The organism is Epibacterium sp. MM17-32 (genome assembly GCF_022348205.1).
GTDB lineage: Bacteria > Pseudomonadota > Alphaproteobacteria > Rhodobacterales > Rhodobacteraceae > Epibacterium.
Window position 1 is genome coordinate 54,134 of the sequence record NZ_JAKRFC010000003.1, and the last position, 55,940, is coordinate 110,073.

A 55,940-nucleotide genomic window follows, 5' to 3' on the forward strand; every position below is an offset into this window, starting at 1 on the left:
GTGCCCACGTAGATGTTCACCCGGCCGTCCTCCAGAAATTCGACGTCTGCGGTTTCTGAAGGATCGCCCAAAATACTTTCGATATAGTAACACAGGCCCGCGCCCCGGTAACGTCCCTCTGCCGCATCCGCCGCGCGACGCGCTTCGAACCCGGCCAGATCGGCCTGCTGCACCAGCCGGTCCAGCACCAGGTTGAAGTCGCCCACGTCGTAGGTTTCATCGGTGACGGTCTTGTAAGGGAACTTTTGCGGGGCGATGAAATTCCTGCGCCGCAGCTCCAGCGGATCAACACCAAGATCCCGCGCCGCCCGGTCCATCACCCGCTCCAGCACATAGATCGCCTCGGGCCGCCCGGCGCCGCGATAGGCATCCACCTGCGTGGTGTTGGTATAGATGCCGTCGACCTCCAGCCAGGCGGTCTGAATGTCGTAAACCCCGGCCAGAACACGGGAAAACAGCTGCGTCTGGATCGGCTGGCCAAAGTGGGAGTTATAGGCGCCAAGGTTGCACTGCGTGTGCACCCGGTAGGCGGTGATCTTGAGATCTTCGTCAAAGGCAAGCTCGGCCAGCGAGGTCAGGTCCCGGCCGCCATTGTCGCTCAGCATCGCCTCGGTGCGGTCCGACATCCAGCCGACCGGACGCTCCAGCACCCGCGCAGCATGGGCGACGGCGAAATACTCCGGATAGGGCATCGCCTTCATGCCAAAGCCGCCGCCGACATCCGGCGTCACCACTTGGATGTCAGCCTCGGAGAGGTGCAGCTTCTTTGCAAGCTGCTCCTTCATGCCCCAGACCCCCTGACCGCCAAAGTGGAACTGCAACCGGCCCTCCGCCCAGGTTGCATGACAGCCACGTGGCTCCATCGCGTTCACGATGACCCGGTTGTCCGCCACCTGCAGGCGGACGGTATGAGCAGCCGCGTCAAAAGCCGCCTCCGTCGCCGCCTTGTCGCCCAGCCCCCAGTTGAAGGCCCGGTTGTCCGGTGCTTCGGGATGGATCTGCGGCCCTCCCACGGCGAGGTCCAGCTTCACGTCAAGATCGTCATAGTCCAACGCGATCATCTCGGCGGCGTCGCGCGCTTGATCCAGGGTGTCGGCGATGACAACCGCCACGGGCTCGCCCACATAGCGCAGGCGGCTGCCGGCCAGCACCGGGCGTTCCGGCGCGGCCCCCTTGCTGCCGTCGATGTTCTTGATCACGGTTCCGTCCAGACGGGCCTCGATTCCGGCCTCCACCAGATCCGCCTGGGTCAGAACCAGATGCACCCCGTCGGCCGCGCGGGTGTCCTCGACGTCGAGCGTGGTGATCTCGCCATGCGCCACCGGGCTGCGAAACACATAGGCCCGCAACGCCCCTTGCGGCATTGTATCCTCGATATAGCGCCCCTGCCCGGTCAACAGACGCTGATCCTCGACCCGCGCAAGGGGTTGGCTCTTCCCGAATTTCTCGACGCGTTGGTTCATCAGATGGTTTCCTCTGCCTGCGCTTAGCTCAGGCGGAGCCTAATGCGCCCGACAGGCTTGTCCAGTGATCCCGGACCATGGCGCGGAGAAAATTCTCACCACCCCGTGAAGCGCCCCTTTGACACGCCCGGGCCGCCCGCCGCGCCCAGCCCCCTCTGATCGGCCCCTGTGATCGGCCTCTGTGACCGGCCTCTGTCAGAGGGATTGCGCTGCGCGATGCGCATCGCGGTGGCGCGGGCGCCGTGCCCACAGGGCACGGCGCCCGCTCGGCCCAACGCTTTGCGAGGTCCCGCAGGGGCATCGCCAAAGGGGCGGGAGCTCCCCCTCCCCCGGCGCGCCCGGCCTTGCGCACCGTCAGGGGCGTTGACAGAGGCCACGACAGGCTCCAAGGCCGCATCGCCTGGCCGTTCAGGCTTTGCCGCTGGGCGCGCCCCCGTTGCCCTCGCTCCCGCCGCTAAATCCAGCGTTTTTCCACAAAAAAATCCCGGACCTCGTGTACCCGGTCAGGTTCGCGGGGTGCGCGTCAGACCTGACCGGGCACGGAAGCCGGGACTTGAAAGAAGGGGGACGCGGTGGGGTGGTGGGTGAGGTGGGGTGCGTCCCTTGCAGACCTTTATTTCAAATAAGACTTAATAGCGGGTTATCATCCCCGGCCCGATCCGCGCGACCCGCGAATTTTCCACGCCGGTTCGGCACTTCCCCTTTGTGGCCGCATTCGGTATTGGGGGAGCAAATGCGGGTCTCAACCCGCCACCTGAGATCAAGAGACGCGACGGACGGGGCATCTGACATGGCACTGGAAAAGACCTTCAACGCAGCCGAGGCGGAGAGCCGCCTGTTTGACGCCTGGGAAAAGGCGGGCTGCTTCACCGCGGGCGCAAATGCCAAGCCCGGCGCCTCCACCTATTGCGTCATGATCCCGCCCCCGAACGTCACCGGCGTCCTGCACATGGGCCATGCCTTCAACAACACGTTGCAGGACATCCTGATCCGCTGGAAACGCATGCAGGGCTTCGACACCCTCTGGCAGCCCGGCACCGACCACGCCGGCATCGCCACCCAGATGGTGGTGGAGCGCAAACTGGCGGAAACCCAGCAACCCTCGCGCACCGAGCTTGGCCGCGAGAAGTTCCTCGAAAAAGTCTGGGAATGGAAAGAACAGTCCGGCGGCACCATCATCAATCAGCTCAAGCGCCTCGGCGCATCCTGTGACTATGGTCGCACCGCCTTCACCATGGCGGGCGCGGCGGGCGACACCCGCACCGGGCATGAGAACTCGCCCAACTTCCACGATGCCGTCATCAAGGTCTTTGTCGAGATGTACAACAAGGGCCTGATCTACCGCGGCAAGCGGCTGGTCAACTGGGACCCGCATTTCGAGACCGCGATTTCCGACCTTGAGGTGGAGAATATCGAGGTCGCCGGCCACATGTGGCACTTCAAATATCCGCTGGCGGGCGGGGAGACCTACACCTACGTCGAGAAGGACGAGGACGGCAACGTCACCCTCGAGGAAGAGCGCGACTATATCTCCATCGCCACCACCCGGCCCGAAACCATGCTGGGCGACGGCGCGGTTGCCGTGCACCCGTCGGACGAGCGTTACGCGCCTATCGTCGGCAAGCTGGTGGAAATCCCGGTCGGCCCCAGGGAACACCGCCGCCTGATCCCGATCATCACCGATGAATATCCGGACAAGGACTTTGGCTCGGGCGCGGTGAAGATCACCGGCGCGCATGACTTCAATGACTATCAGGTCGCCAAACGCGGCGGCATCCCGATGTATCGCCTGATGGACATGAAGGGCGCGATGCGCGCTGATGGTGCCCCCTATGCCGAGGACGCCGCCAAGGCGCAGGCCTATGCCAAGGGCGCTGCCTTCACCGAGAATGAGGTGGATGCCATCAACCTGGTGCCCGATCACCTGCGCGGGTTGGATCGGTTCGAGGCGCGCAAGCTGGTGGTGCAGGAAATCACCGACGAGGGCCTCGCCGTCATGCAGACCATCACCTCAAAGGTGAAGGATGAGGACGGTAACGAGACCGAGGTCACGCAAACTGTCCCTCTGGTCGAGAACAAGCCAATCATGCAGCCCTTTGGCGACCGCTCCAAAGTGGTGATTGAGCCGATGCTGACCGACCAGTGGTTCGTCGACGCCGAAAAGGTCGTCGGCCCGGCGCTCGATGCCGTGCGCGATGGCGATGTGAAGATCCTGCCGGAGTCGGGCGAGAAGACCTATTTCCACTGGCTCGAAAACATCGAGCCCTGGTGCATCTCGCGCCAGCTGTGGTGGGGTCACCAGATCCCGGTCTGGTACGTCCCGGGCGAGGACGACTGGTATCCGATCTGTGCCGCGACCGAAGAGGAAGCGCTTGAAAAAGCCCGCCTGCAATCCGCCGAGGGCACCGAATTCCGCATTGTTGCAGATCAGCAGGAAGCGGTCGAAATCCTCGCCGAACAGCGCAAGCTGATGGATGTGCGCACCGAAGGCACCATCCGGAGCTTTGAGGGGCCGATGCAGGTGCCGATGTTCCGCGACCCCGACGTACTGGACACCTGGTTCTCTTCCGGCCTCTGGCCGATCGGCACGCTGGGCTGGCCGGAATGGACCGAGGAGACCTCGAAATACTTCCCGACCTCGACCCTGGTCACCGGTCAGGACATCCTGTTCTTCTGGGTTGCCCGGATGATGATGATGCAGCTGGCGGTTCTGGACGAAGACCTGCCGGTGCAGGAACGCATCCCGTTTGACACCGTCTACCTGCATGGCCTCGTGCGCGACGCCAAGGGCAAGAAGATGTCGAAATCCACCGGCAATGTGGTCGACCCGCTCGAGATCATCGAAGAATACGGCGCCGACGCGCTGCGCTTCACCAATGCGGCGATGGCCTCGCTGGGTGGCGTGCTGAAACTGGATATGCAGCGCATCGCGGGCTATCGCAACTTCGGCACCAAGCTGTGGAACGCCGTGCGCTTTGCCGAGATGAACGAGGTCTTTGCCGACGCCGTGCCGCAGCTGACCGTTGACCAGCTCGCCCCCAAGGCCGCCGTCAACGCCTGGATCATCGGCGAAACCGCTCGCGTCCGCGAGACGGTGGACGAGGCCATGGAGGGCTTCCGCTTCAACGACGCGGCGCAGGCGCTTTACGGCTTTGTCTGGGGCAAGGTCTGCGACTGGTATGTGGAGCTGTCAAAGCCGCTGCTGCAAGGCGATGATGCCGAGGCACAGGCCGAAACCCGCGCCACCATGCGTTGGGTGATGGATCAATGTATGATTCTGCTGCACCCGATCATGCCCTTCATCACCGAGGAACTCTGGGGCGCCACCGGCAGCCGCGACACCATGCTGGTGCATGCGGACTGGCCGACCTACACCGCCGCCGATCTGGTGAAGCCCGCAGCGGATGCCGAGATGAACTGGGTGATCTCGGTCATTGAGAACACCCGCTCTGCCCGTGCCCAGATGCATGTGCCCGCCGGGCTTTATGTGGATATGCTGGTCACCGATATCGACGCCGCCGGTCAGGCCGCCTGGGACGCCAACGAGACGCTGATCAAACGCCTTGCGCGGATCGAAAGCCTGAGCAAGGTCGAGAGCGCGCCCAAGGGCTGCGTGTCGATCTCTGCCCCCGGGGCGTCCTTCCTGCTGCCGCTGGCCGACATCATCGACATCGACGGCGAAAAGGCGCGGCTGGAAAAATCCCTCGGCAAGCTGGCCAAGGAGCTGGGCGGATTGCGCGGGCGCCTGAACAATCCCAAGTTCGTCGCCTCCGCCCCCGAAGAGGTCGTCGAGGAGGCCCGCGAGAATCTCGCCGCCCGCGAGGAAGAGGAAACCAAGCTCAAGGAAGCCCTCTCCCGCCTGTCGGAAATCGGCTGACCTATCGCAAAATATGCATATCTCACGCCCGGGCCTCTGTCCCGGGCGTTTTTTCTTGTGTCAGAGCGGCTTGAAGGATGTGCATGCGGGCGCTTTCCCCGTGAAATTATCGACAATCACCTATAGGTGGTGATTGCCAAAGCCCGTGTTCTGGTACAGCTTGGAACGCGAAACGACAGAGGCCGGTCACCGGCCCGAAGACAGGTGGGGGAAACATGGCCAAAGGATACTGGGTCGCACATGTCGATATTGACGACATGGAGCGCTACAAGGCGTATATTGAAGCCAACGCAGCCCCCTTTGCCGAGTACGGCGCACGGTTTCTGGTCCGGGGTGGCCCCAAGGAAGTCCGCGAAGGTCAGATGCGCAGCCGCACCGTCGTGATCGAATTCAAGGATTTCGCCACCGCCAAGGCCTGCTATGACAGCGTGGCCTATCAGCAGGCAAAGGCGCTGCGCGATCCGGTGTCGACCGGCGACATGGAAATCATCGAAGGCTACGACGGCTGAGCCCGCGCAGAAGGAGTTTGTGATGCTGAAGAAGCTGTTTCAGGCCTTTCGCCCGACCCAGGGCCAATCCCTGCCCGACCCGGATGCGGAGCTGGCGCTGGGGGCGCTTCTGGTGCGGATTGCCCAATCCGACCGCGCCTATCTGCTGGAGGAGATCAGCCTGATCGACCGCATCCTGGCGCGGCTTTACGGCCACAACGCGCTTGAGGCTGCCAAGGTGCGCGCCACCTGTGAAAAGCTGCACGCCGCCGCGCCCGAGACCGACACCTTTGCCCGGCTCATCCGCGAGACCACCGGCCTCGAAGAGCGTCTGGCGGCGCTGGATGCGCTGTGGGAGGTGGTGCTGGCGGACAATCGCGAACATGAAGGCGAGATCGAAATCGTCAATGACGCCTGCAAGGCGATGGGCCTGTCGGTGATCGACAACAAACGCGCACGCGACCGGGCGCGCGCCAAATTGGCGACCAGCCCCACACAGCAGGGAGACGCATGATGTTCAAGGAGTTTCTGGACCGGCTGCTGGCCCCTGCCCCGGCGATCCTGCCCGACGAGGATGCCCGGCTGGCGCTGACTGCGCTGCTGGTGCGGCTGGCACGATCCGACAACGCCTATGCGGATGTGGAACGTGACCGGATTGATCGCATCCTGCGCACCCGTTTTGATCTGGACAGCGGTGCCGCCCAGATCCTGCGCGAACAGGGCGAAGGGCTGGAGGCCGCGGCCCCCGACACCGTCCGCTTCACCCGCGCGATCAAGGAGGCGGTGCCCTACGAGGATCGCACGGGCGTCATCGAGGCGCTCTGGCAGGTCGCTCTTGCCGATGGCAAGCGTGACGATGACGAGGATGCGCTGATCCGGCTGGCCTCCAATCTGCTGGGGGTGAACGACGTCGACAGCGCCATGGCGCGCCAGCGGGCGGAGGCGCGCACATGATCGCCCTGCTGCCGATGTACGACCGCCCCGAGCTGCAACCCGCCAACGATGCCTTCTGGCAGGCGATCCGCGCAGAACTGGGGCGCGGCCCGGAGCATCTGAGCCGTGACCTGGATCTGTGGCAGGCCTGGCGCGCGCCGGATCTGCTGCTGGCGCAGACCTGCGGCCTGCCCTACCGCGCGCGTCTTTATGGCGACGTGGAGCTGGTGGGCACCCCCGACTACGGCCTGCCGGGCTGTCCCGAAGGCCATTACAACAGCGTTGTTGTTGCGCCTGCCGACCGCAAGGGCGCCCGGCTCGCCGAATTCGCCGGCAGCCGCTTTGCCTATAACGATCCGGTGTCGCAATCGGGCTGGGCAGCGGCGATGATGCGCATGCGCAGCGAGGACATCCTGCCCGGAGAGCTGGTGGAAACCGGCAGCCATCAGGCTTCGGCCGTTGCGGTTGCCGAGGGGCGCGCGGATTTTGCCACCCTGGATGCGCTGACCTATCAGATGCTGTGTGACTACGAACCGGACCTGATGGCGCAGCTGTGCGAACTGGAACGGACCGAACCAACCCCGGCCCTGCCCTTTATCACCGCGCTTGGCGAGGACGCCGCCGCGATCCTCGCCGCCATGCAGCAGGCGCTGGAGACGCTGCCCGAGGAGCACCGCGCCCGGCTGCACCTGCGCAAGATCGTGCCGCTGACCCCCAGCGACTACCTCGCGATCCCGACGCCCCCCGGGCCGACGCTGGTGATGGACCGGCTCGCACGCGGGCGCTAACGGCATGGGACCGGCGCCGGCGCGGAGCGAGACCGGGCAGCCGCGCCCGGCCATTGCGCTATCTGGCGGTTTCGGGTGCGAAATTGGCATATTGCGGTGGTTTGTCCCCCCTTTGCGCATTGCAATCGCCCGGAAAGTTGGTCCAATAGGGGCCACTTTGCACAACAGCCGGGCGACAACACCTTGACCGACGACACCCCTGTACTCGAAATCCGCGGATTGCATAAATCCTACGGCGACTTGGAAGTGATCAAAGGGGTGGATATCACCGCCAAACGGGGCGATGTGGTCTCCCTGATCGGCTCTTCCGGGTCCGGCAAGTCCACGCTGCTGCGGTGCTGCAATCTGCTGGAGGACAGCCAGCAGGGGGAAATCCTGTTCAAGGGCGAACCGATCACCTGGCGCGGCACCGGCCTGATGCGCCAGCCCGGCGATTCCAAACAGGTGCTGCGCATCCGCACCAACCTGTCGATGGTGTTCCAGCAGTTCAACCTGTGGTCCCATATGACCATCCTGCAAAACGTGATGGAAGCGCCGCTGACGGTGCTGAAACGCAGCCGCGCCGAGGTGGAGAAATCCGCCCGCAAATACCTCGACCAGGTGGGCATCGGCGACAAATGCGACGTCTACCCGGCGCAGCTTTCGGGCGGCCAGCAGCAACGCGCCGCGATCGCCCGCGCGCTCTGCATGGAGCCCGAGGCGCTGCTGTTCGACGAACCCACCTCGGCCCTTGATCCGGAACTGGAACAAGAGGTCGTCAAGGTCATCAAGGATCTCGCCAGCGAGGGCCGCACCATGCTCATCGTCACCCACGACATGCGCATGGCCGCCGATGTCTCCGACCACATCGTGTTCCTGCACAAGGGGCTGATCGAGGAAGAAGGCTGCCCCGACGAGATTTTCGGAAACACCCGCAGCGAACGACTGCGGGCGTTCCTGTCGTCCACGCGACAGGCTCAATAACCATAAACCAGACCAACACCAATAAACGGGAGTAACACTATGAAATCTCTGCTTCTTGGCTCTGCTGCACTGGCACTGTCCGCAAGCTTTGCGATGGCTGACACCATTCGCCTCGGCACCGAGGGCGCCTACCCTCCCTACAACTTCATCAACGACGCCGGTGAAGTGGACGGGTTCGAGCGCGAGCTGGGCGACGAGCTGTGCAAGCGCGCCGAGCTGACCTGCGAGTGGGTGACCAACGACTGGGATTCGATCATTCCGAACCTGCTGTCGGGCAACTACGACGCCATCATCGCCGGCATGTCGATCACCGACGAGCGCAAGGAAGTTGTCGCCTTCACCCAGGGCTACACCCTGCCGTCGCCCTCCGCCTATGCCGCCATGGCCGAAGGCGTTGACGTCGAAGGCGGTGTCGTGGCCGCGCAGGCTGCCACCATCCAGGCCGCCCATGTTGCCGAAACCGGCGCCACGCTGGTCGAATTCCCCACCCCCGACGAAACCGTCGCCGCGGTGAAATCCGGCGAAGTGGATGCGGTTCTGTCGGACAAGGACTTCCTGGCGCCGATCGTGGAAGAATCCGAGCTGATCTTCCTCGGTGATGTCTACCTCGGTGGTGGCATCGGCATGGCCTTCCGCCAGTCCGATGACGAGCTGCGCGGCAAGTTCGACGCGGCCATCGCCTCCATGAAGGAAGACGGCACCCTGAACGACATGCTCGACAAATGGGAGATCGAGGGCAAGTTCTGATCGCCCCGATCCCGCATTGAGACAGGGAAAGGGGGCCATGGCCCCCTTTCTCCCTTTCCCCGCACCGCATCCCCGCCCTGTTCTGGCACGGGATGTCGTGTCCGCCCCCGACCCAGAGAAAGAGGCCCGCCATTTTTTCCTATTGCTCTGATCCGGCCAGCCTGGAGGGCTTCCAATGGCTGAGCTGCTATCTGACCACCGGCAAGCACATGGCCTTTTATGTGTCCTTTGGCACCGTGCTGCTGCTGTTGGCGATCACCGCGCCGCTGGCGCTTGCCTTCGGCTTTTTCGGGGCCAGCGCCGCGCGGTCCCGCGTGTTGCCGCTGTCGCTCTTTGGCAAGGGGTATATCGCCATCGTGCGCGGTGTGCCGGACATCGCCTTTTTCCTGTTCTTCGTGATCGCGCTCGATCAGGGCATCGAATGGCTGCGCCACAAGGTCAAATGTCCCGGCTGGGATGAACCGATCCGGCAGGGCAATGACTTTCTGGTCTGCCAGATCGCCAAGATGCCGCTGAACGATTCCCCGCAATGGGTGCATGAGGTCTATGGCTTCAGCCTCGCGGTGCTGACCTTTGCCATCGTTTTTGGCGCCTTTGCCGCCAATGTGCTGTTTGGCGCCATGCGTGCCGTGCCGCGCGCCCAGATGGAAACCGCCGAGGCCTATGGCATGACCCCGCGCCAGTCCTTCTGGCGGGTGCTGGTGCCGCAGATGTGGGTCTACGCGCTGCCGGGGTTGTCCAACCTGTGGATGGTACTGATCAAGGCAACGCCGCTGTTGTTCCTGCTCGGCGTCGAGGACATCGTCTACTGGGCGCGGGAACTGGGCGGATCAAAGACCGCACGTTTCACCGATTATCCGCATGGCGATTGGCGCATGTGGTATTTCCTGGCCTTGCTGCTGTTCTACCTCGCCTTCACAAAACTGTCGGAGATCGTGCTGGAGCGGATCACCCGCCGTCTGTCCCACGGGCAGGCCACCGTCGCCGGTGAGGCGCAACGCAAGGGTCAGGCAAAAGGAGCCGCGGCATGAGCTGTATCGAAACGCTTCAGGCCTATGCCTTCCGGTCGCTGGGATTTGGCGAGCGCCTGCTGCCGCGCAGTGACTTCACCCTGTGCGATCAATTCGTGCTGATCGGTTCCGGGCTGATCTGGAACGTCTACTTCGGCCTGCTGGCGATCCTGACGGGGTTCTTCTTTGCCAATGCGCTGGCGGTGGCCAAGAATTCCCCGCGGCGCTGGCTACGCGCCCCGGCCAACGGGTTCATCTTCGTGTTCCGCGGCTCGCCGCTGTTCATCCAGTTCTTCTTTGCCTATTTCCTGTTTCTGTCGCTCAAGAGCGTGTCGCCGATCTTCGATCCGCTGTCGGCGGCCTGGCTGGGGGCGCTGATCGTTCTGTTCCTGAACACCTCCGCCTATTCGGCAGAGATCTTCTATGGCGCGCTGCGCTCGATCCCCAAGGGCGACATCGAGGCGGCAGATGCCTATGGGCTGGCAGGATGGAGCCGCTTTCGCCGGGTGATCTGGCCCACGATGATGCGGCTGGCCTGGCCCGCCTATACCAACGAGGCGATCTTCCTGTTCCATGCCACCACGCTGGTGTTCTTCTCGGGCTTTCCCGCCTGGCGCCAGCAGGGGGATGCGCTCTATTACGCGAATTATTTCGCCGACAAGACCTTCAACCCGTTCATCCCCTACCCGATCCTGGCCTTCTACTTCATCCTGCTGACGCTGGTCATCATCACCACCTTCGGGGCGATCAACACCCGCCTGAACCGGCACCTGCCGCAAGACAGGCGCGCAAAGATCCGGTTCAAGCCCCAGGTCATTCGCTGACACCACAGGCGGGCCGCGCGCACTCTCGCGCCGCCCGCCAGTCTGAATGTCCCTCACTGCCCGTTCACAACTCTCGCACAAGGGCTCCTGTCGGAGCCCTTGCAGTATTCGGGGGCCCTCCCGCCCGCCCGGGAACTCCCCTTCGGGGCCTCCCCCGGGCCGTTGGGCCCGGCGGCGCGGCGCGTGCCCCTTGGGCACGCGCCGCGCCGGTCGCTTCGGGCAGAGCCCGAAGCGAAACACCTCAGTACGCAAAACAGGCGTCTTGCGCTGAGGTTTCATTTTTTGATCAAATTCTCTTGCCAGGTTGCGATTGCCACGCCAAACTGCGGGCAACACAACAAGGAGCACGCGCATGGACCTCTCTGCGCTCAGAACAATCCGCATCGCCGCCTGTGACCTGAACGGACAGATGCGCGGCAAGCGCCTGCCCGCAGGCATGGCCGACAAACTCGGCGAAGGCTCCGCCCGGATGCCCTACTCTGTCCTCAACGTCGACATCTGGGGCCGCGATATCGACGACAGCCCTTTGGTGTTTGAAACCGGCGATGCCGATGGCATCCTGCTGCCCACCAAACGCGGCGCGGTGCCGATGCCCTGGCTTGCGACCCCTTCGGCGCTGGTACCGATGAAGATGGTGCATGAAGACGGTCGCCCCTTCCTGGGCGATCCGCGTCAGGTGCTGGCGCATGTGCTCGACCGCTACGCCGAAAAAGGCTGGCAGGTGGCCGCCGCGACCGAGCTCGAATTCATCCTGATCGACGACGCCGGTACCGAACCGCTGCCGCCGATTGACCCCCTCACGGGGCGGGCGCTCGATCAGCAATCGGTGCTCTCGATTGCGGAACTGGACGCCTATGACGACTTCTTTACCGATCTTTATGACGGGGCCGAGGCGATGGGCATCCCGGCACAGGATGCGATTTCCGAGGCCGGTCTGGGCCAGTTTGAAATCAACCTGACCCATCAGGACGCCATGCGCGCCGCCGATGACACATGGCTCTTTAAGGCGCTGGTCAAAGGCGTTGCGCGCAAACATGGCTTTGCCGCAACCTTCATGGCCAAACCCTACGCCGAGGAATCCGGCAACGGCATGCATGTGCATTTCTCGGTTGTGGATCGCGACGGCAACAACATCTTTGACAATGGCGGCCCCGAGGGCACGCCGGCGCTGCATGCCGCCGTGGCGGGCTGCATCAACGCCATGCGCGACAGCACGCTGGTCTTTGCCCCGCATGGCAATTCCTACGACCGTCTGGTGCCGGGCGCCCATGCCCCGACCTCTGCCGCCTGGGCCTATGAGAACCGCACTGCCGCCATTCGCATTCCCGGCGGCAGCCCCAAGGCGCGGCGCATCGAACACCGGGTCTCGGGTGGCGACATCAACCCCTATCTGATGCTGGCCACCGTCCTTGGCGCGGCCCTCATCGGCATGGAAGATGGCGCAACACCCCCGCCCCCCTCCGAGGGCAATATCTACGACATCGAAGGTCTGCCGCAGCTGGCGGGCAGCTGGGCCGAGGCGATCGACCTCTTTGAAAACAGCCCCCTCATCGCGCGCATCCTGCCGCCGATGGCGATCCGCAATCTGGTGATGACCAAACGCCAGGAGCTCAAGGGCTTTGCCGAGCGCCCGGCAGAGAGTCATTGGCTCTCGTGGCTGGAGGCCGTATGAGGCAGGGAGAGACCTCTGTGTCCCGCCCTTGTATTTTGATCATATTTGGTGACCTATGAAGATCGGCATCCTGCAAACCGGCCACGCCCCGGAAGAGCTGAAACCCACCTCCGGAAACTACGACGCGATGTTCCGCACGCTCCTTGATGGGCATGGGTTCAGCTTTGACACCTATCCGGTGCTGGATGGCGTGTTCCCCGAGGGCGCGGAGGCGGCGGAGGGCTGGCTTATCACCGGATCAAAACACGGCGCCTATGAGGATCACGACTGGATTCCCCCGCTCGAAGATCTGATCCGCGAGATCCACGCGCGCAAGATGCCCCTCGTTGGCATCTGCTTTGGCCATCAGATCATCGCGCAGGCCCTTGGCGGCAAAGTGGTGAAATATGACGGCGGCTGGAGCGTCGGCCACACCGAATACCGCCTGCATGGCGCGCCGGTGCAGCTAAATGCCTGGCATCAGGATCAGGTGGTGGAACTCCCCGCCGAGGCCCGCGTGATCGGCCAAAGCGATTTCTGCGCCAATGCCTTTCTGGCCTATGGCGACCACATCTGGACCTCGCAGCCGCACCCGGAGTTCGAAAACGCCTTTGTCGACGGGCTCTTGCGCACCCGTGGCAAGGGCGTGGTGCCTGATGAACAACTCAACGCGGCCGGGGCCTCCCTCGACCGCCCGACCGATTCCAACCTAATAGCCAACGAGATTGCCGACTTCTTCAAGAAAGTGAGGACCCGATGACGAGCCCGACGCGCTGGCAGGAGAAACTGCCCGAAGCTGCCAAGACCTATCTGGAGGGCCGTCGTCTCGACGAGGTTGAATGCGTTATCTCGGACCTGCCGGGCATCGCCCGGGGCAAGGCGGTGCCAGCATCCAAATTTGCCAAGCAGGACTATTTCCACCTGCCCGACAGCATCTTTTACCAGACCATCACCGGCGATTGGGCCGATGCGGCGGATGAGGATGGCTGGATCGAAAAGGACATGACGCTGAAGCCGGACATGTCCACCGCCACCGCCGCCCCCTGGACCGGCGACTGGACCCTGCAGGTGATCCATGACGCCTATGACCGCGACGACAATCCGGTGCCCTTCAGCCCGCGCAACGTGCTGAAACGTGTCGTCGACCTCTATCATGCGCAAGGTTGGAAACCTGTGGTGGCGCCGGAGATGGAGTTCTTTCTGGTGGCGCGCAACGTCGACCCCGCCCGCGACATCGAGCCGATGATGGGCCGCTCCGGCCGCCCGGCCGCCGCCCGTCAGGCCTATTCCATGACCGCGGTGGACGAATTCGGCCCGGTGATCGACGACATCTATGACTTTGCCGAGGCGCAAGGGTTCGAGATCGACGGCATCACCCAGGAGGGCGGCGCCGGTCAGCTGGAAATCAACCTGCGCCATGGCTCGCCGGTGAAACTGGCCGACGAGGTGTTCTACTTCAAACGCCTCATCCGCGAGGCCGCTCTGCGCCACGATTGCTTTGCCACCTTCATGGCCAAACCGATCGAGGACGAACCGGGCTCAGCCATGCATATCCATCACTCCATCATCGATATGGAGAGTGGCGAGAACATCTTTTCCGGCCCGCAGGGCGGTGAAACGGATGCCTTCTATCACTTTATCGCGGGGTTGCAGACCTATATGCCCGCCGGTCTCGCGGTGATGGCGCCCTATGTGAACTCCTATCGCCGCTACGTGAAGGACCACGCCGCCCCGATCAACCTGGAATGGGCGCGCGACAACCGCACCACCGGCATCCGTATTCCGCTGTCGGGACCGGCCGCGCGGCGGGTGGAAAACCGCATCGCGGGCATGGATTGCAACCCCTACCTCGGTATCGCGGTGTCGCTGGCCTGCGGTTATCTCGGCCTGATGGAAGAACGCCGCCCCACGCGCCAGTTCAAGGGCGATGCCTATGAGGGCGAAGGCGACATTCCGCAGGTGATGGGCCAGGCGCTGGATCTCTTTGACGAGGCCACGGCCCTGCATGAGGTGCTCGGCCCCGATTTCGCCCGCGTCTACAGCTGCGTGAAACGGGCAGAATACGAGGAGTTCCTGCAAGTGATCTCGCCGTGGGAGCGCGAGCACCTGCTGCTGAACGTCTGATCCATTGGTGCTGCGTCCAGTCTCGGGCGCGGCGCATTGGATATTTATGAGAAGCTGAAAGACCAGCCCCCTGCGATCAAACTCCGGGGGTGGCAGACCCATGAGGCCGACCCGATGGCGCTGAACCTTCTGCACGCAAACGACCGCCCCGGCAAATACCCCCAAAGCTGGTATGCCGCCACCGCGACGCCGGGGGTGCACTACCCCTCGCTGTCGGGCGGGCTGCGGGCGGATGTCTGCATTGTGGGCGCGGGCTATACTGGACTTTCCGCCGCGCTGCATCTGGCCGAAGCGGGACGCTCGGTGGTGCTGCTGGATGCGCAGCGGGTGGGCTTTGGCGCCTCCGGGCGCAACGGTGGCCAGCTTGGCTCCGGCCAGCGTCAGGACCAGGAAGCGCTGGAAAAGATGGTGGGGCAACAGGATGCCACCCATCTCTGGGCCTTGGGCGAAGAGGCCAAGGATCTGGTGAAATCCCTGATCGCCAGGCACCAGATCGACTGCCACCTGAAACCGGGCGTCGCCTGGACCGCCGAGAGCGCGCGGGACGTGCGACATCTGCATGACTACGGCCACCATCTGCAAGACCGCTATGGCTATGATCAGATTGAGATTCTGGATCAAGACGCCTGTCATGCCATGTGCCCCTCACCCGCCTATAAGGGTGGCATTCTGGACCATGGTGCCGGGCATCTGCATCCGTTGAATTTTGCCCTCGGTCTCGCCCGTGCAGCAACTGCCGCAGGCGCGCAGATTTATGAACGCAGCGAAGTCTTTGCCATCGAGGACGGCCCGCAGGTCGAGGTGCGCACTGGCGAGGGCACCGTGCGCGCCGATCATCTGATCCTCGCCTGTAATGGCTATCTTGGCGGCCTGAACGAACAGGTCGCCGCACGGGTGATGCCGATCAACAATTTTGTCGCCGCAACCGAGCCTCTGGGCGATGCTGCCGCGCAGGTCCTGACCCGTGATGTGGCGGTGGCGGACAGCAAATTTGTGGTGAATTACTTTCGCCTCAGCCATGATAAGCGGCTGTTGTTTGGCGGCGGCGAGAGCTATGGCTACCGCTTTCCCAGCGATATTGCCGCCAAGGTGCGCGGCCCCATGAGCGAGATCTTCCCGCATCTTCGCGATGTAAAGATAGACTACGCATGGGGCGGCACTCTTGGGATCACTATGAAACGGCTGCCCTATCTGGCACGGGTCTCGCCGCGCATCCTGTCGGCCTCTGGCTATTCCGGGCATGGGGTGGGCACCGCCACCCACGCGGGCCGTCTGATGGCCGAAGCCGTTGCAGGTCAAAGCGACGGGTTCAACACCATGGCCCGCATTCCCACCACGCCATTTCCGGGCGGCGCGCGTATGCGCTCGCCGCTGCTGGTGCTGGCAATGACGTGGTTTTCGCTGCGCGACCGGCTTGGGATCTGATCCGACCAGTCGCGGAGCCTTACCCGCAGTTTTAGGTACTCGGGGGCTCCGCCCACTATTTTAAATGTCCGGGGGCTCTGCCCCCGGGACCCCCGAGGTATTTCTGAAAAGATGAAGCAGATCTGAAACCAGCGAATCCGCTTGGTTGCGCTGCGGGCTGTCTGCCGCTCTCTGAGGGCAAAAAGCCCTGCCTGAAGGCAACAGTTTCGTGAAATTCCTGCCAACGCCCCCCTGATAACCCTCTGAGGACAGGGGAATCCTTGGCTTCTTTGCGTCATTGTTTTATAATTTTGAAAAGGTAAATTCAGGATTTTGAAATATGAAGCAGGCATCCTCTCCCCAAGTCCCGAACACCGAGGTTCCAAATGTGCATCAGGGCGAGCCAATCCCTGAGGCGGCGCGTGACGCGATCGAGGCTTTGATGCAATCGGGCGATCTGTTTCGCTATACCGCGCCGCAGGATGCGCCGGTGTCGCTGCTTGAGACAGAGTTTGCCGAGCTGTTGGGCTCCAAATACGCGCTGGCGGTGTCGTCCTGCTCGGCGGCGCTGTTCTTGTCGCTCAAGGCGCTGGACCTGCCCCGGGATGCGCGGGTCTTGATCCCCGGCTTTACCTTTGCGGCGGTGCCATCGTCGGTGGTGCATGCAGACTGCGTGCCGGTGCTCTGTGAGGTGGGCGAAAACTACCGCATCAATATGGCCGACTTCGAGGCCAAGCTTGATCAGGACATCGCGGCGGTGATCATCTCGCACATGCGCGGACATACCTCGGATATGGATGCGATCATGGCGCTCTGTGAGGCCCGCGACATCCCTGTGGTCGAGGACGCGGCCCATTCGCTCGGCACCACATGGCATGGGCGCAATATCGGCACGCTTGGCAAGGTTGGGTGTTTTTCGTTCCAATCCTACAAGATGCTGAACGCCGGCGAAGGCGGTATTCTGGTCACCAATGACGCCGATGTGGTGGCGCGCGCGGTGATCATGTCCGGCGCTTATGAGCACAACTGGCAGAAACACAAACCCGCCCGCGGCGACAATGGCACCGCGCTGGCCGAGGCTTTTGGCCGCTGGCAGAACCTGCTGCCGCTTTATAACCTGCGAATGAGCAACCTCTCGGCCGCTGTCATTCGCCCCCAGATCCCAGAGCTCGCGCGCCGGGTCGCGGATGGTCTGAAGAACCACGACTATGTGGCGGCAAAACTGAATGCGCATGCCAATTTCCACGTCCCCTCGCCGCTGGCGCCGGAGCGGCGCGCCCCGGATTCGATCCAGTTCAATCTGGTCGGCATGGAGGATGCGCAGATCGAAGCCTTTGCGCAGGCCACCGCAGACAAAGGTGTGAAGGTCCAGATCTTTGGCCGCTCCACCGACAATGCTCGTGCGTTCTGGAACTGGCAGTTCCTGAAGGATCTGCCGGAGCTGCCCGAAACCCGCGCCATGCTGATGCGCGCCTGCGACGTGCGCCTGCCGGTGCGGCTGACGCAGGAGGAGCTGGATGTGATTGCGCAGATCCTGTTGTCCTCGGTCGAGGAAACCATGGCCCGCGCTGCGGCCGCCTGACCGATCGGTCGGTCTCTAAAAGTCCTCAGGGTCGCGTGGAGACGCGGCCCTTTCTTTTTGACCTGCCTGTGCCACCTGCCCCCGCCGCGCGTCAGCGCGGCGCCCGGCCCAACTGGCGGCGCCACATCTTGATGTGGCGCCGCTGGGCGGGAGCGCTCCCGCGCAGCGGCAGGACATCAAAGATGTCCTGCAGCCCCTTGGGCCGGGCAGCGCGCCTGCGGCGCGCTGCCCTCCACCCGGATTTCGCCGAACCACAAAAAAGCCCCGGATGATCCGGGGCCTTCTGATCGCAGGTCGCAGTCTAACGTTTAGCTCAGTTTGGAGAGCTTTTCCTGCAACTCCGCCAATTGGCGTTTGATGGCGTCTAGATCTTCTTCGCCCTCGGCACCGCTGCCCTCTTCACCGCCGCCGGTCCAGCCGCCGCCAAAGCCGCCGGTCATCGCTTTCAGGAACGCTTCTTGCTGCGCTTTCATCGCCTCGAACCCGGGGATCTGCGCCATCGGGTTCATGGCGTTCATGTTCTCCATCATCTTCGACTGGCTGTCGCGCAGCATGTCGAACGAGGCCTGCAGGAACTGCGGCATCACCCCGCCACCGGGGACCATATAACTGCGCACCAGATCGTTCAGCACATTGACCGGCAGCACGTTTTCGCCCCGGCTCTCGTGTTCCGCAATGATCTGCAGCAGGTACTGGCGGGTCAGGTCATCGCCGGTCTTCAGGTCGAGGATCTGCACCTCGCGCCCGTCGCGGATAAAGCCCGCGATGTCTTCCAGCGTCACATAATCGCTGGTCTCGGTGTTGTAGAGCCTGCGGCTGGCATAGCGTTTGATGAGCAGAGGCTTATCCTGTTCCGCCATTCTCTTCTCCCCGGGAAATCTGCGCGTTGCAGAAAATCCTAGGCGAGCCGCTGACAAAAAGAAAGTGCTGAAAGCAAAAGGAGATGCCGCAGGGTCCGCGCGGCAGGGCCGATGCGGCTTCTGCAGATGCAAAGATACGCCGCCGCCGCATGGGCAGCCTCCTCCGTTCCGCTCCCGCCGGGGCCCTGGGCCTGCAGGCAGGCCCGACACTCAAGCAGACCCAGCACACAAGCAAACCCGACACACAAAAGGGCAGGCGCGCGGCCTGCCCTTTTCTTCGGGGTCCCGTTGGTTGGGAGGAGAGCTGAACAGGCCCCCGGACGTCCTGTGCGGCGCTTACTTGGCAGCAGCGGCTTTCTTGGCAGCGGTGGAGACCTCTTCGGTGGCCTTCTTCACGGCTGCGCTTGCTTCTTCGGACATGTCCTTGCCAGCCGCCATCAGCAGCTCGACGGTGTCCATCTGAACCTTTTTCGCCACTTCGGCAAAGGCCGCCATGTTCTCGGCTGCAACCTCGGCAGAAGCGGACGCGAAATCGGTCGCGGCTTTTGCGTAGTCGGCAGGCTCTGCCTTCGCCTTGGAGATTTCACCCATCTTGGTCAGGGTGTCCTTGGTCCACTTGGAGGAGATTTCGGCGTTCTTTTCAGCCGCGTCCAGCGCCACGGAGGACAGCTTTTCGTTGAGCGCGGCGGTGTTCTTGAAGAAATCTTCCATCGCGGAGGTGTCAACCGGGAAGGACGCCATCATGTCTTTCATCATCGCGGAAAAATCTTGGGTCTTGGCCATGGTACTCATTCCTTAGATTACGTGTCCCCGGCCACGGGGCCGGTGGGGTTCCGAGCGGGCCACTCCCGCCGTTGCCAACAATATGCATGCCGCAGTGCAGCATTTCAAGTGAAATTTGCTGCGTTGCAGAAATTTTATCTTTCGTTCACGGAACGCCCTGCCCCGCCGCGACACGACGTCAGAGCTTCGCCTTGGCGCGCACGTATTGGCCCGGGGCAGCCTCCAGCGCGGGATAGCCCGCCTCACTGCCGGGGGTGCGCGCGGGCACCTGCTTGCCGGAGCGTTTCTTCAGCCAGCCTTCCCAGCGGGGCCACCAGGACCCCTCGGTAAAGGTCGCCCCCGCCCGCCAGGCCTCCGCGTCGCCCTTGAGGTCGCTGTTGACGTAATGGCCGTATTTGTTGCGGTTGACCGGGTTGACGATGCCGGCGATGTGGCCGGACTGGCTGACGATGAAGCTCTTGGAGCGCGATCCCATCTGCTGCACGCCGCGATAGCATTGCTTCCAGGCGGCGATGTGATCGGTCTCGCAGGTGATCGCCATCAGCGGCACATCCACGTCGCGCACATGCAGCGTGTGCCCCAGCAGCTCGAACCCCTCGCCGACAAAGCGATTGTCCTGACACAGGCCGCGCAGATACTGGATCGCCATCTTGCCCGGCAGGTTGGCGCCATCGCCGTTCCAGTAGAGCAAGTCAAACGCGGGCGGGGTCTCGCCCATCATGTAGCTGCGGATCGCCGGACCATAGACCAGGTCATTGGCCCGCAGATAGGAAAAGGTGCGCGCCATGATGTAATGCGGCATGACCCCATCGGTGCCGACTTCTTCCTCGATCGCATCGACAAAGTCATTTTGCAGGAAGGGCGTGAAATCCCCCTGATCGGAGAAATCCGTCAACGCGGTGAAGAAGGTCGCCGACTTGACCGATTTGTCGCCGCGCTGCTTCATCAGCGACAGCGTCAGGCTCAGCGTGGTGCCCGCAATGCAATAACCCACCGCATTGACCTGCTTCACCCCGCAGATGTCCTTGACCACCTCGATGGCCTTCAGAAAGCCCTCTTCGACATAGTCTTCCATCCCCACATCGGCATAATCATGGGTCGGGTTGACCCACGACACCACAAACAGGCTGTAGCCCTGGTCGGTGATCCATTTGATCAGGCTGTTCTTTTCCTTCAGGTCGAGGATGTAGAACTTGTTGATCCAGGGCGGGAACAGGACGATCGGGGTCTCGTGCACGGTCTCGGTGGTGGGCCGGTACTGGATCAGCTCCATCATACGGTTGCGGAACACCACGTCGCCCGGCGTGGTGGCAATGTTGCGACCGATCTCAAAGGCGCTTTCATCCGCCAGCCGCACGATCAATTCACCGTCGTTGGCCTCCAGATCCGCCACCAGGTTTTCCAGCCCGTCGATCAGCGACTGCCCGTCGGTCTCCAGCGCCTTTTCCAGCGCATCCGGATTGGTGGCGAGGAAATTGGTCGGCGCCATCATGTTGATGATCTGATCGGCGAAATAGCTCAGCCGCCGCCGGTCCACCGCGTCCAGATCCTCGACCTCCTCCACCGCAGTGCGGATGGCCTCGGCATTGGTCAGATACTGGTCGCGGACATATTTGAAATAGGGGTTGGTCTCCCACATCGGATTGCCAAAGCGGCGATCCGCCGGGCGCGCCTGCGCCTCCTCCTCGGGGGGTGTCGCCTCGGCGCTCAGGGCCTGCGCCATCATCTGCTGCGCCTCGGCGAAATTCATCACCGATTTGCCCCAGTATTGCACCTGCTGCTCCAGCAATTTGGACGGGTTCTGCGCCATCGCCGCCCAATAGGACGATGCTGCACGCGCAAAGAGCTCTTGATTCGGAGCGTCCAATCCGGGGTTGTGGGTCTTCTTCTGCGCCAGCACCTCCACCAGGCGCTTGGACAGCTGCTCCACGCGCTCCAGATTTTCCTTAAGCCGGTCAATCTGTTCCGCGGAGGTTGCTTCAATAGCCTTGTCGGTTGTTGTCATCTTAAGGAAACCCTCTTAATCTTTCTGCTGTGCAGAATACTTGCCCTGCCATTCTACGGCAAAGCGACCAAAGGTCCGAATCCGCCGGGATGATCCGGCGAAATCGGGCTCAAACCGCGGCACGAAAAGCACCGCCAAGGAGACGCGCATGCGCTACATGATGTCCTACGATCTGATGGAGACGGTTCGCAACGCGAACCAGTGGTTCGGCGCGACGGCGCTGTCCATGGCCTCCTACCCCGCCTTCGCCGCCCTGCCCAATCCCATGCTGAGCTGGATGGCGGCCTGGGGCCAGGTCACCGAACGCAGCTTTGAACGCATGGTGGCCAAACCGGACTGGGGCATTCACGCCACCACCCTGGCCGATGGCAAGGACCACCTGGTCGAGGTCGACACCGTGGTCGAGAAACCCTTTGGCGACCTGATCCATTTCCGCGTCACCGACCGCGACGAACAGCCCCGCAAGGTTCTGGTTGTTGCGCCGATGTCCGGCCATTACGCCACCCTCCTGCGGTCCACCGTCAAGAGCCTGATCGAGAACTGCGAAGTCTATGTAACAGACTGGCACAATGCCCGCGACATTCCGGTCTCTGCCGGTAAATTCGATGTGGAGGATTATACCCTCTACCTCGTTGATTTCATGCGCGAGCTTGGCCCCGACACCCATGTGGTCGCGGTCTGTCAGCCGGCGCCGCTGACGCTGGCGGCCACCGCCTATCTGGCCGAGATCGACCCCAAGGCGCAGCCCTCCTCGCTGACGCTGATCGGCGGTCCGGTGGATCCGGATGCGACGCCCACCGATGTCACTGACTTTGGCCACCGCGTCACCATGGGCCAGCTGGAGCAGACCATGATCCAGCGGGTCGGCTTCAAATACAAGGGCGTCGGCCGCGCGGTCTATCCGGGCCTGTTGCAACTGGCGTCCTTCATGTCGATGAACATGGACCGCCACTCCAAGGCGTTTTCCGAGCAGATCCTGCGCGTCAGCCGGGGCGAGGCCACCGACCACGACGCCCACAACCGCTTTTACGATGAATATCTCGCGGTCATGGACATGCCCGCCGAATTCTATCTCTCCACCGTGGAGAGGGTCTTCAAGAACCGGGAAATCGCCAAGAACGCCTTCACCGTCGAGGGCCACAAGATCGACATCGGCAAGATCACCGACGTCGCGGTCAAGACCGTCGAAGGGGCCAAGGATGACATTTCCGCGCCCGGTCAATGCATTGCCGCGCTTGATCTCTGCACCGGCCTGCCCGATTCGAAAAAGGCCAGCCATGTGGAACCCGGCGCCGGGCACTACGGCATCTTTGCCGGCCGGTCCTGGCGCAACAACATCCGGCCGCTGGTGATCGACTTCATGGATGCCAACAGCCGCAAACCCGCGCGCAAGACGACCGCAAAATCCGCCAAGGCGGCCGCGGAGTAAGCGTGCAACAGTCCGGCGCCGACGCTCTCCCCTTCGCCTGTTCCTGTGGCAGCCTCAGCGGGCATGTCACCGGGGCGGCGGTCAAACAGGGCTGCCGTATCCTGTGTCACTGTGCGGATTGCCGCGCGGTGGAACTCTACCACGGCTGCCCCGATCCCAAGGGCACCGGCGTCGATCTGCTGCAACTTGCGCCGGATATGGTCAGGATCGATCAGGGTGCGGAGCATCTGCGCCTGCTGCAATTGTCGCCCCGGGGGCTCTTCCGCTGGTATGCGGGCTGTTGCGGCACGCCGCTGTTCAACGGCCTGCGCAAGCCAAAACTGCCCTTCATCGCCGTGCGCAGCGCGCTGTTCTCAGACCCGGATCGTCTGGGCAAAGTGGTGGCGCAGGCCTTTGTACCGCAGCCCGGCAAGCCACCGCGGCATGAGGGCGCGGGACGTATGACAATGAAACTCGCCAGCCGGATGATCTCCGCCTGGGTGTCCGGGCGCTGGCGGCAGACACCGCTGTTCGACCTCGACAGCGGCGCGCCCGTCGCCCAGCCGCAGGTGCTGTCAAAGGCGGAGCGTCAGGATCTGACCACACGCCCCTGACCCCCGGCAAGCTCCGGATGACCGATCCCTAGAGCTCGCGATCAGGCGCTGGCGCGATAGTCCGGCGTCAAATGCAGGATCTCTTCGGACACCGGCTCTGCATCTGAGCCCCGGTCCGCCACGGTCGGCGTAGTCCGGTCCGGCGCGGGCGCCAGCGCGGTCGGGCGCCGTCGCGAACGCCGGCTGACCCAGACCGGCTCCGGCACGGGATCAAGGAGGTCTTCAGACACGGGGTGCTGCGCATGGTCGCCCACGATCCAGTTGTGCAGGATCGCCGACACCCGGTCCGGCTGCTCCATCAACGGCAGATGGCCCGCGTCCTCGATCATTTCGATGCGGGCGTTTCTCATCAGTTCGGCTGTAAACACCTGCCGCTTCACCGGAATGATCTGGTCATGCACACCGCAGACCACCAGTCCCGGCTGCTCCGCCCGCATCAATGTGGCCTGCTGGTCGGCCCGGCGCTGCAACATCCGGCTTTGCGACACAAAAACATCCGGGCCCAGATCCTCTGCCATATCGGCAAGCTGCCCCATCACCTGATGCCGCAACGGCCCCGGCGCTAGTGCCGCGGCCGGTATCACCTCCTCCATCACGCCGCGCAATCGCCCGGCGCGGGCCCGGATGATCCAGGGTTCACGCTCCGCCGCCTTGGCCGGGGTTTCCGGCAGCGGCGTCGACCCGATCAACCCGATCCCGGCGATACGCTCGGGCGCGGTTTCCAGCATCGCCATCGCGATGGACCCGCCGAGCCCGGCCCCGATCACCGTGAATTTTTCCGGCATATGCACCAGCAGCGAGGCGGCCACATCCTCGACCCGGTCGGCATTGAGAACCGGCGCAACCGTCACCGGAACATGGCGGGACAGTAATCGGATCTGGGGTTCCCAGACCCGTCCGTCACTCATGAATCCCGGCACAACCACCAAAGGATGCGCCAACAACTGCGCTGGTTCATTCATATATATCTGCCCGTATTTCATGCGCCTATCTGTGACGCTTGGGTTCACTACACGTCCCAAAGTGCAGGGCAGCAAGGACTTTTTTACTTTGCCTAAAATTGGTTAAGGATGTGTGACTTCCTCAATACCCGCTCCAGCGAAAGGCGCCATTCTCGGCCAGCGGCGCATAGGGGTTGTGCGCAATCTCCCAGATATGCCCGTCCGGCGCCCGGAAATACCCGATGGTGCCGCCCCAGAATACCGGCCCGGCCTCTCGCAAAACTTCCGCACCAGCGGCCCGCGCGCGCTCCATCAGCGGCGCCACCTCGTCCGCCGCCCGCACGTTATGGCTAAGCGTCATTGCTCCGGTCCCCAGCGCGTCGACGGGCAGGTTCATATCCTCCGCCAGTTTCTCCAGCGGATAAAGCCCGATCGTTTGAGAAATCAGATCAAACGCTATGATGCCTTCTTCGCTCTCAACACGCGTCCAGCCCAGGCTTTCGTAAAATCGCGCCGACGCCTCCACATCCGGCACACCCAGCGTAATCAGACTGACTCGTTGCTCCATCTTTCAATCCTCTCAAATACAAAAGACGCGCCTCCAACGGCGCGCCTTCTCCTTACCCTGAATTAGAACATAATGCGAACATTTATTCCATGTCGCCGCAGACCTCCGCAACCGCCGCTGCGATCAGCTCCAAACAGGCGGGGTCGGAAAACCTGTGGTCGGCGTCCTTGACCAGTGTCAGGCGCATATCCGCACAGCTTGCGTGATCCAGCAGCCGCAGCGCCGTCTCGGTCGATACAGCCGAGTCGTCGGTGCCTTGCAGGCAGCGCACCGGGAACGGCAGATCCAGATCGCTGCGCAGCACCAGGTTCTGGCGCCCGTTTTCCACCATCCGCTTGGTCACCACATAGGGCTCCATATAGTCGCTGGGCAACTCCACCCGGCCCCGGGTGTCCAGTTCCGCCTTCTGCGCGTCGGTGAAATTGGCCCAATAGCCATCCTCGGTGAAATCGGGGGCGGCGGCGATGGTCACCATCCCCCTGATCCGTGCCGCCCGCGCCTTGGCCAGCAACAGCGCCTGCCAGCCCCCCATGGAGGACCCCACCGGCACGATCTCGCCCTCGGTCAAGGCATCCACCGCCGCCAGCGTGTCTTCGTGCCAGTCACCGATGCAGCCCTCCTCGAACTGGCCGGAGCTTTCGCCATGTCCGGAATAGTCAAACCGCAGGAATGCCTGCCCGCGCGCCTTGGCCCAGTCCTCCAGGAACAGCGCCTTGGTGCCCTCCATGTCGGATTTCAATCCGCCCAGAAACACCACGCAGGGCCCCTGCCCTTCTGTCTTGTGATACGCAATGCGTCGTCCTTCAGCGGTGTCCAGATACTGCGGCGCCATCGGCTGTCTCCCAATTTTCTTTACGCCTCTTCCCATGCCACGGGTTGTCGGATTCGCCAAATCCGCCCCGTTCATCTTTTCCAAAATACCTCGGGGAGCGCGAGGGGCAGCGCCCCTCGTCCACAGCCCCCGCCTTTTTGCACCCGCCACCTTGACCTCACCGCCCCCCTCGGCCAAACAGCTCTCACACATATAACCCGCAACCGGGCGTTCAGTGGGCGCCAAACCGACGAGGAGAGCCAAGATAATGGCCCAAGTCTCCCTTACATTCCCCGATGGCAACGCACGGTCCTATGACGCAGGCATCACCCCTGCCGAGGTTGCCGCCGACATCTCCACCTCGCTTGCGAAAAAGGCCATCTCCGCAACCGTGGACGGTCAGCACTGGGACCTGCAATGGCCCGTGACCAAGGATGCCGCCATCGCCATCCACACCATGAAGGACGAGGCGCAGGCCAATGAGCTGATCCGCCACGACCTCGCCCATATCATGGCGCGCGCGGTGCAGGAGATCTGGCCCGACACCAAGGTCACCATCGGCCCGGTCATTGAGAACGGCTGGTACTACGATTTTGACCGCGCCGAACCGTTCACGCCCGAAGATCTCGGCGCCATCGAAAAGAAGATGAAAGAGATCATCAACAAGCGCGAGCCGGTGACCACAGAGGTCTGGGACCGTGCCAAGGCGGTGCAATATTACACCGACAACAACGAGCCCTATAAGGTCGAGCTGATCGACGCCATTCCCGGCGACGAGCCCTTGCGCATGTATTGGCACGGCGACTGGCAGGATCTCTGCCGCGGCCCGCACCTGCAGCACACCGGTCAGGTGCCCGGCGACGCGTTCAAACTGATGTCGATTGCAGGTGCCTATTGGCGCGGCGACAGCGATCGCGCCATGCTGCAACGCATCTACGGCGTCGCCTTCACCGGCAAGGAGAAGCTCAAGGCGCATCTGACCATGCTGGAAGAGGCCGCCAAGCGCGACCACCGCAAGCTGGGCCGCGAGATGAACCTGTTCCACATGCAGGAAGAGGCCCCCGGTCAGGTGTTCTGGCACCCCAACGGCTGGCGGGTCTACACCACGTTGCAGGACTATATGCGTCGCCAGCAGGACAAGGGCGGCTATGTGGAGGTCAACACCCCGCAGGTGGTGGACCGCAAGCTCTGGGAGGCCTCGGGTCACTGGGACAAATACCAGGAGAACATGTTCATCGTTGAGGTCGACGAAGAACACGCCCGCGAAAAGGCCGTGAACGCGCTGAAACCGATGAACTGCCCCTGCCACGTGCAGGTGTTCAACCAGGGTCTCAAATCCTATCGCGACCTGCCGCTGCGCATGGCGGAATTCGGCTCCTGCGCGCGCTATGAGCCGTCGGGGGCGCTGCATGGCATCATGCGCGTACGCGGGTTCACCCAGGACGATGGTCACATCTTCTGCACCGAAGACCAGATCGAGTCGGAAACCGCCCGGTTCATCGAGTTCCTGTCCAGGATCTATGCCGACCTCGGCTTCCACGACTGGACGATCAAACTCTCCACGCGGCCGGAAAAACGCATCGGCAGCGACGAGAGCTGGGATTTTGTGGAAAAGGCCCTGGGCGACGCCTGCAAGGCCGCCGGCTATGACTACGAACTCCTCGAGGGCGAAGGCGCATTCTACGGCCCCAAGCTGGAATTCACCCTGACCGATGCGATCGGGCGGAACTGGCAATGCGGCACCCTTCAGGTGGACCCGAACCTGCCGGAACGGCTGGATGCGACCTATATCGGGCAGGACGGCGCCAAGCATCGCCCCTTCATGCTGCACCGCGCCACCCTGGGCAGTTTCGAGCGGTTCATCGGCATCCTGATCGAGGAACACGCCGGCAAGCTGCCGTTCTGGCTGGCGCCGCGTCAGGTGGTTGTCGCCTCGATCACGTCGGAGGCCGATGAGTACGTCAACGAGGTGGTCGAAACCCTGCGCGCCGCCGGTGTGCGGGCCGAGGCCGACATCCGCAACGAGAAGATCAACTACAAGGTCCGCGAACACTCCGTGGGCAAGGTGCCGGTCATTCTCGCCGTCGGCCACCGCGAGGTCGAGGAGCGCACGGTTTCGGTGCGCCGCCTCGGGGAAAAACAGACCAAGGTCGAAAGGCTGGCAAATGTTACAGCGGAGCTGGCGACCGCCGCGACCCCGCCGGACCTGCTGTAACATTTGCCCGCAGTCCTGAAACGAACGGCCCCCGATCGGGGGCCGTTTTGTTACAAAAGGCCAAAATACCGTAAAGACAGCGACTTGCTGGCAACGCTTTGCTGACATTGACTGACGCAGGCGTGAGGCACGCCCTCGTGAGTTTCTTTTCGCCATCCTCCCCGGTTAGGGTGTCCGTGTCATCAAAGACGACGCTCATCACTTCAGGAGGACACGCGTATGTCGACCACCAAGAACACCCTCGCCGTTGCTGGCGCCGTTGCCGCAGCACTGACCGCCCTCTCCACCTCCCAGGCCGCCGCACAGGCCAAGGAGAAATGCTATGGCGTCTCGCTCGCCGGGCAGAATGACTGCGCCGCCGGTCCCGGCACCACCTGTGCCGGCACCTCCACCGTGGACTACCAGGGCAACGCCTGGACCCTGGTGGACAAGGGCACCTGCACCGAAATGGACCTGCCCGCAATGGCGGATGGCTCCGAACGTCAGGGCTCGCTGGAGCCGCTGGAGCGCGACCTGCCGGCCTAAGCACCGGCCTCCGACATCATCGACGGGCGCATCGGCGATGTTGCGCCCGTCCCGGCCCGACAGGATTCCAGACCGACCAGAGAAAGCTCTGCCATGTTTGACCGCCCTGACCGCTCTCCCCGTTCGAACCGCCTGCCCGACGCAGCCGGTGTTGGCTACAAGCCACAGCATTTCCAGGCCATCCTGGACACGCCGGGGACGGTCGAATGGCTGGAAATCCACGCGGAGAACTACATGGGGGACGGCGGCCGACCGCTGGCACAGCTGCGCCACCTGTCGCAACGCTTCCCGATTTCCGTACATGGCGTCGGCCTCTCCATCGGCGGCGAGCCCCCGCTTGATCCCGCGCATCTGGCGCGGCTCAAGCGTCTTGTCGACTGGCTGAACCCGGCCAGTTTTTCCGAACATCTCGCCTGGTCCACCCACGACAGCCATTTCTACAACGACCTGCTGCCACTGCCCTATACCGACGACACGCTCGCCCGGGTCTGCGATCACATCAATCAGGTGCAGGACACCCTGGGCCGCCAGATGCTGCTGGAGAACCCCTCCAGCTACCTCGCCTTTGCCGAAAGCACCTGGGCAGAACCCGCTTTCCTGCACGAGATCGCCCGGCGCACCGGCTGCGGCTTGCTGCTGGATGTGAACAACGTCTTTGTCTCTGCCACCAACCTCGGCTACCGCCCGCAGGATTACATCGATGCCTACCCGCTTGATCTGGTCGGCGAAATCCATCTGGGCGGCCATGACGAGGACGCCGATGACCACGGCCGCCCGCTGTTGATCGACAGCCACGGCGCCGAGGTGGTCGATCCGGTCTGGGCGCTGCTGGACTATACGCTGGCCCGCTCCGGCCCGCGGCCCACCCTGGTGGAATGGGACACCGACGTCCCCGACTGGGTGGTTCTGGAGGCCGAGGCCGCCCGCGCCGCCGCCGCCTTGAACGCCGTGAAGGTCGCCGCGTGATGTCACGGGCAGAGCAGTTCACCCGCGCCATCCTCGATGCGCGCCTGCCGGTGCCCGACGGTCTTCTGGATGGGGCGCAGCAGCCCGCCGGGCGGCGCTTCAGCGTCTATCGCAACAATGTGGCCGTCTCGCTGACAGAGGCGCTGCACCAGGGGTTTCCCGTCATTGCCAAGCTGCTGGGCCAGGAAAACATGGACGGTCTCGCCGCGCTCTATCTGCGCGCGCATCCGCCGACGTCGCCGCTGATGATGCACTATGGCGACAGCTTTCCCGATTTTCTGGACAGCCTCGACCAGCTCTCGCACCTCGGCTATCTCGGCGATGTGGCGCGGCTGGAACTGGCCCTGCGCCGCAGCTACCACGCCGCCGACGCGACGCCGCTTGACGCGCAGCACCTCGGCACGCTGCCGCCTGACACGCTGCTGTCCAGCCGTCTCGGCTTTGCCCCTGCGATGACGGTCGTGCGCTCTGCCTGGCCGATCCACGCGATCTGGGCCTACAACACCCGCGCAGACGCGCCGAAGCCGCAGCCGGGTGCGCAGGATGTGCTGATCACCCGACCCGAATTCGACCCCCTCCCGCAGCCCCTGCCCCCCGGCGGGGCCGCGTGGATTGCCCTACTTCAGGCAGGCGAGACCCTCGGCACTGCGACCGAGGCCGTCACAAGTGATTTTCCCGATTTCGACCTCAGCGCCCCGCTGGCGCTCCTGATCGAGGGCTTGGCCCTCACCGACCTCTCGCAATAGGACTTCTCATGAACGCCCTGATTTCTCTGCATAACGCCGTCTTCGACCTGATCGAGCGCGCGGGCGACTGGCTGATGCCGCTGCTTGCCCGCTTCACCTTTGCCGCGGTCCTGCTGATCTACTACTGGAATTCCGGCCTCACCAAGCTGGGCGATGGCATTCTGGGGCTGTTTTCCCCATCCATCGGCGCCTACAGCCAGATTTTCCCCAAACAGCTGGAGGCCGCGGGCTATGACGTCTCGCAACTTGGACTGTTTCACTGGCTGGTGGTGATGGCGGGAACCTACGCCGAATTCCTGCTGCCGCTGCTGATCGTGCTGGGCCTGGCCACCCGGCTGGCCGCCCTGGGCATGATCGGCTTTGTGGTGGTGCAATCGCTGACCGATGTCTATGGCCACGGCGCCACCGATGCCAAGACGCTGGGCGCCTGGTTCGACCGCGCGTCCGACAGTGTCATCATGGACCAGCGGCTGCTGTGGGTCTTTGTCCTGTTGGTCCTGGTGGTCAAGGGCGCGGGCGCCCTGTCACTGGATGCGCTGCTGCGCCGCCGGCACGGAGATGTCGCCCCCTGACCGACCACTGCCCCCCCTACATGACGGCGCGCGCGGATCTCCCTGCGCGCGCCGTTTTTGTGCCATCCGGGGCGCGTGTTCAGGCCACCCCAAGCGCCGTTTTTACATCGGCCGTCCAGCCAAGATAGAGGTTGTCGCCCTGCTCGATCAGCGGCCGTTTCATCAGACTCGGATGCTCCGCCAGCAGCGCCAACGGCGGTTTTGCCCGGTCCTCCTCGCTCAGGTTTCGCCATGTGGTTGAACGTGTATTGAGCAACTTATCCGGGAATTGAGCAAATGCCCGCTCAATAATCGCTTGTGGAACGCCGCTGGCACGGACATCGACAAACTCCGCATCCGGCAGTGATTTCATCGCCTTACGGCACGTATCGCAGGTCTTCAGACCATAGAGCTTCATTCCCGTTCTCCGCTCGATAGGAAAGTTTCACACAATTTACGGTAGAGTCTCACCGATTTCCTTTGATTTTTCAAAACCGCGTGCCACACTGAATATGGCCCCTGTTAACCAAGGGTCATGGTCTCCGCAGCCCGGGCACCGCCCATCGGGTCCGGTGCCTGTGGACGAAAGGTACTTTGAGCATGCTCAAAGTGAAGTGCAAGTGAGAAGGAGACACGGGACATGCCAAGTGGCACCGTGAAATGGTTCAACACCACCAAGGGCTATGGTTTTATTGAACCCGATGAGGGCGGCAAGGACGTGTTCGTCCATATTTCCGCCGTCGAACGCTCTGGCCTGACAGGCCTGGCTGACAATCAGAAAGTGGGATATGAGCTGACCGAAGGCCGCGACGGCCGTCAAATGGCCGGCGACATTCGCCCGCTCTAACGCCCTCCCCCCAAAACATCTCTGCGCCCGATCCGCGGCTTCGGGGCTTGGGCGCAGTTTCGGGATGTCTTTTCAAACGCGCGAACCGCCGGGCCCGCGCCCCGTTCAACTCGTGACCCGCAGGTATTCCCGCAACACGCAGGCCGGCGCGTCCTCGCGCAGCGGCAGGCTTGCCGCCTCCCGCCAATGCGTCTGATCGAAATCCGGGAAGAAGGCATCCGCCTCTTCGATGTCCAGATCGACCTCGGTGATCATCAGCCGGTCCGCCATGGCCAGCATGCCGCGATAGATCCCGGACCCGCCGATACCATAGATCCGCGCATAGCCCGCACCGCGCGCCAGCGCCACCGCCTCCGCAATCGACGGCACCACCGTCTCCGCCACCGTGGGGTCGGAGGACACCACGATATTGAACCGGTTCCTCAACGGTTTGACCGGCAGGCTGTCCCAGGTGTTGCGCCCCATGATGATGGCGCCGCCCAGGGTCTCGCGCTGAAACGCCTTCAGATCCTCCGGCGCGTGCCAGGGAATATCGTTGTCCTTGCCGATGGCCCCGTTGCGGGCGCGGGCGACGATGAGTGTTATCATGACATGCCTGTAAATTGGCCGATGCGGTCAGACCGCGACCGGCGCCTTGATGGTGGGATCGGGCGCATAGCCGATGACCTCGAAATCCTCGTATCTGAAATCGAAGATCGAGGAGACCTCCCGCGTGATGCGCAGCTGCGGCAGGGCCTTGGGGCGGCGCGACAGTTGCAGCGCCACCTGATCCATGTGGTTGGAATAGATATGGGCATCGCCCATCGTGTGCACAAAGGTGCCGACCTCATAGCCGGTCACATGCGCCAGCATCTGCAACAGCAGCGCATAGGAGGCGATGTTGAACGGCACGCCCAGGAACATGTCGGCCGAGCGCTGATAGAGTTGCAGATGCAGCTTGCCCCCCAACACGCGCACCTGCCACAGGGTATGACAGGGCGGCAGCGCCATATCGGGCACATCACCCGGGTTCCAGGCGGTCACGATCAGGCGGCGGCTGTCGGGGCTGGTGCGGATCATCTCCACCAGATCGGCGATCTGGTCCACCGTGCCCGCCCGATAGAGCGGCTCATCGCCCAGCGTGCCTTCTGCCAGCTCCAGCCGGGGAAACTTGCGCCACTGATGCCCGTAGACCGGCCCGAGGTCGCCGTTCTCATCCGCCCATTCATCCCAGATCGAAACACCGTTGTCTTTCAGATAGGTGATATTGGTGTCCCCGGACAGGAACCACAGCAGCTCGTGGATGATGGAGCGCAGGTGCAGCTTTTTCGTGGTGACCAGCGGAAACCCCTCGGCCAGATCATAGCGCTGCTGCATGCCAAAACAGGACAGGGTGCCGGTGCCGGTGCGATCCGTCGTCTCCACCCCGTGGTCAAGGATATGCTGCAAGGCGTCGTGATACTGCTGCATGGCGCGGGCCTCCTGTTTGCCCTCCGGTGATAGCCTGCCGCAAAAAGAGATCCAAGCAGTTTACCCGCGCGCCCTCGACATTCGCGCCGCAGCGCTTAGGTTGAGCGGCAACGCCGGAGCGCTCCGGCACAGGACAGAAGGACATCCCCATGCCGCTCAAGTATCTGCACACCATGGTCCGCGTGAAGGACCTGGAGAAATCCATGGCGTTCTATGCGCTTTTGGGGCTCAAGGAGACCCGCCGCCACGACAGCGAAGGCGGACGGTTCTCGCTGATCTTCATGGCGCCTCCCGGTCAGGAAGAGGCCCCGATCGAACTGACCTGGAACTGGGATGGCGACGACGAATTGCCCTCCGACAGCCGTCACTTCGGCCACCTCGCCTATGAGGTCGATAACATCTACGAGATGTGCCAGCATCTGATGGACAATGGCGTCACCATCAATCGCCCGCCGCGCGACGGGCGCATGGCGTTTGTGCGCTCTCCGGACAATATCTCCATCGAGTTGCTCCAGGCGGGTGAGGCGCTGGACCCCGCCGAGCCCTGGGCCAGCATGGTAAACACCGGCCACTGGTAAGCCATCGACGGCTGCGCGCGTGCAACCGCTCCCGACGCTCGGGGGCGGTTTTTTCGTTGTAGCGTTGCTGCACGCCAAAGGGACTGCATCACAGGCGGCTCACCACAGGCTGCTCACCACAGGCCGCTCATCCCGGGTTGCCCAACGCAGAGTGCCAAACCCAAGGCGCCCGGCGCAGGACGGGCCTGCACCGGGGGAGCCTGAAGGGCCATACCACATCTGCGCCAACCGCCCTGCGGTGGCGCCCGCCGACGGAGCCTACGCGCATCCGGGCTCCGGGGGCTTGCCCCCATTCCCGGACACATCCGCACAGGTATCGGTCCCGACGCGATGCGGGACGATCGATCCGCGACAGCAACCCCGTGGCGGCAACGTCTGCTCGGGTGGCCCAAAGGTCACCGTCGCAGCGATCCCGACCTCATGGGATGCAACGTGATACGTGTCTAATCTAACAGAGTGCCGAGTTCTCCGGCATCGGCAGTGCCTCGGTTGCTTCTGCAACCGCCCCCGTCTCGTCCTTCTCACCGCTGGCTGCGGCTGGCTGGACAGGGTTGACAGTCTTGCGAGGTCGTCCGGTCTAGATGGCTATCTCCGGCGGTGCCGGCTGTGGCGATAGGGGGCGACGATGCATATCCTGTCTTGTGCTTCCCGGACCTCATAGCCCGAAAAACGGCGCTTAATAGATGTAGCGAATCTGGTCAGACCAGTACCGCTCCATACGTTTGAGGGAGCCGGTGATGTCCTCGATCCCCTCGGCGCTGATCACGCCTTTGGTCTCCAGGCCCTCCGCATGGCGAGAGAACAGCGACGCAACGATGTCGCGGATTTCCCGGCCGCGGGGGGTCAGGCGCACACGGACAGACCGGCGGTCGATCTCGCAGCGCTGATGGTGCATATAGCCCATCTCCACCAGCTTCTTCAGGTTGTAGCTGACGTTGCTGCCCTGATAGTAGCCACGGGTTTTCAACTCGCCCGCGGTCACTTCATTGTCGCCAATGTTGAACAGCAACAGAGCCTGCACCGCGTTGATGTCAAGGACACCCACGCGTTCAAACTCATCCTTGATCACGTCAAGCAACAGGCGGTGAAGTCTCTCCACCAGCGCCAGTGCGTCAAGGTAACCAGTCATGAACCCTTTGCGGTCCAGCTGGTTGATCGGTCGTTCCATACTCATTCAGCATCTCCGAATCGAAATTGCTTCATGACAAATGTGACCGGTATTTCCTGAAAATGCGTTAAACCGGATTTCTCTTTTATTTTTGGTATGTTCGAGAGATCTCGTCGACCAGCGCGTGAAATTGATCCGGCGCGGGGGCCTGACCGGTTACCCATTGGTAAAGATCCTGGTCATTTTCCCGCAGGAGCAGGTCATAGAGATCCAGTTTCTCGTCGCTCATCGCGGCCAGATTCGCCGCCGCATAGCCCGACAGCAGGATGTCCATTTCCTTGATCCCCCGGCGCATGGAGCGCATGGAGAGCCGCTTGATGCGGATCTCCCTGTTTTCCGGGCCGGCGTCGGCCTCGATCATTGCGCCGGCTCCTGCGCGGCCGCCAGACGCCGCAAGGTCTTTTCCAGACGCCCGGCGCGTTCGGCCTGCATCCGCAGATCCTCGCGCAGGCTGCGCAATTCGCGCGCGATCGCCGCCATGTCTTCGCCCAGCGTGTCCTCTGTCGGCACCGACAGATCGTCACCCTCGCCGGTCAGCAGCCAGCTCATGGAGACATTCAAAAGGCCCGAGAGCATCGACAGCTTGTTTGCGCGCGGCTCCGACAGGTCCTGCTCCCAGCCCACCAGGGTGGTTTTCTTCACGCCCATGCGGCGCGCGAGCTGGCCCTGGGACATGCCCGCGCTTTCCCGCGCCGCCGCCACGCGGTCGCCGAATGTTGCTGCATCGGGGCCGTACCAATCCGTCGTGGTGTCGGTCATGTGGTCTCTCCTTCGTGGATGACTTGATTGCCGTTTGAGCACACCCTAAGAGGTTTGCACATGACATTCAAACCGAGGTCCGACATGTCCTTTCTTTCTGCGACACTTTCCCGCGTCAAACCTTCGCCGACCATCGCGGTCACCAACAAGGCGCGCGAGTTGAAAGCCGCGGGACGCGACGTGATCGGCCTGGGAGCCGGCGAGCCCGATTTCGACACGCCGCAGTCCATCAAGGACGCCGCCGTGCGCGCCATCGCCGAGGGCAAGACCAAATACACCGCCGTCGACGGCATTCCCGAGCTGAAGCAGGCGATCTGCGAGAAATTCAAGCGCGACAACGGCTTGGATTACACGCCGGCGCAGGTCACGGTGAACTCCGGTGGCAAGCAGACGCTGTACAATGCGCTGATGGCGACGCTCAATCCCGGCGACGAGGTGATCATCCCGGCACCCTATTGGGTCAGCTATCCCGACATGGTGCTGCTGGCCGGTGGCACGCCGGTGGCGGTGGAGGCGAGTCTCGAGACCAGCTTCAAGCTGACGCCCGAGCAGCTGGAGGCGGCGATCACGCCAAAGACCAAATGGTTCATCTTCAACTCGCCCTCAAACCCCACCGGCGCGGGCTATTCGCGCAGCGAACTCAAGGCGCTGACGGATGTGCTGCTGCGCCACCCGCATGTCTGGGTAATGACCGACGACATGTACGAACATCTCGCCTATGACGATTTTGAGTTTGCCACCCCGGCGCAGGTGGAACCCGCCCTTTATGACCGCACGCTGACCTGCAATGGCGTCTCCAAGGCCTATGCGATGACCGGCTGGCGCATCGGCTATGCCGCCGGGCCCGAGGCGCTGATCGCTGCCATGCGCAAGGTGCAGTCGCAGTCCACGTCGAACCCCTGTTCGGTCAGCCAATATGCCGCGCTCGAGGCGCTGACCGGCCCGCAGGATTTCCTCGCTGCCAACAACGAGATCTTCGTGCGCCGCCGCAACCTGGTGGTGTCGATGCTGTCCGAGATCGAGGGGCTGACCTGCCCGGTTCCGGAAGGGGCTTTTTACGTCTACCCGTCGATCGCCGGGCTGATCGGCAAGACCACCCCCGCTGGCACCAGGATCACCGATGACGAGGCCTTTGCCACCGCGCTTCTGGAAGAGGCGGATGTGGCGGTGGTCTTTGGCGCGGCCTTTGGCCTGTCGCCGAACTTCCGCGTCAGCTACGCCACCTCGGACGCGGCGCTCAAGGAAGCCTGCAGCCGCATCCAGCGCTTCTGCGCCGCGCTGCGCTGACCCTTTAGGCTCCGGGGCGTCTGTCGCAGTTGGCGCAGCGCCCCGGTCATGACCCGAAAACCATGGTCGAGCGCCCGCGCAGGCGGGCGATCAGAGCTGGGCGGCGAGGGTCAGGCGCGCTGGCTTCTGCCGCTGGGCGGGAGTGATCGCCACAAGGAGAGGCCAAACCGGACCTGGACAGACCAGCTCCGCCGCCAAAAGGAGACCTGCCATGACCGTCAGAACCGGCGGCTGCCAGTGCGGGCGCGTGCGTTTCACCGTGACCGGCGCGCCAGATCGTGTCGGCCTGTGCCACTGCCTCGACTGCCGCAAACACCACGGCGCGCCCTTCTATGCGGCCGCGGTCTTTGCACCCGAACAGGTGACTGTGACCGGCGATGTGCGGTGCTACCAGGGGCGCTGCTTCTGCCCGACCTGCGGGTCTTCGGTCTATGCCACCAGCGAGGGTGAGGTTGAAATCCACCTTGGCGCGCTGGATGACGCCGATCAATTCGAACCAAGCTATGAGCTGTGGACCCGGCGTCGCGAAACCTGGCTACGCCCCCTGCCCGGGACGCGCCAATATGCTGGCAATCGCTGCGAGCCGGACGAAGATGGTCAGGACGACGCGTGACAGGACGCCGACTGGCAGGAGAGACCTGCCCCTTCTCGAACACATCTTGCGGTCTCACAGGGGCGTCCCCCTCTCTGAACCGTTCAGAGGTGTTGCGCTGCGCGTTGCGCATCGCGGTGGGGCGGCGGCCGCGCCTGCGGCGCGGCCGCCGCCGGGCCCAACCAGGCCAAGGACACGTGCCGACAGGCAGGGGTCCTGCATGGGCGGGAGCGCCCCCGCCCGTCTGTGCGGCGCCCCTGGCGCATGCCCCGGCGGTGGGAAGGGCTTGCTCTGGTGATCCAGACTGCTACCCTGCGCCAAACACCGGATCTCGCTCAGGAAACCAGATGACCACCACCCTGCCCGACTACTATTTCCGCATCCGAGAAAACGGCGCCCAGGTGTTTCGCATCGACGCAGAGAGCCGCAACCGCCGCATCGAGATGGATCAGATCGCGGTGGTGAACATGCGCAAGCGGGACATCAAACCGCATGGCGACCGGGTGCTGAGCGCCGAGGACCGCAGCGCCATCGAGGCCTGGATGCAGGATCGCAGCGCTCTCCTGGCCACGCGCGAGGTGGATGACATCCTGCGCACGGTGGACCACCTGAACCTCACCGCCCAATGGGCGCAATCGCGCGCCTCGGAGGCCCAGCTCGATCAGGTCACCGATGCCCTGCTGCTGGCCATGCATGACCTGCGCAACGTGCTGGTGCGCAAGAAGGCCGACCGGCTCAATCAGGACAGCCAGGACACGTCGGCATAGCGCCGCGATGCCCTTAACGCGCAGCACAAGACCGCGCAGCCTGCTCAATCACGACGCCACGCAATGCCCCGACGGGCGGGGCCAGCTGTCGGCACCGCCCGCCGGAGCACCTGTCACACCCGCCGCGCCTCAGGCCGGCCCCGCCATCGCATCCGTCGGCGGCACATCACCGGGGGGCACATCGCCGGGGGGCGGCGTGTCGATCCGTTTCAGCGCATGCAGCCAGAATCGAACCAGCAACAAGACGCCTGCCGTACTCAGGCCCAGGATCAGCCCGATCCAGACGCCGACGCCGCCCATCTCAGCCCGGAAGCCCAGGATATAGGAGGTCGGCACCCCGACCGCCCAATAGCTGAGCGCCGCCATCACCATCGGCACGCCGGTATCCAACAGCCCCCGCAGCAGCCCCAGCGCGATCGCCTGCATGCCATCCATCAGCTGGAACAGCCCCGCCATCGCCAGCAGCGAAATGCCGATCGCCAGGATCTCGGGCCTCTGCGGATCGTCGGGGTCGAGGAACAGCAGGATCAGCGGCTCCGGCGCCAGGAAGAACACCAGCGCCGTGGCCACCGCGATCAGCAGCGAGGCCAGCGTGACCACCACCGCACCGCGCACCATATGCGCCTTGTCACCGCGCCCCAGCGCGTTGCCCACCCGGATGGTGGCGGCATTGGACAGGCCCAGATGCGCCATGAAGGTCAGCCCCGCCACCGACACCGCAATCCCATGCGCGGCCAGGGGCACCGTGCCCAGCCAGCCCATCATCAGGGCGGAGGCGGAGAACAGGCTGACCTCGCACAGGGTGGTCAGACCGATCGGCAGACCATGGCGCACGATCTCGCGCATCATTTCCCAGTCCGGGCGCTGCAGGTTGCGCAGCAGGTCATGCTCCGGCAGGCGCCACAGCGCATAGGCCACCACCGCCAGCAAGGACACCGTCTGCGTCGCCAAAGAGGCCAGCGCCGCGCCCTGCAACCCCAGTTCCGGAAACCCGAAATGGCCAAAGATCAGCACGTAGTTCACCATCGCGTTGACCACCGCCGCCAGCACCGTGATCCACAGCACCGCCTGGGTGCGCTCCAGCCCGGCGAGGTAGGACTTCAGCACCATCACCAGCAGCGCCGGAAAGATGCCCCAGCCGGCAATCCGCAGATACGTACCGGCATCCGCAGCGACCTGCGGCTCCTGACCGGCCGCCAGCAGGATCGCCTCGGAATACCACATCAAGGGCATCGACAGCGCGCCATAGACCACCGACAGCCACAGCCCCATGCGGGTGGCGCGGCGGATGCGGCGGTGATCGTCGGTCGCCGCCGCCGAGGCCACCATCGGCATCACCGCAAAGGCAAACCCGGCCCCGAGAATGAACCACACAAAAAAGAAACTCTGCGCCAGCGTCACCGCCGCCAGCTCGGCAACGCCGTACCAGCCCAGCATCACCGTATCCGTGAGGCCGATGGCAAATTGCGCCAGATGCCCGCCGATCAGCGGCAGGCCGAGGATCGACAGCGCGCGGACATGGCCGCCATAACTCATCTGAACCGGCGACGTCGGCGCAGTCAGAGACCCTTGGGGCGGGGGAGCGGATGTATTGCTTGCCATGTGCACGGCCTCCTTCTGACACTGGCATTAGGCCGGGTCCGCGGTGGCGGCAAGACGGCGTCGCGTACCGATACAATTGCACAACAATGAGGCACCGAAAAGACGCGAAACCCCACCTATAGCGTCTTCTCGCGCAGTGCGGGAGCGCGGGTTAGGCAATCCAGGCCGCCCTCCAATGGTGCGATCTCGTGCCGCCGGAGGGCACGCGCGCAAGGTCGGCATCACCAGTGTGGGCAGAGTTTGTGGGCAGGGTTTCGGAACCGGGGCGCAGGATGTCTCCGCCCGCCACAACACATGAAACGGGGATTGCGGCCGCCCGCACCGATCCGGACCGGTCAGGCTATAGCGTTTCCGCAAGCAGCGCGATCATGCAGAGGGGGCACGGGCGCGCGGGGGCGCAGCCCTCAGAGGCTGCGCAGCAGCAGTTGCAGGCACAGGGCCGTCACCAGCAGACCGGCGCAGACCTCAAGCGCCGCCGCCAGCCGGATGCTCCCGGACCCGCCCTGCCCCAGCACCCGCGCCAGCAGGCCACCGCGTACCCCGGCTGCCAACAGCGCCACGCTCAGCGTCACGCTGGCAGTGCCCAGCCCCATGGCAAAGGTGCCCGCGACCCCGGCCGCCAGCACGTCCAGACGCCAGGTCAGCAGCAACAGGAACACCGCACCGGTACAGGGCCGCGCCGCGATGCTGAGGACAATCGCCAACGCCTCGCGCCAGGAGGTCAGCCGCGCCGCCTCCTCCAGCGTTGGGCCGTGGCGATGGCCGCAGCTTGCACAGACCTCTCCCGGCCCGTGATCATGGCTGTGGTCATGGCTATGATCGTGACTGGGATCGTGAGTGTGGGCATGATCGTGATCGTGGCCGTGATGATGACCATGGTGATGGTGCGTATCGCCCTGCGGACCAGCCCCGCCAGCCTGGGCGGCTTCGGAGCGCAGACGCAGCGCCCGGCGCAGGCCGCGCAGCATCAGATAGAGGCCCAGCACCGCCATCAGCCCGTAGGACACCGGCGCCAGCAGATCTTCGGCGGTGGCGGTCAGGCGTTCGCGGCCCCAGTCGAACAGCCAGACGCCGCTCAGCACCAGCAACACCGCACTGGCGGCCTGCGCCAGGGACGAGGCCACCGCCAGCCCCGACAGCCGCCACAGGGTCACCGCACGCCCCAATCCATAGCCACCGATCACCAGCTTGCCGTGGCCGGGCCCGGCGGCGTGAAAGAACCCATAGGCAAAGCAGACCCCCATCAGGCTCCACCAGGCGCCGGGTGCGCCGGCCTTCAGCGCCCGCAGCCCCTGCGCCATGGCGTTCTGTGCCTCGCGCTGCGCCTCGGCGGCGGCCCGCAGCACCGGATCTGCACCGCCAAAGCCCCAGAGCCAGAGCGCCAGCCCCAGCACCCCAAGCAGCGTTACCGCCCCCAGCGCGGTCAGGATCGGTCGTGCCATCTCAGCCCTCGCAGGCCAGCGACACGGTGGCGGCAAAAGCCGCGCCCACCTCCGGATAGGCCTCCTCGGCCTGGTCCGTCGGCATCGCATAGAGCAGTTCTTCGACCATCGTATAGGCCTGATCCAGATTGGGGGGCGTGATCGACGCGGTACAGGGGCCGGTGACCTCGACCCCGCGGCTCAGGTCATAGGCGGTGTAATAGGTCGGATCATAGGGTTTGACCGTGACCCCCGCCGCCTGCACCGGGTTTGTTTCGGCCAGCACGCGCCGATGGCGGGTGGTGATGATCCCCTGCTCGACCTCCGTGCTCAGATGTTCGGGCGCGCCCAGCGCCAGCGCCTCTCCGCCCGCCGACAGGTACAGGTCGCCCTTGAACCCGGGCGACCAGTTGAGGTCGAACCCCCGCAGCTGCTCCAGCTCCGCCGCGGTCAGCCGGCCGTCAAAATCACTGTCGAGCCGCAGATCCTCGAAGATCAGCAGCGAGTAGAAATCATCATAGGCCCAGGTGACCTCCACCGCCGTCAACTCCCCGTCCGGAGTGACCTCCAGCGTCAGCCCCGTGTCCACAAAGATATGCGGATGGGCGCGCAGCGGCGCCGGGACAAGCAGCAGCAGGCAGAGGGAGAGCGGTCGTATCATGTTATAACATCTATGCGTTGTCTCCGCCCGGCTCAAGCGGCGCAAGGCCGGGGCGCGGCCGCATGGGCCGGTTTTTGCCCGCGCGGCGGTCATGTCAGCGATGCCCCCAGTCCTGCGGGTCCTCGCTGTTGCCCGGGCTGAGGCCCAGCACATCGCCCTCGGTCGAGCAGCCCAGCCCCAGCACCGTGCGGTTGGCATAGGCGAAATAGGCCACGACCTGGTTGATCTCCAGGATCTCGCCATCGCTCAGCCCGGCATCCTTCAGTGCCCAGACGTCGTTGATCTCCATCGCGGCGGGGCGTTCGGTCAGCTTGTGGGCATAGACCATCGCCGCCCGTTCGGCCTCGCGCACCGGCAGCGCCTCCACGTCGCGCGCCTCGATCGCCGCCCGGATCGCCGCGGCGCGGTCGTCATCCTGCATCAGCCGCGTCAGCCCGGCAAAGTGATGCTCGACGCAATAGGCACAGCCGTTCAGCGCCGAGACCCAGACCCCCAGCATTTCCAGCACCCACTTGGGCAGGGTATTGCCGGTGTGGTGCAGCACATTCTTGTAGAGCGCCATATGCCCTTCCATCGAATGGGGCCGCAACCCATGCACCATCATGATGTTGTCGACGTTCCCCTCCGGCCCGGCCACCCGGTCATAAAGCTTGCGCAACTTGCCGGTTGCCTCTTCAAAGGGAACGGTTTCAATCCACGGCATCGGCACCTCCAAACATACACCTGCGTCAAAGCTACCCCGCCCGGCATCGAATGCAAGACCGGGCGCCCCGCTGACGTCAGTCGGCGCGTCGCAATTGCGTGATCGCCGCCAATGCCGTGGCAATGTCCGCGCTTCGGGTGCGGTGGTTGGTGATCGCGGCGCGCAGGGCGGTGAGGCCGCCGATCCGCGTCGTCGAAAACACCGCCACACCGGCCAGTTGCAGCGCCGTGGCGATCTGCGCATTGATCTGCGACTGCCGCTCGGGCGGGGCCTCCGGGGCGGCGGTAAAGACACAGACGTTGGACACCACCGGGTGCATCAGGGCCATCCCCTCGGTCGCGTCGATCTGCGCACCCATCTCTGCCGCCAGCCGGCAATTGTCGGTGATCGCCGCGGCAAAGGCCGCCTCGCCGAACATCTCCAGCGCGCACCAGACCTTGATCGCGCGGTTGCCCCGGCTGAGGTCGATGCCATAGTCGCAGAACCACGGCTCGCCCCCCGCCAGCCCCTCCGGCGCGCCATCCAGATAGGCCGGCCGCGCCGCAAAGGCCGCGCGATGGGCGCTTTCGTCCCGCATCAGCACCAGCCCGCAGTCATAGCCCACATACATCCACTTGTGGAAATCCAGTGCAATGCTGTCGGCCCGCTCGATGCCGTCGCTGAGGGCGCGCCAGGGCGGCTCCGCCAGCCGGGTCCAGGCGCCAAAGGCCCCGTCCACATGCAGCCACAGCCCCTCTTGCGCCGCCACATCCGCCAGCGCATCGAGATCGTCAAACAGCCCCAGATCCACCGATCCCGCGGTGCCGACGATCAGGAAGGGCAGCGCCCCTGCGGCGCGGTCCTCCTCCAGCATGTCCCGCAGCGCATCCGGGTCCATGCGGCCCTCGCGCAAGGGCACCTGACGCAGGTTGTCCGACCCGATGCCCAGCAGCTCCAGCGCCTTTACCGTGGCATTGTGCACGCCCGCCCCCGCATAGGCGGTGAGGCGCAGATCGCCCTGCCCCGCCTGTCGCAGATCCGGGATCACACGCAGCCGCGCCGCCTGAAAGGCCAGCACCGTGGCCTGCGAGGTGCCGGTGGTCAGGACACCGCTGGCCGCCTCGGGAAAGCCCATGATCCGGCGCGCCCAGTCGATCACCGCACGCTCCATCCGGTTGGCGCCATGGTCGCGGCCACCGCAATTTGCGTTCACCGCCGCCGCTGCCATGCCCGCGATCAGATCGGAGGTCAGACCGCTGCCCTGCACCCAGCCCCAGAACCGCGGATGGATATTGCCGCCGTGATGCGGCAGCACATCCTCGACCAGCCGCGCCACCAGATCGCCCTGATCCGCCTGCCCGATGGCATAGCGCGCCTCCAGATCCTCCGGCACCGGCTGCCATGGCCGGTTGCGCGCCACCTGCATCTGGCTGATCGCCGCATCCAGCATCCGCCGCGCCTCGGCCCGAAACGCGCCCCAGTCGTCGGGCTCCAGCATGCCGTTCTTGCCCATGGACCTGTGTCCCCCGTTTGCTACGCTACGCCTGTTTGAACAGCACATTGAGCAGCCCGCCCCCAAAGGGTCAACTCGGGCTGCACCAAAAACAGACAAACGGAGGTTCCATCGTGGCCATTGGACGCGTTGAGCGCATCACAGCCCTGGTTGCGGCGCTCCTGGGCATTGCAACCGGCATCGGTTACTTCTGGGATCGGCTGCGCCCAACGCCGACATTGGCCTATTTCGACGGCACCGCCAGCACCGATGCCAACCAGCTGCACGACGGAGACAACGCGGCGCTGCACGCGTTCCTGACCCAGCAGGCCAACACCCCGGTCTTTCTGGACCTCTCCGTCTACGTCAACAACCTGTCGCCGCGCCGCACACCGGCCTGTGACGGCGATCCGCCCGCTGGCATGAGCGCCGCCCCGGACGCGAGCTCCTATGTGTTCTGGTCCCTCGATCCGGACAGCACCTGCACCACCGAGGGAGGCGTGCAACAGCCCTCCGCGACGCTGTTCGCCGTAGATTTCGCGCTTGATCACAGCATTCCGGGAGCGGACGTCCAGATCCCCCCATCCTCCAGCGGCGGCGTGGGGCGTTGGGTTCAGCGGATCACCGGCTTCTTTCTGGTTGCCTCCGGACCCTCAGGTGGCCAGCAGGCTTTTACCCTGACGCCGACACCGGTCGCCCAGGATCTGCGTCAGGCCACCCGTGCGGCCGCCGCCGAAGGCTGACCCTCCGGGCCGTCCCTCCCCCCGGGGCGCCCTTATCCACAGGCCGCGCTGGCCCCTTCCCCCGCCCGATCACATGCGCCATAATGGCTGCCAACCAAACCAAACGAATGAGCAGCGATCCGCACATGGCCGACGATCTCCTGAGCCCGTCCTCGTCTGAAACCTATGACGCCTCCTCCATCGAAGTCCTCGAGGGCCTCGAACCCGTGCGTCAGCGCCCCGGCATGTATATCGGCGGCACCGACGAGCGCGCGCTGCACCACATGGTGGCCGAGATCCTCGACAACTCCATGGACGAGGCCGTCGCCGGCCACGCCAACCGCATCGAGGTCGAACTGCACGCCGACTATTCGCTGACGGTGCGCGACAACGGCCGCGGCATCCCGATCGACCCGCATCCGAAGTTTCCTGACAAATCGGCGCTCGAAGTGATCCTCTGCACCCTGCACGCGGGCGGCAAATTCTCCGGCAAGGCCTATCAGACCTCGGGCGGCCTGCACGGGGTCGGCTCTTCGGTTGTGAACGCGCTCTCGGATTCGCTGGTGGTGCAGGTGGCCAAGAATAAGGAGTTGTTCGAACAGCGGTTCTCGCGCGGCAAGCCCCTGGGCGGGGTGGAAAAGATCGGTGCCGCCCCCAACCGGCGCGGCACCACGGTGACCTTCCACGCCGACGAGGAAATCTTCGGCTCGCATCGCTTCAAACCCGCGCGCCTGTTCAAACTGGTGCGCTCCAAGGCCTATCTGTTCTCCGGCGTCGAGATCCGCTGGAAATCCGCCATCGACGACACTGAAACCCCGACCGAGGCCACCTTCCACTTCCCCGGCGGCCTCAAGGACTACCTGACCGAGGTGCTGGGCAAATCCTCCGTCTATGCGGATGCGCCCTTTGCCGGCAAGGTGGAGTTCCGCGAGAAATTCGGCGAGCCGGGCTATGTGGAATGGGCGATCAACTGGACGCCGTCCCGCGACGGCTTCACCCAGAGCTACTGTAACACCGTGCCCACGCCGGAGGGCGGCACCCATGTCGCCGGGTTCTGGGCCGCGATCCTCAAGGGGATCAAGGCCTATGGCGAGCTGGTCGGCAACAAGAAGGCCGCCCAGATCACCCGCGACGACCTGATGGCGGGCGGCTGCGCGCTGGTCTCCTGCTTCATCGCCGACCCGGCCTTTGTCGGCCAGACCAAGGATCGCCTCTCCACCGAGGGCGCGGCCAAGATGGTCGAAAACTCGGTCCGCGACCACTTTGACAACTGGCTTGCCGCCGATACCAAATCCGCCGGCGCCATCCTCGATTTCCTGATCCTGCGCGCCGAGGAACGCCTGCGCCGCAAGCAGGAGAAAGAGACCCAGCGCAAATCGGCCACCAAGAAGCTGCGCCTGCCCGGTAAGCTGACCGACTGCACCTCCAAGGACCGCAGCGGCACCGAATTGTTCATCGTCGAGGGCGACTCGGCGGGCGGCTCCGGCAAGGGCGCGCGCTCGCGCGAATACCAGGCGCTCTTGCCGCTCAAGGGCAAGATCCTCAACGTGCTCGGCGCCGCCTCCAACAAGCTCAGTTCAAATGCCGAGATCCGCGACCTCTGCGAAGCCCTCGGCGTCGGGGTTGGCACCAAGTTCAACCTCGACGATCTGCGCTATGACAAGATCATCATCATGACCGATGCGGATGTCGACGGCGCCCATATCGCCTCGCTCCTGATGACCTTCTTCTTCACCCAGATGCGCCCGTTGATCGACGGCGGCCACCTCTATCTGGCCTGCCCGCCCCTGTTCCGCCTGACGCAAGGCGCGAAACGCGTTTATTGCCTCGACGAGGCCGAGCGCGACATGTGGCTGGAAAAAGGCCTCGGCGGCAAGGGCAAGATCGACGTCTCACGCTTCAAAGGTCTCGGCGAGATGGACGCAAAAGACCTGAAAGAGACCACCATGGATCCCAAGACCCGGAAATTGATCCGGGTCACCATCGACGAGGACGAACCCGGCGAGACCGGCGACCTGGTGGAGCGTCTGATGGGCAAGAAACCCGAACTGCGCTTCCAGTATATTCAGGAGAACGCCAAGTTCGTGGAGGAGCTGGATGTTTGAGGGATGAATGATTGATAATTACATTGACCACAGTGACGAAAAGAAAGCGCGTAAAGCACTTCTCGCCGTAAGCATTTCGACTATCCTTGTGGCAAACATGAAATTTGCAACAAATAAACTAGATATTCTTGGTCTTGAACTATTAGTAGATCAGACACAACTTGTGGCTTTTGGAAAACTCACCGCTGTTATACTTTTGATAATCTTTATTGTTCGCTCGATACCAGGCTACTTAAAACTCCTCCATAAGCTATCTGTGGATCGCGCCAACCGCCAAGAACAGCTTGAAATATCCAGATGGGTAAAAAGTTGGGGTTTTGATACCCCTACACCTCCGGTAGACGATCCAAATGAAGAGAAAAAAGAAATCGAGAACGAGCATAAATATCGACTCGCAAAAATTGAAAAAAGGTACTCAAATATAACATTCGGGGCGAATGCAATGGCGCTTCTGGTCGTAGATTATGGCGTCCCGTTAATAATTGGATTAGTCGCCGCGAACAACCCAGAGCTGGTGCAAACATTGCTCAAACTGACTTAGGATTATCTCTCGGGCACTTGAAATACACGCCACGACGTTCCGCGAGCACCCTAACACAAGGCCCGTGCCTGACCTTGGGGAGGCGAGAAGCGCCTTCCCGGGGGGAAGGTCAGGCGCGGGCCGTGCCGCTGCGCGCCACGTCCCAGGAAAAATCCTGCCAACGCCGCTCCTTGATGTGCACCGTCAGTTGCGCAGGGCTCCGCCCGTCCACACCTCAAACAGTCCCCCGGACTGTTTGTCTCTCCGGGAACCGGCGTGAACTCCCGGGGGGAGGTGAGACCGTCCCGGAAACTATCCGGGGGATAGTTTCAAGTCGAAACGGGCGCAGCCCAATCAGGCGCGGGCCGTGCGGCTACGCGCCACGCCCCGGGGCAACTCCCGCAAGCGCTGCACGTCAACGTTCACTGAGGGCCGCGCCCGGGGACCGGCGCTCCGCCCACACTTCATCTTCTCCCAAATATCCCGGGGGTGAATTGCCCGGCACGGGCAAGAGGGGGCAGCGCCCCCTACCTCAAACATAAAAAACCGCCATCCCCCCTGAATAATCCCCGGCCCCCCGGTGTTTCCTCAGCATCAACCCAAATCAATTGCTCAGAGGACACCCCCATGGCCGAGACCATCAAGATTGCAGGCAAAGCCTTTCCCGCCGACATCTCCGGCATGCTCAAGCACAACAGCATGCGCAACACCTTCGGCAACTGGATCGCGCGCGAAAAGAAGGTGCTGCTGCCCCATATCAAATGCACCATTGCGATGATGAACAAACAGGACGGCCCCGGCCTCTTCCGCGCCTATTTCGACGAGGCCCTGCCGGACGCGCAGCGCATCGACCTGCCGATCAACATCTATTCCCTGCTCAAGCAGGAAGCCGAGAGCGACGCCCCCCGCGATGCCGCCTTCAAGGTGATCCTCAAGAAGGCGCAGAAATTCATCACCGGCCCGCTCGACCATTACCGGAGCGAATTCTTCGACTCCAAGACCTTCCGCGATTTCGTGATCAAGCAGCTCGGCCAGACCGACGCCAAGAAAGAAGCCAAGGCGCAGGGGATCAAGGACGACAAGACCCTGTTCGAGATCTTCATCCTCACCAACAGCGACCGCAAGGACGAGGCCGTGAAGCTGATCAAAACGCTGGCCAAGAGGGAAAAACTCGGCAAGGAGAAGGAAGAGAGCCTGATCCGCCAGGTCACCAAGGGCCGCATGTAAGCGCCCCGCCAACACAGGCCGTTGCGCCCCCGGCGCGCGCCCGCCTCACGCGGTCTCAACCCGCACCTGCCATACTCGCTTGCGTTGCAACACCCACAGGGCACGGCCTGACACCCCGTGCCCGACAGGAGAACAGGGCCCCAGAGACCACCCTCACCCGGGTGCAGGGGATCCGGCCAGACGCGGGGAAACCCGCACCATCTCTCCGCCTCCCGCGGGACATCAAACCCCGTGGCGGCGCCGCCATTTGTCCCACGCCCGCCCACGTCTTTGTGAGGGCCGCCGACAACAGATTGATCGCAGGCGGCGCAACCGCCTAACCTCTGCGCACCGCCACGCGCAGGGAGGGGCAGCGGCACGCCATGAACTTCATCGCCGACAACCAGCTGCTGTTGCTGATCCTGTGCTTTGCCACCGGGAGCCTCGGCACCGCCTTGCTGTTTCGCAAACCCGCCGGTCACCGCGCCTGGCGGCTGGCCGATCTGGTCTGGGTCATCCTCGGCGGCATCGGCGCCTTGGTGGCGGTCGTCGCCGGGATCTACTCCGCCGATACCTCGCGCCTCGACCGGCAGGTGGATGTGGCCTATGCCGCCACCCAGGCCTTTGACCGCGACGCCGCCCGCTTTCGCCTGCGCTTTTGCGAGCCCGCATATGACAGCGACATCGCCGCGCTCTGCGACAAGGTCGAGTTCCTCTCCGCCTCCACCGCCGACACCCGTGGCCTGCCGTTCTTCACCGCCGTCACCGACAGCGTCGCCCCGCTGCGCGCGCTCTCGGTCTTTGGCGACGACATGGAAGCCATGGCCCGCTCGGTCGACAGCTTTGATCCGGCCAGTTTTGTGGTCTTTGCCGCCCTTGATCCCGACACCGAGGCCGCCGTGGCCAGCCTGCGCCGCAAGGTGCCCGCCATCGCCGGGGATTTCCTGATCCTCGCCCGCGCCTACGAGGATCTGGTCGCGCTGCTTGCCCGCCTCAAGGACGAATGGCAAACCCTTGAAGAGAATGCCTATATCCTCGCGCTCCAGGTTCTGGCGCTGTGCCTGGTCAGTTTTGCGGCCCCGTTTCGGCTCGGCAAATCCATCGTGGAGCTGCGCCCCCGCCCGCGCTAAGGTCGCGGCACGAGGGCGGCAAGGAGGTAGCAGGGAGACGGACCATGACCAAGGACGATCTGCAACAGATCCTGGCCGATGCCTTTGCCCCCTGGGTGCAGGCGCTGGAGCTGACGGTGGTCGAGACCGCCCCCGACACCACCGTGCTGCGGATGCCGGTCACCCCGGCGCTTGCCCGGGTTGGCGGCATCGTCTCCGGTCAGGCGCTGATGGCGCTGGCGGATACCGCCATGGTGCTGGGGGCGATGTCGCATGCGGGGCGGATGCTGCCCCTGGCCACCACCGACCTGCACTGCCAGTTCCTGCGCCCCGGCAACGGAGCCGCGATCCTGTGCCGCGCGCAGCTGGTGAAACCGGGCCGCGCCCTCAGCGTCTGGCGCGCCGAGATGACCGACGAGGCCAGCGGCAAGCTGGTTGCCACCGCAACCGCCACCTTCTACCTGCCCGCCTGAGGAGCCGCGCCGCATGCGCCATTTCGACGAGATCTTCGCCATCGCCGCCAACCGCCACGGCGGCCCCGCCGCGCTGGACGGCAAGCTGACAAAGCCCGACCCGCAAATCACCGCCCGGCCCGAGGACCGCTGGCTGTCGGTGATGACCCGCTGCGTCTTCAACGCCGGTTTCAACTGGAAGGTCATCGCGGCCAAATGGGACGGGTTCGAACGCGCCTTTGACGGCTTTGACGTCGGCCGCAACGCCTTCATGGATGACGCACAGCTCGACGCCCATCTGCGCAACACCGAGATCGTGCGCAACGGTGCCAAGATCCAGTCGGTGCGCGACAACGCCGCCTTCCTGATGGAGCTGCGCGACGCGGGCGGCGCGGGCAAGGTGCTCGGCGGCTGGCCGTCGCAGGACTACATCGGCCTGCTGGAGATGCTGAAGACCCGCGGCAGCCGTCTTGGTGCCGCCACGGGGCAATATGCCATGCGCTTTGCCGGGCGGGATGCGTTCATCCTCTCGACCGACGTGACCGCACGGCTGGTCGCCGAAGGGGTGATCGACAAGCCCGCCACCTCGAAACGGGCACTGCGGGCCGTGCAGGAGGCCTTCAACCACTGGGCCGCGCAGTCGGGCCGGTCCCTCAGCGAAATCAGCCAGGTGCTGGCCTACAGTGTCTAGGGTTCTGCTCCTCCTGCTGGCCCTGCTCGCCGCCTGCGGCCGCAGCCCGACCGAGCGCGAACGCATGTTCCTCGGCACGCTGCATGGCGACAGTCTGGATTACTCCCGCCTGCGTCTGGTCGAGGGCGCGCCATTGCGGGCCGTCACCTTCCGCCGCCCGCAGCGCCCCCGCACCACCTGCCGCGAGCGCATCCTGCCGCCGCGTCCCGCTGGCGAGGTGGTCACCGCCTCCCCGGCGGCAGTTGCGATCTTCAACCGCATCTTCTTCACCCGCGAATGGTATCTGCCCGATTATACCCCGGACTATCCCGACACCTTGCCGCTGGTCGAGGCGATGCTGCTGGCGCATGAGGCCACTCATGTCTGGCAATGGCAGAACCGCGACCGCACCGGCTATACGCCGCTGAAGGCGCTGCTCGAACATGGCACCTCGCCCGATCCCTATCTGTTCGACCCCGATCGAGAGGCGGATTTCCTCTCTTTCGGCTACGAACAACAGGGCACCATCGTCGAAGAATACGTCTGCTGCCGGGCCCTGGCCCCGCGCGCCGAGCGCACCCATCGCCTGCATCGCATGCTCGCGGCGGAGATGCCGGTCTCCGACCTGCCGCAGAGCCGCGAGAGCGATGTGCTGCTGCCCTGGAAGGACGTGCGCATCGACGGGATTTGCGACTGATCCCCGCCGTATAGTTACGTCCGGGGTAACGTTGCGTAGAAATACGCGGGCGCGCGGATAGCGCTTGCCCCCTTCTGGCCTGCGCCGCATTCTGCTCCGGCACGCAATCGGCAGGGGGAGCGGTCATGGGGAGGACAAGCGAAATGACCCAATTTGCACTGATCATGCTGGCAGCCGGGATCGGGATCCCCGTTCTCGCTGCCCTCAACGCGCGGCTGGGGCAGGTCCTCGGCGCGCCGGGGGCCGCCTGCGTGGTGCTGTTTGCAGTGGCCTTTGTCGCCGCGCTCGGGTTCTATGCGCTGGTCGGCCCCAAGACCCTGTCGCAGGTGATGATCGCGCCCCGGCATCTCTTGCTCGGCGGGGTGCTGGTGGCCTTCTATGTCCTGTCGATCACCCATGTGGCACCCCATTTCGGGGTCGGAAACGCGGTGTTCTTCATGCTTCTGGGCCAACTCCTCTCGGCTGCGGCGATCGACCATTTCGGCCTCTTTGGCGCCCAGATCAGCCCACTGACCTGGACCCGCGCGCTGGGGATCTCGGTCATGGCCGCCGGGGTCTGGATCACCCAGATCGCCGCCTGAGTCCAGCCTGAGCACCACCCCGACCGCTGCGGCTTGCGCGCCGGGCTCAGCCTGCGCGCAACACCCCATCCTCCAGATGCAGCACCCGGTCCATCCGGGAGGCAAGCTCCAGATTGTGGGTCGCGATCAACGCTGACAGGCCGGTTTCCGACACCAGCCGCATCAGCACCTCAAACACCTGATCCGAGGTCGCCGGATCGAGGTTCCCGGTCGGCTCATCCGCCAGCAGGATGCGCGGGCTGTTGGCCAGCGCCCGGCAAAACGCCACCCGTTGCTGCTCGCCCCCGGACAGCGCTGCGGGTCGATGCGCGGCGCGGTCTTTCAGTCCCACAAGCGCCAAGAGTTCGGCGCCGCGCGCCTCCGCGTCGCGCTGGGACAACCCATTGGCAAGCTGGGGCAGAACGATGTTTTCCAGCGCCGTGAACTCCGGCAGCAGGTGGTGGAATTGGTAAACAAACCCTACGTCCTGCCGCCGCACCCGTGTGCGCTTGCGCTCCCCCGCTCCGGTCATGTTCTGCCCGCCGATCTGCACCGTGCCCGCATCGGCCACATCCAGCAGCCCCGCGATCTGCAACAGCGTCGATTTGCCCGCACCGGAAGGGGCAACCAGCGCCACAACTTCGCCCGCGCGCAGGGTCAGGTCTGCTCCGCGCAGGACCGAGACTTCACCGGGCGTGCCCGCCAGATAGGTCTTGCTCAGCCCTTCGATCTGCAAGGTGATCTCACTCATAGCGCAGCGCCTCCACGGGGTTCAGCCGCGCCGCGCGGCGGGCCGGAAAAATGGTGACAACAAACGACAGACCCAGCGACAGGCCAACGGCCTTGATCACATCGCCCGCCCGCAATTCGGCTGGCAGCGCGTAGATGCCCCGGATCGACGGATCCCAGACCCCGCCCCCCATGACGTAATTCACAAACGAGAAGATCGGGTCGATGTAGATCGCAAACAGGCAACCAAGGATCACCCCCAGCAGGGTGCCGATCACCCCGGTGATCGACCCGCAAATGAAAAACACCCGCATCACCGAGCCTTCGCTGAGGCCAATGGTGCGCAGAATGCCGATGTCACGGCCCTTGTTCTTCACCAGCATGATGAGGCCGGAGACGATGTTCATCGTCGCAATCAGCACCAGGATCGACAGGATCACGAACATCACATTGTCCTCGACCTCCAGCGCCCGCAGGAATCCCCCCGAACTGTCGCGCCAGCTCCAGACGCCATAGCTTTGCCCCGCCGCCCGCAGCAACGGCAGGATGTATTGAACCACCCGCTCGGGGTCATCAACCATCACCTCGATCTCATCTGCCGCACCTTCGCGGTTGAAATAGCTCTGCGCCTCGGCAAAGGGCAGATAGGCGCGGGTGTTGTCGATGTCATAGCGCCCGGCGGTAAAGACATAGACCACCTCATAGGCGTTCACGCGTGGGCTGGTGCCAAAGGCGGTCTTGACCCCATTGGGTGAGATCAGCTTGACCTTGTCCCCGATGCTGAGGCCCAGGGCGCGCGCAACGCCCGATCCGATCGCAATTCCTTCGTCAAAACGGTCGAGATCGCCATAGGCCGCATCGCTTTGAGCAACACCCGGGATCTCGGCCAGATCCGCGGCGTGGATACCATAGACCTGCACACCGGCGTTGCGGTCACCCCGGCTGGCCATCACCTGACCTTTGATCAGCGGGGCCGCCTGCACCACGCCGGGTACCTGCCCCACCGCATCCGCCAATGCGGCATAATCGGTGATGCGTCGATCAAGCGTGCCGGCTTCGGTGACTTCGCCATGGGCGTAGACCGTGGCATGGGCGTTGGCGCCCAAAATGGTGCCCACGAATTCCGACCGAAAGCCTGAGCGCACCGCCAGTGTCGCGATCAGCGCAAAGACCGCCAGCGTGATGCCGATGAGGGAAATCCAGGTCATCACCGACACGCCGCCTTCGCTGCGGCGGGCGCGCAAATAACGCCAGGCAATCATCCATTCGAAACGGGAAAAAGGCGCAGGTGCGGCCATTTAGGCGGTCTTCCTCTTGCGATGAAAATGCGGCGCTGCCAAGGCAGAGCGCCTGTCGCGCAGACCCTAGGGGCGCGAGGATGTGCGGTCAAGCAAGCCTGTCGCGGCGGCGCGCACTGCGGGCAAAGAGACGCCGCCCCCCCGCCATCAGCCCCCAGATAAAGCCACTGCCCGCCAGCAGCCCAACCGCCGCCAGCATCATCGCATCAAGCGAAACCGGCACCGCAGGTTCAAACGCCTGAAGCGTCGCAGAGGCGATCTCGCTTTCGGCAAAGCGCCCCAGATGCAGCGCGCGCTCCACCGGGGCCATGGCGCTCAACTCGCGCAAGTCGGACGACAGGCGACCATAGCGGTCGATGGTGGCCGCCATGGTTTCGGCGCGCGCGGCCCCCATCTCGCCCCCCTGAGCCAGTTGCACCAGCGCCGCATGCCGCTCCAGCCCAAGCGCCGCCGCATCGGCATCAAACTCTGCCACCGTGCGGCGGAGCGCGTCCACGTGACCACCCAGCCTTTGCAGATAGGCCTGCGCGTAGGCAGGAAACTGTGACAGGCCCACACCTGCGCCCGCTCCACCCAGCAGCGACACCATCCGCGTGATCATGATCGTTGTCCTTCTCTCAGCCCATCGCCGCAAAGGTGACCCGATGCGCCTGTCAGGCGCAACCCTCAGCATGAGCGCCCCATCAGCCCCGCGCGCACCTCCCCTGTGAAGGGGAAAACGGGGGCGCTCCCGCCCCCTTTTGGTGTTTTGCATGCGCAAAACGCCGAAAAGGCGTTGGGGGTGGCGCCGGGCCAAAGGCCCGGCGCCACCCCCAACCCGCAGGGCCCAACCGGATCAGGGCATGTTTCATGCCCGCAAGACGGGCGGGAGCCCTGCCCGCACGCACCGATACGGCGCGATCTGCAAAAAGCAGCGCAAAAACGACAGGCGCCCCGCATACAGGGCAAAAACGCAACCCTTTGGCAATCTATTGAAGGCTATTCCCTCATAGGTAGTTTCAAACCTTTGCCACATGGACCAGCACCATGAGGAGATTGATATCATGACAGCCATTTTGCCGGGCCAAGACCCCCGGATCGCACAGATTTTTCAGGACATGGCCAGCAACCAACGCGCCCTCAAGGATGCTGATGAGGTCGAACAGGCAGGCAAACGCGGCCAGGCGGCCATGCACACCGAATATCAGATGCGGGCAGAGGACGGTCTCACCGTCAAGGAAGGCATGGGCGTTGGTGACATCAACCTCACCGCCCAGCGCTACCGCCAGCAGGCCGCGGACATGCGCGTTGCCATCGCCAAACTGCGCGATGAAGATCCCGACCATGCGGATTATGCCACCACAATCGCCATGCAGATCCTCGGGCAGGTCAGCACCGGTGACACGATGGCAGATACGATCCTGATGTCGATCGTGGGCGGTGACGCGACGGATGACACGTTCCTCAGCGCCAAATTCGCCATGCCCGATGCGGTGGGCACCGCCGGCGCGGATGAGGTCTCGGTCGAGACCGACGGCATGATCTTTGGCGTCAAGACCGGCGACGGGGCCGATGTAGTCTCGCTCAGCGGCGCGCAGGTCTTTGACGTCAGCACCGATGCCACGCCCACCATTGCCGTCACGGTTGCCGACAAAAACGGCTCCAAAACCTGGATGAGCACGCAAACCTTTGCCAACAATGACAGGCTGACCATTCAGGCCGGAACTGCGGGGTCCATCAG

At 63.9% G+C, this 55,940-nt stretch carries 57 protein-coding genes (2 of these 57 running past the window's edge); 36 read left to right on the forward strand and 21 right to left on the reverse strand.

Annotation, left to right across the window (positions count from 1 at the left end):
* Nucleotides 1-1,463, reverse strand: the 5' portion of a protein-coding gene (locus MHM88_RS05990; protein WP_239361381.1) for a xanthine dehydrogenase family protein molybdopterin-binding subunit. 847 nt of this gene lie to the left of the window's left edge; 1,463 of the gene's 2,310 nt are visible here — the first part of the coding sequence; it begins with the start codon at nt 1,461-1,463; its stop codon lies off the left edge, out of view.
* Nucleotides 1,464-2,253: 790 nt separating this feature from the next.
* Between MHM88_RS05990 and MHM88_RS05995 the strand changes: the two genes are divergently transcribed.
* The 14 genes from MHM88_RS05995 to MHM88_RS06060 all read left to right on the forward strand — a co-directional run bounded on the left by MHM88_RS05995 (nt 2,254) and on the right by MHM88_RS06060 (nt 17,854).
* Complete coding sequence (locus tag MHM88_RS05995) at nt 2,254-5,340, forward strand: valine--tRNA ligase (RefSeq protein WP_239361383.1); 3,087 nt, start codon at nt 2,254-2,256, stop codon at nt 5,338-5,340.
* Nucleotides 5,341-5,555: 215 nt separating this feature from the next.
* Nucleotides 5,556-5,849: a DUF1330 domain-containing protein gene (locus tag MHM88_RS06000; protein WP_239321319.1), complete on the forward strand. Its 294-nt coding sequence runs from the start codon at nt 5,556-5,558 to the stop codon at nt 5,847-5,849.
* Between the two features lie 22 nt (nt 5,850-5,871).
* Nucleotides 5,872-6,342 (forward strand): TerB family tellurite resistance protein, encoded by a 471-nt coding sequence (locus tag MHM88_RS06005; protein WP_239321318.1) that lies wholly within the window; start codon nt 5,872-5,874, stop codon nt 6,340-6,342.
* A complete protein-coding gene (locus tag MHM88_RS06010; protein ID WP_239362500.1) occupies nt 6,342-6,782 on the forward strand; it encodes a TerB family tellurite resistance protein in 441 nt (146 codons plus the stop codon). The genes MHM88_RS06005 and MHM88_RS06010 overlap by 1 nt, the downstream gene beginning before the upstream one ends.
* Nucleotides 6,779-7,549 carry a phosphate/phosphite/phosphonate ABC transporter substrate-binding protein gene (locus tag MHM88_RS06015; RefSeq protein ID WP_239361385.1) on the forward strand — a complete coding sequence of 257 codons (771 nt, stop codon included), beginning with the start codon at nt 6,779-6,781 and terminating at the stop codon, nt 7,547-7,549. The genes MHM88_RS06010 and MHM88_RS06015 overlap by 4 nt, the downstream gene beginning before the upstream one ends.
* A 183-nt stretch (nt 7,550-7,732) precedes the next feature.
* Complete coding sequence (locus MHM88_RS06020) at nt 7,733-8,512, forward strand: ABC transporter ATP-binding protein (protein WP_239361387.1); 780 nt, start codon at nt 7,733-7,735, stop codon at nt 8,510-8,512.
* Between the two features lie 39 nt (nt 8,513-8,551).
* On the forward strand, nt 8,552-9,259 hold the full coding sequence (locus tag MHM88_RS06025) for a transporter substrate-binding domain-containing protein (RefSeq protein ID WP_239321310.1): 708 nt from the start codon (nt 8,552-8,554) through the stop codon (nt 9,257-9,259).
* A 131-nt stretch (nt 9,260-9,390) separates the two neighbouring features.
* Nucleotides 9,391-10,290 carry an ABC transporter permease subunit gene (locus MHM88_RS06030; protein WP_239321422.1) on the forward strand — a complete coding sequence of 300 codons (900 nt, stop codon included), beginning with the start codon at nt 9,391-9,393 and terminating at the stop codon, nt 10,288-10,290.
* Nucleotides 10,287-11,093, forward strand: a complete 807-nt coding sequence (locus MHM88_RS06035; RefSeq protein ID WP_239321307.1) for an ABC transporter permease — start codon at nt 10,287-10,289, stop codon at nt 11,091-11,093. The genes MHM88_RS06030 and MHM88_RS06035 overlap by 4 nt, the downstream gene beginning before the upstream one ends.
* Nucleotides 11,094-11,445: 352 nt before the next feature.
* Nucleotides 11,446-12,765 carry a glutamine synthetase family protein gene (locus MHM88_RS06040; RefSeq protein ID WP_239361388.1) on the forward strand — a complete coding sequence of 440 codons (1,320 nt, stop codon included), beginning with the start codon at nt 11,446-11,448 and terminating at the stop codon, nt 12,763-12,765.
* A 55-nt stretch (nt 12,766-12,820) separates the two neighbouring features.
* On the forward strand, nt 12,821-13,504 hold the full coding sequence (locus tag MHM88_RS06045; RefSeq protein WP_239361389.1) for a type 1 glutamine amidotransferase: 684 nt from the start codon (nt 12,821-12,823) through the stop codon (nt 13,502-13,504).
* Nucleotides 13,501-14,868 carry a glutamine synthetase family protein gene (locus tag MHM88_RS06050; RefSeq protein ID WP_239321299.1) on the forward strand — a complete coding sequence of 456 codons (1,368 nt, stop codon included), beginning with the start codon at nt 13,501-13,503 and terminating at the stop codon, nt 14,866-14,868. Before MHM88_RS06045 ends, MHM88_RS06050 begins: the two co-directional genes overlap by 4 nt.
* A 114-nt stretch (nt 14,869-14,982) precedes the next feature.
* Nucleotides 14,983-16,293, forward strand: coding sequence for an FAD-binding oxidoreductase (locus tag MHM88_RS06055; protein ID WP_239362503.1), 1,311 nt, complete (start codon nt 14,983-14,985; stop codon nt 16,291-16,293).
* 319 nt (nt 16,294-16,612) lie between these two features.
* Nucleotides 16,613-17,854 (forward strand): DegT/DnrJ/EryC1/StrS aminotransferase family protein, encoded by a 1,242-nt coding sequence (locus tag MHM88_RS06060; protein WP_239361391.1) that lies wholly within the window; start codon nt 16,613-16,615, stop codon nt 17,852-17,854.
* Between the two features lie 308 nt (nt 17,855-18,162).
* Here MHM88_RS06060 and phaR read toward each other — a convergent pair whose 3' ends face one another.
* The 3 genes from phaR to MHM88_RS06075 form a co-directional block, all read right to left on the reverse strand.
* Nucleotides 18,163-18,714: a polyhydroxyalkanoate synthesis repressor PhaR gene (phaR, locus tag MHM88_RS06065; RefSeq protein WP_239321294.1), complete on the reverse strand. Its 552-nt coding sequence runs from the start codon at nt 18,712-18,714 to the stop codon at nt 18,163-18,165.
* 336 nt (nt 18,715-19,050) lie between these two features.
* The gene (locus MHM88_RS06070; protein ID WP_239321291.1) at nt 19,051-19,497 is read right to left on the reverse strand and encodes a phasin family protein; all 447 of its coding nucleotides are present in this window, start codon (nt 19,495-19,497) and stop codon (nt 19,051-19,053) included.
* A 178-nt stretch (nt 19,498-19,675) separates the two neighbouring features.
* Nucleotides 19,676-21,502: an alpha/beta hydrolase gene (locus MHM88_RS06075; protein WP_239321289.1), complete on the reverse strand. Its 1,827-nt coding sequence runs from the start codon at nt 21,500-21,502 to the stop codon at nt 19,676-19,678.
* Nucleotides 21,503-21,650: 148 nt separating this feature from the next.
* Between MHM88_RS06075 and phaZ the strand changes: the two genes are divergently transcribed.
* Nucleotides 21,651-22,931 (forward strand): polyhydroxyalkanoate depolymerase, encoded by a 1,281-nt coding sequence (gene phaZ, locus MHM88_RS06080; protein WP_239361394.1) that lies wholly within the window; start codon nt 21,651-21,653, stop codon nt 22,929-22,931.
* A gap of 2 nt (nt 22,932-22,933) precedes the next feature.
* Nucleotides 22,934-23,524 carry a DUF6151 family protein gene (locus MHM88_RS06085; RefSeq protein WP_239361396.1) on the forward strand — a complete coding sequence of 197 codons (591 nt, stop codon included), beginning with the start codon at nt 22,934-22,936 and terminating at the stop codon, nt 23,522-23,524.
* A gap of 41 nt (nt 23,525-23,565) precedes the next feature.
* Here MHM88_RS06085 and MHM88_RS06090 read toward each other — a convergent pair whose 3' ends face one another.
* The 3 genes from MHM88_RS06090 to MHM88_RS06100 all read right to left on the reverse strand — a co-directional run bounded on the left by MHM88_RS06090 (nt 23,566) and on the right by MHM88_RS06100 (nt 25,865).
* Nucleotides 23,566-24,486: an alpha/beta fold hydrolase gene (locus tag MHM88_RS06090; RefSeq protein ID WP_239361398.1), complete on the reverse strand. Its 921-nt coding sequence runs from the start codon at nt 24,484-24,486 to the stop codon at nt 23,566-23,568.
* A gap of 121 nt (nt 24,487-24,607) precedes the next feature.
* Nucleotides 24,608-25,033, reverse strand: coding sequence for a VOC family protein (locus tag MHM88_RS06095; protein WP_239361399.1), 426 nt, complete (start codon nt 25,031-25,033; stop codon nt 24,608-24,610).
* Nucleotides 25,034-25,115: 82 nt separating this feature from the next.
* On the reverse strand, nt 25,116-25,865 hold the full coding sequence (locus MHM88_RS06100; protein WP_239361402.1) for a carboxylesterase: 750 nt from the start codon (nt 25,863-25,865) through the stop codon (nt 25,116-25,118).
* A 247-nt stretch (nt 25,866-26,112) separates the two neighbouring features.
* Here MHM88_RS06100 and thrS point away from each other — a divergent pair, with 247 nt between their 5' ends.
* The 5 genes from thrS (at nt 26,113) to MHM88_RS06125 (ending at nt 30,868) form a co-directional block, all read left to right on the forward strand.
* Nucleotides 26,113-28,059, forward strand: coding sequence for a threonine--tRNA ligase (gene thrS, locus MHM88_RS06105; RefSeq protein WP_239361408.1), 1,947 nt, complete (start codon nt 26,113-26,115; stop codon nt 28,057-28,059).
* A gap of 219 nt (nt 28,060-28,278) precedes the next feature.
* A complete protein-coding gene (locus MHM88_RS06110; RefSeq protein ID WP_239321269.1) occupies nt 28,279-28,584 on the forward strand; it encodes a DUF2282 domain-containing protein in 306 nt (101 codons plus the stop codon).
* 93 nt (nt 28,585-28,677) lie between these two features.
* Nucleotides 28,678-29,550, forward strand: a complete 873-nt coding sequence (locus MHM88_RS06115; protein WP_239361409.1) for a DUF692 family multinuclear iron-containing protein — start codon at nt 28,678-28,680, stop codon at nt 29,548-29,550.
* A complete protein-coding gene (locus MHM88_RS06120; RefSeq protein WP_239361410.1) occupies nt 29,550-30,296 on the forward strand; it encodes a DNA-binding domain-containing protein in 747 nt (248 codons plus the stop codon). The genes MHM88_RS06115 and MHM88_RS06120 overlap by 1 nt, the downstream gene beginning before the upstream one ends.
* Before the next feature lie 8 nt (nt 30,297-30,304).
* Nucleotides 30,305-30,868, forward strand: coding sequence for a DoxX family membrane protein (locus MHM88_RS06125; protein ID WP_239321260.1), 564 nt, complete (start codon nt 30,305-30,307; stop codon nt 30,866-30,868).
* Between the two features lie 79 nt (nt 30,869-30,947).
* Here MHM88_RS06125 and MHM88_RS06130 read toward each other — a convergent pair whose 3' ends face one another.
* The gene (locus tag MHM88_RS06130; protein ID WP_239361411.1) at nt 30,948-31,265 is read right to left on the reverse strand and encodes an ArsC/Spx/MgsR family protein; all 318 of its coding nucleotides are present in this window, start codon (nt 31,263-31,265) and stop codon (nt 30,948-30,950) included.
* A gap of 222 nt (nt 31,266-31,487) precedes the next feature.
* Here MHM88_RS06130 and MHM88_RS06135 point away from each other — a divergent pair, with 222 nt between their 5' ends.
* Entirely contained in the window at nt 31,488-31,694 is a 207-nt protein-coding gene (locus tag MHM88_RS06135; protein WP_239321255.1) for a cold-shock protein, read from the forward strand.
* A 105-nt stretch (nt 31,695-31,799) separates the two neighbouring features.
* On the opposite strand, the gene MHM88_RS06140 is transcribed toward MHM88_RS06135, so the two are convergent.
* Nucleotides 31,800-32,282, reverse strand: a complete 483-nt coding sequence (locus tag MHM88_RS06140) for a dihydrofolate reductase (protein ID WP_239361412.1) — start codon at nt 32,280-32,282, stop codon at nt 31,800-31,802.
* Between the two features lie 27 nt (nt 32,283-32,309).
* Entirely contained in the window at nt 32,310-33,143 is an 834-nt protein-coding gene (locus tag MHM88_RS06145) for a thymidylate synthase (RefSeq protein ID WP_239361413.1), read from the reverse strand.
* A 149-nt stretch (nt 33,144-33,292) separates the two neighbouring features.
* Between MHM88_RS06145 and MHM88_RS06150 the strand changes: the two genes are divergently transcribed.
* A complete protein-coding gene (locus tag MHM88_RS06150; RefSeq protein WP_239361416.1) occupies nt 33,293-33,721 on the forward strand; it encodes a VOC family protein in 429 nt (142 codons plus the stop codon).
* A gap of 676 nt (nt 33,722-34,397) precedes the next feature.
* Here the strand turns inward: MHM88_RS06150 and MHM88_RS06155 are convergent.
* From MHM88_RS06155 to MHM88_RS06165, 3 genes are all read right to left on the reverse strand, one after another.
* Nucleotides 34,398-34,895, reverse strand: a complete 498-nt coding sequence (locus MHM88_RS06155; RefSeq protein WP_239321245.1) for a MarR family winged helix-turn-helix transcriptional regulator — start codon at nt 34,893-34,895, stop codon at nt 34,398-34,400.
* Nucleotides 34,896-34,974: 79 nt separating this feature from the next.
* Nucleotides 34,975-35,250: a succinate dehydrogenase assembly factor 2 gene (locus MHM88_RS06160; protein ID WP_239321242.1), complete on the reverse strand. Its 276-nt coding sequence runs from the start codon at nt 35,248-35,250 to the stop codon at nt 34,975-34,977.
* The gene (locus MHM88_RS06165; protein WP_239321240.1) at nt 35,247-35,648 is read right to left on the reverse strand and encodes a helix-turn-helix transcriptional regulator; all 402 of its coding nucleotides are present in this window, start codon (nt 35,646-35,648) and stop codon (nt 35,247-35,249) included. Before MHM88_RS06165 ends, MHM88_RS06160 begins: the two co-directional genes overlap by 4 nt.
* An 84-nt stretch (nt 35,649-35,732) precedes the next feature.
* On the opposite strand from MHM88_RS06165, the gene MHM88_RS06170 reads away from it, so the two are divergent.
* From MHM88_RS06170 to MHM88_RS06180, 3 genes are all read left to right on the forward strand, one after another.
* Nucleotides 35,733-36,935, forward strand: a complete 1,203-nt coding sequence (locus MHM88_RS06170) for a pyridoxal phosphate-dependent aminotransferase (RefSeq protein ID WP_239362505.1) — start codon at nt 35,733-35,735, stop codon at nt 36,933-36,935.
* Between the two features lie 211 nt (nt 36,936-37,146).
* A complete protein-coding gene (locus MHM88_RS06175; protein ID WP_239361417.1) occupies nt 37,147-37,548 on the forward strand; it encodes a GFA family protein in 402 nt (133 codons plus the stop codon).
* Nucleotides 37,549-37,874: 326 nt separating this feature from the next.
* A complete protein-coding gene (locus MHM88_RS06180; protein ID WP_239361418.1) occupies nt 37,875-38,294 on the forward strand; it encodes a hypothetical protein in 420 nt (139 codons plus the stop codon).
* Nucleotides 38,295-38,423: 129 nt separating this feature from the next.
* Here MHM88_RS06180 and MHM88_RS06185 read toward each other — a convergent pair whose 3' ends face one another.
* The 5 genes from MHM88_RS06185 to MHM88_RS06205 all read right to left on the reverse strand — a co-directional run bounded on the left by MHM88_RS06185 (nt 38,424) and on the right by MHM88_RS06205 (nt 44,173).
* Nucleotides 38,424-39,830, reverse strand: coding sequence for an MATE family efflux transporter (locus MHM88_RS06185; protein WP_239362508.1), 1,407 nt, complete (start codon nt 39,828-39,830; stop codon nt 38,424-38,426).
* 470 nt (nt 39,831-40,300) lie between these two features.
* The gene (locus MHM88_RS06190; protein WP_239361420.1) at nt 40,301-41,338 is read right to left on the reverse strand and encodes a nickel/cobalt transporter; all 1,038 of its coding nucleotides are present in this window, start codon (nt 41,336-41,338) and stop codon (nt 40,301-40,303) included.
* A 1-nt stretch (nt 41,339) separates the two neighbouring features.
* Nucleotides 41,340-41,978 carry a DUF1007 family protein gene (locus tag MHM88_RS06195; RefSeq protein ID WP_239361421.1) on the reverse strand — a complete coding sequence of 213 codons (639 nt, stop codon included), beginning with the start codon at nt 41,976-41,978 and terminating at the stop codon, nt 41,340-41,342.
* A gap of 94 nt (nt 41,979-42,072) precedes the next feature.
* Nucleotides 42,073-42,681 (reverse strand): peroxidase-related enzyme, encoded by a 609-nt coding sequence (locus MHM88_RS06200; RefSeq protein WP_239361423.1) that lies wholly within the window; start codon nt 42,679-42,681, stop codon nt 42,073-42,075.
* Nucleotides 42,682-42,757: 76 nt separating this feature from the next.
* On the reverse strand, nt 42,758-44,173 hold the full coding sequence (locus tag MHM88_RS06205) for a pyridoxal-dependent decarboxylase (RefSeq protein WP_239361425.1): 1,416 nt from the start codon (nt 44,171-44,173) through the stop codon (nt 42,758-42,760).
* 113 nt (nt 44,174-44,286) lie between these two features.
* Between MHM88_RS06205 and MHM88_RS06210 the strand changes: the two genes are divergently transcribed.
* The 9 genes from MHM88_RS06210 (at nt 44,287) to MHM88_RS06250 (ending at nt 52,214) form a co-directional block, all read left to right on the forward strand.
* Nucleotides 44,287-44,895: a hypothetical protein gene (locus MHM88_RS06210; RefSeq protein WP_239361427.1), complete on the forward strand. Its 609-nt coding sequence runs from the start codon at nt 44,287-44,289 to the stop codon at nt 44,893-44,895.
* A 125-nt stretch (nt 44,896-45,020) separates the two neighbouring features.
* Nucleotides 45,021-46,979, forward strand: a complete 1,959-nt coding sequence (gene parE, locus MHM88_RS06215; RefSeq protein WP_239361429.1) for a DNA topoisomerase IV subunit B — start codon at nt 45,021-45,023, stop codon at nt 46,977-46,979.
* A gap of 7 nt (nt 46,980-46,986) precedes the next feature.
* Nucleotides 46,987-47,520, forward strand: coding sequence for a hypothetical protein (locus MHM88_RS06220; RefSeq protein ID WP_239361431.1), 534 nt, complete (start codon nt 46,987-46,989; stop codon nt 47,518-47,520).
* 606 nt (nt 47,521-48,126) lie between these two features.
* Nucleotides 48,127-48,726 (forward strand): hypothetical protein, encoded by a 600-nt coding sequence (locus tag MHM88_RS06225; protein ID WP_239361433.1) that lies wholly within the window; start codon nt 48,127-48,129, stop codon nt 48,724-48,726.
* Nucleotides 48,727-49,088: 362 nt separating this feature from the next.
* Complete coding sequence (locus MHM88_RS06230; protein ID WP_239361434.1) at nt 49,089-49,835, forward strand: hypothetical protein; 747 nt, start codon at nt 49,089-49,091, stop codon at nt 49,833-49,835.
* A 44-nt stretch (nt 49,836-49,879) separates the two neighbouring features.
* A complete protein-coding gene (locus tag MHM88_RS06235) occupies nt 49,880-50,287 on the forward strand; it encodes a PaaI family thioesterase (RefSeq protein ID WP_239361435.1) in 408 nt (135 codons plus the stop codon).
* Between the two features lie 13 nt (nt 50,288-50,300).
* Nucleotides 50,301-50,957, forward strand: a complete 657-nt coding sequence (locus tag MHM88_RS06240) for a DNA-3-methyladenine glycosylase I (protein WP_239361437.1) — start codon at nt 50,301-50,303, stop codon at nt 50,955-50,957.
* A complete protein-coding gene (locus MHM88_RS06245; protein ID WP_239361441.1) occupies nt 50,950-51,633 on the forward strand; it encodes a hypothetical protein in 684 nt (227 codons plus the stop codon). Before MHM88_RS06240 ends, MHM88_RS06245 begins: the two co-directional genes overlap by 8 nt.
* Nucleotides 51,634-51,776: 143 nt before the next feature.
* On the forward strand, nt 51,777-52,214 hold the full coding sequence (locus MHM88_RS06250; RefSeq protein WP_239361443.1) for a DMT family transporter: 438 nt from the start codon (nt 51,777-51,779) through the stop codon (nt 52,212-52,214).
* A 46-nt stretch (nt 52,215-52,260) separates the two neighbouring features.
* On the opposite strand, the gene MHM88_RS06255 is transcribed toward MHM88_RS06250, so the two are convergent.
* The 3 genes from MHM88_RS06255 to MHM88_RS06265 all read right to left on the reverse strand — a co-directional run bounded on the left by MHM88_RS06255 (nt 52,261) and on the right by MHM88_RS06265 (nt 54,821).
* Nucleotides 52,261-52,944 (reverse strand): ABC transporter ATP-binding protein, encoded by a 684-nt coding sequence (locus tag MHM88_RS06255; RefSeq protein WP_239361444.1) that lies wholly within the window; start codon nt 52,942-52,944, stop codon nt 52,261-52,263.
* Nucleotides 52,937-54,220, reverse strand: a complete 1,284-nt coding sequence (locus MHM88_RS06260; RefSeq protein WP_239361448.1) for a lipoprotein-releasing ABC transporter permease subunit — start codon at nt 54,218-54,220, stop codon at nt 52,937-52,939. Before MHM88_RS06260 ends, MHM88_RS06255 begins: the two co-directional genes overlap by 8 nt.
* 88 nt (nt 54,221-54,308) lie before the next feature.
* On the reverse strand, nt 54,309-54,821 hold the full coding sequence (locus tag MHM88_RS06265; protein WP_239361450.1) for a DUF2937 family protein: 513 nt from the start codon (nt 54,819-54,821) through the stop codon (nt 54,309-54,311).
* A gap of 442 nt (nt 54,822-55,263) precedes the next feature.
* On the opposite strand from MHM88_RS06265, the gene MHM88_RS06270 reads away from it, so the two are divergent.
* On the forward strand, nt 55,264-55,940 hold the 5' portion of the coding sequence (locus MHM88_RS06270) for a calcium-binding protein (protein ID WP_239361452.1). It continues 595 nt past the right edge of the window; the window shows 677 of its 1,272 coding nt (coding positions 1-677); the start codon lies at nt 55,264-55,266; its stop codon lies beyond the right edge, outside the window.

Coding starts and splice junctions, on each gene's coding strand:
- MHM88_RS06120 (WP_239361410.1), top strand. CDS start 29,550: ATGTCACGGGCAGAGCAGTTCACCCGCGCCATCCTCGATGCGCGCCTG.
- MHM88_RS06070 (WP_239321291.1), bottom strand. CDS start 19,497: ATGGCCAAGACCCAAGATTTTTCCGCGATGATGAAAGACATGATGGCG.
- MHM88_RS06005 (WP_239321318.1), top strand. CDS start 5,872: ATGCTGAAGAAGCTGTTTCAGGCCTTTCGCCCGACCCAGGGCCAATCC.
- MHM88_RS06165 (WP_239321240.1), bottom strand. CDS start 35,648: ATGACCGACACCACGACGGATTGGTACGGCCCCGATGCAGCAACATTC.
- MHM88_RS06130 (WP_239361411.1), bottom strand. CDS start 31,265: ATGAAGCTCTATGGTCTGAAGACCTGCGATACGTGCCGTAAGGCGATG.
- MHM88_RS06075 (WP_239321289.1), bottom strand. CDS start 21,502: ATGACAACAACCGACAAGGCTATTGAAGCAACCTCCGCGGAACAGATT.
- MHM88_RS06095 (WP_239361399.1), bottom strand. CDS start 25,033: ATGGAGCAACGAGTCAGTCTGATTACGCTGGGTGTGCCGGATGTGGAG.
- MHM88_RS06190 (WP_239361420.1), bottom strand. CDS start 41,338: ATGGCACGACCGATCCTGACCGCGCTGGGGGCGGTAACGCTGCTTGGG.
- MHM88_RS06010 (WP_239362500.1), top strand. CDS start 6,342: ATGTTCAAGGAGTTTCTGGACCGGCTGCTGGCCCCTGCCCCGGCGATC.
- MHM88_RS06160 (WP_239321242.1), bottom strand. CDS start 35,250: ATGATCGAGGCCGACGCCGGCCCGGAAAACAGGGAGATCCGCATCAAG.
- MHM88_RS06170 (WP_239362505.1), top strand. CDS start 35,733: ATGTCCTTTCTTTCTGCGACACTTTCCCGCGTCAAACCTTCGCCGACC.
- MHM88_RS06220 (WP_239361431.1), top strand. CDS start 46,987: ATGATTGATAATTACATTGACCACAGTGACGAAAAGAAAGCGCGTAAA.
- MHM88_RS06235 (WP_239361435.1), top strand. CDS start 49,880: ATGACCAAGGACGATCTGCAACAGATCCTGGCCGATGCCTTTGCCCCC.
- MHM88_RS06040 (WP_239361388.1), top strand. CDS start 11,446: ATGGACCTCTCTGCGCTCAGAACAATCCGCATCGCCGCCTGTGACCTG.
- MHM88_RS06180 (WP_239361418.1), top strand. CDS start 37,875: ATGACCACCACCCTGCCCGACTACTATTTCCGCATCCGAGAAAACGGC.
- MHM88_RS06060 (WP_239361391.1), top strand. CDS start 16,613: ATGAAGCAGGCATCCTCTCCCCAAGTCCCGAACACCGAGGTTCCAAAT.
- parE (WP_239361429.1), top strand. CDS start 45,021: ATGGCCGACGATCTCCTGAGCCCGTCCTCGTCTGAAACCTATGACGCC.
- phaZ (WP_239361394.1), top strand. CDS start 21,651: ATGCGCTACATGATGTCCTACGATCTGATGGAGACGGTTCGCAACGCG.
- MHM88_RS06140 (WP_239361412.1), bottom strand. CDS start 32,282: ATGATAACACTCATCGTCGCCCGCGCCCGCAACGGGGCCATCGGCAAG.
- MHM88_RS06175 (WP_239361417.1), top strand. CDS start 37,147: ATGACCGTCAGAACCGGCGGCTGCCAGTGCGGGCGCGTGCGTTTCACC.
- MHM88_RS06145 (WP_239361413.1), bottom strand. CDS start 33,143: ATGCAGCAGTATCACGACGCCTTGCAGCATATCCTTGACCACGGGGTG.
- MHM88_RS06225 (WP_239361433.1), top strand. CDS start 48,127: ATGGCCGAGACCATCAAGATTGCAGGCAAAGCCTTTCCCGCCGACATC.
- MHM88_RS06150 (WP_239361416.1), top strand. CDS start 33,293: ATGCCGCTCAAGTATCTGCACACCATGGTCCGCGTGAAGGACCTGGAG.
- MHM88_RS06090 (WP_239361398.1), bottom strand. CDS start 24,486: ATGAATGAACCAGCGCAGTTGTTGGCGCATCCTTTGGTGGTTGTGCCG.
- MHM88_RS06260 (WP_239361448.1), bottom strand. CDS start 54,220: ATGGCCGCACCTGCGCCTTTTTCCCGTTTCGAATGGATGATTGCCTGG.
- MHM88_RS06000 (WP_239321319.1), top strand. CDS start 5,556: ATGGCCAAAGGATACTGGGTCGCACATGTCGATATTGACGACATGGAG.
- thrS (WP_239361408.1), top strand. CDS start 26,113: ATGGCCCAAGTCTCCCTTACATTCCCCGATGGCAACGCACGGTCCTAT.
- MHM88_RS06185 (WP_239362508.1), bottom strand. CDS start 39,830: ATGAGTTATGGCGGCCATGTCCGCGCGCTGTCGATCCTCGGCCTGCCG.
- MHM88_RS06115 (WP_239361409.1), top strand. CDS start 28,678: ATGTTTGACCGCCCTGACCGCTCTCCCCGTTCGAACCGCCTGCCCGAC.
- MHM88_RS06110 (WP_239321269.1), top strand. CDS start 28,279: ATGTCGACCACCAAGAACACCCTCGCCGTTGCTGGCGCCGTTGCCGCA.
- MHM88_RS06125 (WP_239321260.1), top strand. CDS start 30,305: ATGAACGCCCTGATTTCTCTGCATAACGCCGTCTTCGACCTGATCGAG.
- phaR (WP_239321294.1), bottom strand. CDS start 18,714: ATGGCGGAACAGGATAAGCCTCTGCTCATCAAACGCTATGCCAGCCGC.
- MHM88_RS06250 (WP_239361443.1), top strand. CDS start 51,777: ATGACCCAATTTGCACTGATCATGCTGGCAGCCGGGATCGGGATCCCC.
- MHM88_RS06205 (WP_239361425.1), bottom strand. CDS start 44,173: ATGGGCAAGAACGGCATGCTGGAGCCCGACGACTGGGGCGCGTTTCGG.
- MHM88_RS06155 (WP_239321245.1), bottom strand. CDS start 34,895: ATGAGTATGGAACGACCGATCAACCAGCTGGACCGCAAAGGGTTCATG.
- MHM88_RS06230 (WP_239361434.1), top strand. CDS start 49,089: ATGAACTTCATCGCCGACAACCAGCTGCTGTTGCTGATCCTGTGCTTT.
- MHM88_RS06255 (WP_239361444.1), bottom strand. CDS start 52,944: ATGAGTGAGATCACCTTGCAGATCGAAGGGCTGAGCAAGACCTATCTG.
- MHM88_RS06200 (WP_239361423.1), bottom strand. CDS start 42,681: ATGCCGTGGATTGAAACCGTTCCCTTTGAAGAGGCAACCGGCAAGTTG.
- MHM88_RS06050 (WP_239321299.1), top strand. CDS start 13,501: ATGACGAGCCCGACGCGCTGGCAGGAGAAACTGCCCGAAGCTGCCAAG.
- MHM88_RS05995 (WP_239361383.1), top strand. CDS start 2,254: ATGGCACTGGAAAAGACCTTCAACGCAGCCGAGGCGGAGAGCCGCCTG.
- MHM88_RS06100 (WP_239361402.1), bottom strand. CDS start 25,865: ATGGCGCCGCAGTATCTGGACACCGCTGAAGGACGACGCATTGCGTAT.
- MHM88_RS06055 (WP_239362503.1), top strand. CDS start 14,983: ATGGCGCTGAACCTTCTGCACGCAAACGACCGCCCCGGCAAATACCCC.
- MHM88_RS06135 (WP_239321255.1), top strand. CDS start 31,488: ATGCCAAGTGGCACCGTGAAATGGTTCAACACCACCAAGGGCTATGGT.
- MHM88_RS06265 (WP_239361450.1), bottom strand. CDS start 54,821: ATGATCACGCGGATGGTGTCGCTGCTGGGTGGAGCGGGCGCAGGTGTG.
- MHM88_RS06035 (WP_239321307.1), top strand. CDS start 10,287: ATGAGCTGTATCGAAACGCTTCAGGCCTATGCCTTCCGGTCGCTGGGA.
- MHM88_RS06045 (WP_239361389.1), top strand. CDS start 12,821: ATGAAGATCGGCATCCTGCAAACCGGCCACGCCCCGGAAGAGCTGAAA.
- MHM88_RS06195 (WP_239361421.1), bottom strand. CDS start 41,978: ATGATACGACCGCTCTCCCTCTGCCTGCTGCTGCTTGTCCCGGCGCCG.
- MHM88_RS06025 (WP_239321310.1), top strand. CDS start 8,552: ATGAAATCTCTGCTTCTTGGCTCTGCTGCACTGGCACTGTCCGCAAGC.
- MHM88_RS06015 (WP_239361385.1), top strand. CDS start 6,779: ATGATCGCCCTGCTGCCGATGTACGACCGCCCCGAGCTGCAACCCGCC.
- MHM88_RS06240 (WP_239361437.1), top strand. CDS start 50,301: ATGCGCCATTTCGACGAGATCTTCGCCATCGCCGCCAACCGCCACGGC.